Origin of the sequence: Herbiconiux sp. (assembly GCF_023264855.1) — a bacterium.
GTDB lineage: Bacteria > Actinomycetota > Actinomycetes > Actinomycetales > Microbacteriaceae > Herbiconiux.
Genome location: NZ_JAHFUW010000029.1, coordinates 1 through 53,797, shown reverse-complemented (window position 1 = coordinate 53,797; position 53,797 = coordinate 1). Strand labels below are relative to the sequence as shown.

The 53,797-nt window shown below is 65.9% G+C and carries 54 protein-coding genes; 24 read left to right on the top strand and 30 right to left on the bottom strand.

Annotation, left to right across the window (positions count from 1 at the left end; all coding sequences use genetic code 11):
* Positions 1 to 105: 105 nt before the first annotated feature.
* From Q0D75_RS12740 to Q0D75_RS12715, 6 genes are all read right to left on the bottom strand, one after another.
* The gene (locus Q0D75_RS12740) at positions 106 to 957 is read right to left on the bottom strand and encodes a UvrD-helicase domain-containing protein (protein WP_291053971.1); all 852 of its coding nucleotides are present in this window, start codon (positions 955 to 957) and stop codon (positions 106 to 108) included.
* Positions 954 to 2,669: a hypothetical protein gene (locus Q0D75_RS12735; protein ID WP_291053969.1), complete on the bottom strand. Its 1,716-nt coding sequence runs from the start codon at positions 2,667 to 2,669 to the stop codon at positions 954 to 956. The genes Q0D75_RS12740 and Q0D75_RS12735 overlap by 4 nt, the downstream gene beginning before the upstream one ends.
* The gene (locus Q0D75_RS12730) at positions 2,666 to 3,784 is read right to left on the bottom strand and encodes an XRE family transcriptional regulator (RefSeq protein WP_291053968.1); all 1,119 of its coding nucleotides are present in this window, start codon (positions 3,782 to 3,784) and stop codon (positions 2,666 to 2,668) included. Before Q0D75_RS12730 ends, Q0D75_RS12735 begins: the two co-directional genes overlap by 4 nt.
* Positions 3,777 to 4,574 (bottom strand): hypothetical protein, encoded by a 798-nt coding sequence (locus Q0D75_RS12725; protein ID WP_291053967.1) that lies wholly within the window; start codon positions 4,572 to 4,574, stop codon positions 3,777 to 3,779. Before Q0D75_RS12725 ends, Q0D75_RS12730 begins: the two co-directional genes overlap by 8 nt.
* Before the next feature lie 97 nt (positions 4,575 to 4,671).
* The gene (locus Q0D75_RS12720) at positions 4,672 to 7,449 is read right to left on the bottom strand and encodes a DNA methyltransferase (protein WP_291053966.1); all 2,778 of its coding nucleotides are present in this window, start codon (positions 7,447 to 7,449) and stop codon (positions 4,672 to 4,674) included.
* A 2-nt stretch (positions 7,450 to 7,451) separates the two neighbouring features.
* The gene (locus Q0D75_RS12715; protein WP_291053964.1) at positions 7,452 to 10,718 is read right to left on the bottom strand and encodes a helicase-related protein; all 3,267 of its coding nucleotides are present in this window, start codon (positions 10,716 to 10,718) and stop codon (positions 7,452 to 7,454) included.
* A 1,466-nt stretch (positions 10,719 to 12,184) separates the two neighbouring features.
* Between Q0D75_RS12715 and Q0D75_RS12710 the strand changes: the two genes are divergently transcribed.
* Positions 12,185 to 13,096 carry a hypothetical protein gene (locus Q0D75_RS12710; protein ID WP_291053962.1) on the top strand — a complete coding sequence of 304 codons (912 nt, stop codon included), beginning with the start codon at positions 12,185 to 12,187 and terminating at the stop codon, positions 13,094 to 13,096.
* Here Q0D75_RS12710 and Q0D75_RS12705 read toward each other — a convergent pair.
* Positions 13,050 to 13,784 carry a DNA/RNA helicase domain-containing protein gene (locus tag Q0D75_RS12705; RefSeq protein ID WP_291053960.1) on the bottom strand — a complete coding sequence of 245 codons (735 nt, stop codon included), beginning with the start codon at positions 13,782 to 13,784 and terminating at the stop codon, positions 13,050 to 13,052. The genes Q0D75_RS12710 and Q0D75_RS12705 overlap by 47 nt on opposite strands.
* Between Q0D75_RS12705 and Q0D75_RS12700 the strand changes: the two genes are divergently transcribed.
* On the top strand, positions 13,784 to 14,419 hold the full coding sequence (locus Q0D75_RS12700; protein ID WP_291053958.1) for a hypothetical protein: 636 nt from the start codon (positions 13,784 to 13,786) through the stop codon (positions 14,417 to 14,419). The genes Q0D75_RS12705 and Q0D75_RS12700 overlap by 1 nt on opposite strands.
* A gap of 235 nt (positions 14,420 to 14,654) precedes the next feature.
* Here Q0D75_RS12700 and Q0D75_RS12695 read toward each other — a convergent pair whose 3' ends face one another.
* Positions 14,655 to 15,218: a DNA/RNA helicase domain-containing protein gene (locus Q0D75_RS12695; RefSeq protein ID WP_291053956.1), complete on the bottom strand. Its 564-nt coding sequence runs from the start codon at positions 15,216 to 15,218 to the stop codon at positions 14,655 to 14,657.
* A 57-nt stretch (positions 15,219 to 15,275) separates the two neighbouring features.
* Here Q0D75_RS12695 and Q0D75_RS12690 point away from each other — a divergent pair, with 57 nt between their 5' ends.
* Entirely contained in the window at positions 15,276 to 16,166 is an 891-nt protein-coding gene (locus Q0D75_RS12690) for a DUF6602 domain-containing protein (protein WP_291053954.1), read from the top strand.
* Positions 16,167 to 16,327: 161 nt separating this feature from the next.
* On the opposite strand, the gene Q0D75_RS12685 is transcribed toward Q0D75_RS12690, so the two are convergent.
* On the bottom strand, positions 16,328 to 16,648 hold the full coding sequence (locus Q0D75_RS12685) for a nucleotide pyrophosphohydrolase (protein ID WP_291053952.1): 321 nt from the start codon (positions 16,646 to 16,648) through the stop codon (positions 16,328 to 16,330).
* 88 nt (positions 16,649 to 16,736) lie between these two features.
* Here Q0D75_RS12685 and Q0D75_RS12680 point away from each other — a divergent pair, with 88 nt between their 5' ends.
* The 5 genes from Q0D75_RS12680 (at position 16,737) to Q0D75_RS12660 (ending at position 20,967) form a co-directional block, all read left to right on the top strand.
* Positions 16,737 to 17,984, top strand: coding sequence for a hypothetical protein (locus tag Q0D75_RS12680; RefSeq protein ID WP_291053950.1), 1,248 nt, complete (start codon positions 16,737 to 16,739; stop codon positions 17,982 to 17,984).
* Positions 17,985 to 17,989: 5 nt separating this feature from the next.
* The gene (locus Q0D75_RS12675) at positions 17,990 to 19,309 is read left to right on the top strand and encodes a DUF4041 domain-containing protein (RefSeq protein WP_291053947.1); all 1,320 of its coding nucleotides are present in this window, start codon (positions 17,990 to 17,992) and stop codon (positions 19,307 to 19,309) included.
* 347 nt (positions 19,310 to 19,656) lie between these two features.
* On the top strand, positions 19,657 to 20,049 hold the full coding sequence (locus tag Q0D75_RS12670) for a hypothetical protein (RefSeq protein ID WP_291053945.1): 393 nt from the start codon (positions 19,657 to 19,659) through the stop codon (positions 20,047 to 20,049).
* Between the two features lie 334 nt (positions 20,050 to 20,383).
* Entirely contained in the window at positions 20,384 to 20,605 is a 222-nt protein-coding gene (locus tag Q0D75_RS12665; protein WP_291053943.1) for a DUF6290 family protein, read from the top strand.
* Positions 20,542 to 20,967, top strand: a complete 426-nt coding sequence (locus tag Q0D75_RS12660) for a type II toxin-antitoxin system RelE/ParE family toxin (RefSeq protein WP_291053941.1) — start codon at positions 20,542 to 20,544, stop codon at positions 20,965 to 20,967. Before Q0D75_RS12665 ends, Q0D75_RS12660 begins: the two co-directional genes overlap by 64 nt.
* Here Q0D75_RS12660 and Q0D75_RS12655 read toward each other — a convergent pair.
* Positions 20,939 to 21,472, bottom strand: coding sequence for a hypothetical protein (locus Q0D75_RS12655; protein WP_291053939.1), 534 nt, complete (start codon positions 21,470 to 21,472; stop codon positions 20,939 to 20,941). The two genes, Q0D75_RS12660 and Q0D75_RS12655, sit on opposite strands and share 29 nt — an antisense overlap.
* Positions 21,473 to 21,560: 88 nt before the next feature.
* On the opposite strand from Q0D75_RS12655, the gene Q0D75_RS12650 reads away from it, so the two are divergent.
* Genes Q0D75_RS12650 through Q0D75_RS12630 form a run of 5 tightly spaced genes read left to right on the top strand, consistent with a single transcriptional unit; the run spans position 21,561 to position 25,108 of the window.
* Entirely contained in the window at positions 21,561 to 21,887 is a 327-nt protein-coding gene (locus tag Q0D75_RS12650) for a nucleotidyltransferase domain-containing protein (RefSeq protein ID WP_291053937.1), read from the top strand.
* Complete coding sequence (locus tag Q0D75_RS12645; RefSeq protein WP_291053934.1) at positions 21,884 to 22,339, top strand: HepT-like ribonuclease domain-containing protein; 456 nt, start codon at positions 21,884 to 21,886, stop codon at positions 22,337 to 22,339. The genes Q0D75_RS12650 and Q0D75_RS12645 overlap by 4 nt, the downstream gene beginning before the upstream one ends.
* Positions 22,261 to 22,767 (top strand): HigA family addiction module antitoxin, encoded by a 507-nt coding sequence (locus Q0D75_RS12640; RefSeq protein ID WP_291053933.1) that lies wholly within the window; start codon positions 22,261 to 22,263, stop codon positions 22,765 to 22,767. The genes Q0D75_RS12645 and Q0D75_RS12640 overlap by 79 nt, the downstream gene beginning before the upstream one ends.
* A complete protein-coding gene (locus Q0D75_RS12635; RefSeq protein WP_366513440.1) occupies positions 22,764 to 23,711 on the top strand; it encodes an ABC transporter ATP-binding protein in 948 nt (315 codons plus the stop codon). The genes Q0D75_RS12640 and Q0D75_RS12635 overlap by 4 nt, the downstream gene beginning before the upstream one ends.
* Entirely contained in the window at positions 23,708 to 25,108 is a 1,401-nt protein-coding gene (locus Q0D75_RS12630; protein WP_291053932.1) for an ABC transporter permease, read from the top strand. The genes Q0D75_RS12635 and Q0D75_RS12630 overlap by 4 nt, the downstream gene beginning before the upstream one ends.
* Before the next feature lie 23 nt (positions 25,109 to 25,131).
* Here the strand turns inward: Q0D75_RS12630 and Q0D75_RS12625 are convergent, their stop codons facing one another.
* Positions 25,132 to 25,440: a hypothetical protein gene (locus Q0D75_RS12625; protein ID WP_291053975.1), complete on the bottom strand. Its 309-nt coding sequence runs from the start codon at positions 25,438 to 25,440 to the stop codon at positions 25,132 to 25,134.
* Between Q0D75_RS12625 and Q0D75_RS12620 the strand changes: the two genes are divergently transcribed.
* Positions 25,331 to 26,593 carry an HNH endonuclease signature motif containing protein gene (locus Q0D75_RS12620; RefSeq protein WP_291053973.1) on the top strand — a complete coding sequence of 421 codons (1,263 nt, stop codon included), beginning with the start codon at positions 25,331 to 25,333 and terminating at the stop codon, positions 26,591 to 26,593. The genes Q0D75_RS12625 and Q0D75_RS12620 overlap by 110 nt on opposite strands.
* A gap of 277 nt (positions 26,594 to 26,870) precedes the next feature.
* Here the strand turns inward: Q0D75_RS12620 and Q0D75_RS12615 are convergent, their stop codons facing one another.
* From Q0D75_RS12615 to Q0D75_RS12590, 6 genes are all read right to left on the bottom strand, one after another.
* Positions 26,871 to 27,266 carry a hypothetical protein gene (locus Q0D75_RS12615; protein WP_291053930.1) on the bottom strand — a complete coding sequence of 132 codons (396 nt, stop codon included), beginning with the start codon at positions 27,264 to 27,266 and terminating at the stop codon, positions 26,871 to 26,873.
* A 238-nt stretch (positions 27,267 to 27,504) separates the two neighbouring features.
* Entirely contained in the window at positions 27,505 to 28,533 is a 1,029-nt protein-coding gene (locus Q0D75_RS12610; protein WP_291053929.1) for a methionine synthase, read from the bottom strand.
* Positions 28,530 to 29,522: a putative oxygenase MesX gene (locus Q0D75_RS12605; protein WP_291053927.1), complete on the bottom strand. Its 993-nt coding sequence runs from the start codon at positions 29,520 to 29,522 to the stop codon at positions 28,530 to 28,532. Before Q0D75_RS12605 ends, Q0D75_RS12610 begins: the two co-directional genes overlap by 4 nt.
* 804 nt (positions 29,523 to 30,326) lie before the next feature.
* On the bottom strand, positions 30,327 to 30,608 hold the full coding sequence (locus Q0D75_RS12600; RefSeq protein WP_291053925.1) for a helix-turn-helix domain-containing protein: 282 nt from the start codon (positions 30,606 to 30,608) through the stop codon (positions 30,327 to 30,329).
* A complete protein-coding gene (locus tag Q0D75_RS12595) occupies positions 30,605 to 31,009 on the bottom strand; it encodes a VOC family protein (RefSeq protein WP_291053924.1) in 405 nt (134 codons plus the stop codon). Before Q0D75_RS12595 ends, Q0D75_RS12600 begins: the two co-directional genes overlap by 4 nt.
* 32 nt (positions 31,010 to 31,041) lie before the next feature.
* Positions 31,042 to 31,497 carry a MarR family transcriptional regulator gene (locus tag Q0D75_RS12590; RefSeq protein WP_291053922.1) on the bottom strand — a complete coding sequence of 152 codons (456 nt, stop codon included), beginning with the start codon at positions 31,495 to 31,497 and terminating at the stop codon, positions 31,042 to 31,044.
* 51 nt (positions 31,498 to 31,548) lie between these two features.
* Here Q0D75_RS12590 and Q0D75_RS12585 point away from each other — a divergent pair, with 51 nt between their 5' ends.
* Together Q0D75_RS12585 and Q0D75_RS12580 are read left to right on the top strand one after the other, a co-directional pair.
* Complete coding sequence (locus Q0D75_RS12585; protein WP_291053920.1) at positions 31,549 to 32,343, top strand: alpha/beta fold hydrolase; 795 nt, start codon at positions 31,549 to 31,551, stop codon at positions 32,341 to 32,343.
* A 159-nt stretch (positions 32,344 to 32,502) separates the two neighbouring features.
* Positions 32,503 to 33,372, top strand: a complete 870-nt coding sequence (locus Q0D75_RS12580) for a G5 domain-containing protein (protein WP_291053918.1) — start codon at positions 32,503 to 32,505, stop codon at positions 33,370 to 33,372.
* A gap of 14 nt (positions 33,373 to 33,386) precedes the next feature.
* On the opposite strand, the gene Q0D75_RS12575 is transcribed toward Q0D75_RS12580, so the two are convergent.
* The 10 genes from Q0D75_RS12575 to Q0D75_RS12530 form a co-directional block, all read right to left on the bottom strand.
* Positions 33,387 to 34,193 carry an anti-sigma factor gene (locus tag Q0D75_RS12575; RefSeq protein ID WP_291053916.1) on the bottom strand — a complete coding sequence of 269 codons (807 nt, stop codon included), beginning with the start codon at positions 34,191 to 34,193 and terminating at the stop codon, positions 33,387 to 33,389.
* Positions 34,180 to 34,821, bottom strand: a complete 642-nt coding sequence (locus Q0D75_RS12570) for a sigma-70 family RNA polymerase sigma factor (RefSeq protein WP_291053914.1) — start codon at positions 34,819 to 34,821, stop codon at positions 34,180 to 34,182. Before Q0D75_RS12570 ends, Q0D75_RS12575 begins: the two co-directional genes overlap by 14 nt.
* Before the next feature lie 112 nt (positions 34,822 to 34,933).
* Positions 34,934 to 35,635 carry a class F sortase gene (locus Q0D75_RS12565; protein WP_291053912.1) on the bottom strand — a complete coding sequence of 234 codons (702 nt, stop codon included), beginning with the start codon at positions 35,633 to 35,635 and terminating at the stop codon, positions 34,934 to 34,936.
* A gap of 32 nt (positions 35,636 to 35,667) precedes the next feature.
* Positions 35,668 to 36,501 (bottom strand): DUF4397 domain-containing protein, encoded by an 834-nt coding sequence (locus tag Q0D75_RS12560; protein WP_291053910.1) that lies wholly within the window; start codon positions 36,499 to 36,501, stop codon positions 35,668 to 35,670.
* 123 nt (positions 36,502 to 36,624) lie between these two features.
* A complete protein-coding gene (locus tag Q0D75_RS12555) occupies positions 36,625 to 37,479 on the bottom strand; it encodes a carbon-nitrogen family hydrolase (protein ID WP_291053908.1) in 855 nt (284 codons plus the stop codon).
* 13 nt (positions 37,480 to 37,492) lie between these two features.
* Positions 37,493 to 38,059: a flavin reductase family protein gene (locus Q0D75_RS12550; RefSeq protein WP_291053907.1), complete on the bottom strand. Its 567-nt coding sequence runs from the start codon at positions 38,057 to 38,059 to the stop codon at positions 37,493 to 37,495.
* A gap of 56 nt (positions 38,060 to 38,115) precedes the next feature.
* Complete coding sequence (locus tag Q0D75_RS12545; RefSeq protein WP_291053905.1) at positions 38,116 to 39,204, bottom strand: LLM class flavin-dependent oxidoreductase; 1,089 nt, start codon at positions 39,202 to 39,204, stop codon at positions 38,116 to 38,118.
* Between the two features lie 20 nt (positions 39,205 to 39,224).
* A complete protein-coding gene (locus Q0D75_RS12540; RefSeq protein ID WP_291053903.1) occupies positions 39,225 to 40,574 on the bottom strand; it encodes a permease in 1,350 nt (449 codons plus the stop codon).
* 108 nt (positions 40,575 to 40,682) lie between these two features.
* On the bottom strand, positions 40,683 to 41,600 hold the full coding sequence (locus tag Q0D75_RS12535) for a cyclase family protein (RefSeq protein ID WP_291053901.1): 918 nt from the start codon (positions 41,598 to 41,600) through the stop codon (positions 40,683 to 40,685).
* 1 nt (position 41,601) lies between these two features.
* Positions 41,602 to 41,901 carry a Dabb family protein gene (locus tag Q0D75_RS12530; protein ID WP_291053899.1) on the bottom strand — a complete coding sequence of 100 codons (300 nt, stop codon included), beginning with the start codon at positions 41,899 to 41,901 and terminating at the stop codon, positions 41,602 to 41,604.
* A gap of 155 nt (positions 41,902 to 42,056) precedes the next feature.
* On the opposite strand from Q0D75_RS12530, the gene Q0D75_RS12525 reads away from it, so the two are divergent.
* Positions 42,057 to 42,935 (top strand): LysR family transcriptional regulator, encoded by an 879-nt coding sequence (locus tag Q0D75_RS12525; protein ID WP_291053897.1) that lies wholly within the window; start codon positions 42,057 to 42,059, stop codon positions 42,933 to 42,935.
* Here the strand turns inward: Q0D75_RS12525 and Q0D75_RS12520 are convergent.
* A complete protein-coding gene (locus Q0D75_RS12520) occupies positions 42,932 to 43,486 on the bottom strand; it encodes a hypothetical protein (RefSeq protein ID WP_291053895.1) in 555 nt (184 codons plus the stop codon). The genes Q0D75_RS12525 and Q0D75_RS12520 overlap by 4 nt on opposite strands.
* Before the next feature lie 126 nt (positions 43,487 to 43,612).
* Here Q0D75_RS12520 and Q0D75_RS12515 point away from each other — a divergent pair, with 126 nt between their 5' ends.
* Positions 43,613 to 45,268: a DHA2 family efflux MFS transporter permease subunit gene (locus Q0D75_RS12515; protein WP_291053894.1), complete on the top strand. Its 1,656-nt coding sequence runs from the start codon at positions 43,613 to 43,615 to the stop codon at positions 45,266 to 45,268.
* 19 nt (positions 45,269 to 45,287) lie between these two features.
* Here the strand turns inward: Q0D75_RS12515 and Q0D75_RS12510 are convergent, their stop codons facing one another.
* Positions 45,288 to 46,991, bottom strand: a complete 1,704-nt coding sequence (locus Q0D75_RS12510) for a hypothetical protein (RefSeq protein ID WP_291053892.1) — start codon at positions 46,989 to 46,991, stop codon at positions 45,288 to 45,290.
* Entirely contained in the window at positions 46,988 to 47,593 is a 606-nt protein-coding gene (locus Q0D75_RS12505) for a sigma-70 family RNA polymerase sigma factor (RefSeq protein WP_291053890.1), read from the bottom strand. Before Q0D75_RS12505 ends, Q0D75_RS12510 begins: the two co-directional genes overlap by 4 nt.
* A 147-nt stretch (positions 47,594 to 47,740) precedes the next feature.
* Here Q0D75_RS12505 and Q0D75_RS12500 point away from each other — a divergent pair, with 147 nt between their 5' ends.
* The 6 genes from Q0D75_RS12500 to Q0D75_RS12475 all read left to right on the top strand — a co-directional run.
* On the top strand, positions 47,741 to 49,048 hold the full coding sequence (locus Q0D75_RS12500; protein WP_291053888.1) for an MFS transporter: 1,308 nt from the start codon (positions 47,741 to 47,743) through the stop codon (positions 49,046 to 49,048).
* Positions 49,045 to 49,842: a GntR family transcriptional regulator gene (locus Q0D75_RS12495; RefSeq protein WP_291053886.1), complete on the top strand. Its 798-nt coding sequence runs from the start codon at positions 49,045 to 49,047 to the stop codon at positions 49,840 to 49,842. The genes Q0D75_RS12500 and Q0D75_RS12495 overlap by 4 nt, the downstream gene beginning before the upstream one ends.
* The gene (locus Q0D75_RS12490) at positions 49,835 to 51,250 is read left to right on the top strand and encodes an amidohydrolase family protein (RefSeq protein WP_291053884.1); all 1,416 of its coding nucleotides are present in this window, start codon (positions 49,835 to 49,837) and stop codon (positions 51,248 to 51,250) included. The genes Q0D75_RS12495 and Q0D75_RS12490 overlap by 8 nt, the downstream gene beginning before the upstream one ends.
* Entirely contained in the window at positions 51,247 to 51,984 is a 738-nt protein-coding gene (locus tag Q0D75_RS12485) for an isochorismatase family protein (protein ID WP_291053881.1), read from the top strand. The genes Q0D75_RS12490 and Q0D75_RS12485 overlap by 4 nt, the downstream gene beginning before the upstream one ends.
* On the top strand, positions 51,981 to 53,381 hold the full coding sequence (locus Q0D75_RS12480; protein ID WP_291053879.1) for an FAD-dependent oxidoreductase: 1,401 nt from the start codon (positions 51,981 to 51,983) through the stop codon (positions 53,379 to 53,381). The genes Q0D75_RS12485 and Q0D75_RS12480 overlap by 4 nt, the downstream gene beginning before the upstream one ends.
* Positions 53,382 to 53,486: 105 nt before the next feature.
* On the top strand, positions 53,487 to 53,797 hold a 311-nt coding region (locus Q0D75_RS12475), incomplete at its 3' end, for an alcohol dehydrogenase catalytic domain-containing protein (protein ID WP_291053877.1).

The following is a 53,797-nucleotide window of genomic DNA, read 5'->3' as shown; positions in this document are numbered from 1 at the left end:
GTGATGCCCTTTCGAGTGAGAGTTAGAAGGCTTCTCGAAGGTGTCCCCGGTGGCCACGCTGTTCTTTCAGTGGGGCCGTTGTTACTCGGGGTTCGTTACACCACTCTACGGGGCACTACTGAGTTCGGTGACGATCTGTGCCACGCTTGACGCCTCGTCGCTGAGTGCAATCCCGCTCCGGACGACCAATCGGCCGCCTTCGATGGCACTCGCCAGCGCTGGCGCATCGAACTGACGCGTTCGAATGGCGTTCGCCACTGCCGGGATGACGCCGGAGGGGTCACGGAATGACGTCTCCGGGAGCACGATCGTGTGTTCCTGTCCGGCGGCAGCACACGCCTCATTGATTCGTTCGACGCGGACGCCATCCGCGACGAGGAATGTGTAGATGCATTGATTGGGATCGCCGAGCAAAATCATGCGGCTGCTCGGGGTGATCAGCTCGAGCAGTTGCTGCTGCGCATCGCCGATGTCTTGAAATTCGTCCACGATCACCAGGCCCCAGCGCGAGCGAAGATGCGCCGCGACCGCGGGCGACGCTCGTGCGATCTCGAGCGCTAACGGAAGAAGACTCCCGTAGCCGATCTCATTGCCCGCCAGGCCGAGCTTTTCCCTAGCGGGGCTGACGAGCACCACGTCTCCGCGGCCGATCATGCTCCCGAACCTCCGGACGATCGAGAAAGCAAGGGAGTGGAAGGTCATCACATCGACACGATCGGCATTCTTCCCTAGTACCTCGCTCGTCCCCGATGCGATCCGAGCGACGGACGCGCGAGAAAACGACAGGAACAGCACCCGTTCATGGGGCTTCGCATCCTGAACCCGTTCGAGGTGCGCGGCTGCGGCCGCCAGTGCGCTCGTCGTCTTGCCGACCCCCGCGCCTCCGAGCACAACCGTGAGCTCTGCCTCTGTCTCGACGACCTGAGCTTGCTCGGGGTTCTGGGCTGCCCAGTTCATAAGAGCGCAGGAAGGTCGATGCGCCCAAGCTCACCGACGCAGAGCGCCTCGATCACGGCGCGGGCAGTCGGCGGCTTCACCGTGAGCGCCTCGACCCACGCGGGCCCGAGCCCCTGCTTCTTCAGGATCTTCTTGGAGATCAGGTGTTCGGCGATCTCATCGTCCGCGAGATCGTCTGGCAGCGGAGGCATGCCGAGCGTGGCCAGCGACTCGACGACCTCCCGCAGGTTCTCCCCCGGTACTCCTCGAATGAGCGCCGCCTCAACTGCTGTGCGGTCAGGAAGCACTACAAGTTGCTCGGTCAGCTCCTCCAGCGCGGCGACGGCCGGCTCCTCTTGCCGGGGCTTGTCGTTGTCGACAATCGCACGCACATGGAAGCCAAGCTGCAGCGCAACCTCAGCTATTGCCGGCAGCCGCGAGATACCCCCGTCAGTACCCGGTGGCGCGATCAAACGGATGCCGTTCGCTGCCAATCCGTGCTTTCGCTCACCCGTCTTCCTGAACAGCCTCGCCGCCAGTGCGCCGTAGCCCTCCACGTCGAGGGGGCCTTCGACTAGCGCGACCGTACGTGCGCTCAGCGCGGCCAGGAGCTGGTCGAGCACGAGCCGACGCGTGACACGGGCGGCTTTGTCCGTTACGTCAGGGAGCTGATGCTGCGCGCGACCTCCATCGGTGCGTGTCATGCGGATGAGTTCTTCTGGCTTGAAGGCGCGGACAACTTCTGGGCGACGCGTCGTGAGGATGGACTGGCCCGCCGTCGCGTGCAGCAGGCTCGCCATGTATTCGGACGACGACGCATCCAGACCATCGCCGAAGTCATCACCGATAACGACAACGCCGGACTCCGCCGCGCGCGCCGCCGCGATGGCTTCCGCCACCGAGAACACATTCTGGATCGTCGACCCGTGCGAACGGATCGGCAAGGGTCCTGCCGCATCGAGCGACAGCGCAGGCTGCAGCGCGCGAAGAAGGGCTGCGAGCGAGCCGTCATCCGCGACGAAGTCAACTGCGCCGGGATCGTCCACACCAAAAAGTGTCTTCGGACCGGCGTCGAGTACCTGATCGAGCACGTCCGTCACGACGGATGCGCCCGCGAAGTCACCCGTCGCTGAGCGCACACCGTCATCCAGTCCAGCGAGTGCATCGTCGAGTCCACTCGAATCCGATGCGGCCAACAGGGTTCGAAGTGCCCCCTCGGCGCGAAGCTGCAGAGCGGGCGCACTATCGATGAACTGCACAGGCAACGCTTCGCGCTCCATCCGGCCAACGCGCTTGAATGAGTTCGCCGCCGGGTCGCTCCTCGCCGGGAAGTCGACCCAGTGATCGCCACTGTCGGCATCGAGGTCGTAGCGGATGCGGTAGCAGAGACGGACACCGAGAACGGCACCCGCGCCGCCGCCCGTCCCTGCGGGCGTCGCAGCCTCAGGGTCGAATGCTTCGAGGCTGTCGCTGAGCAGCGTCTCAAGCTGCGCCCCGAGCTTGAGGAGGGTCACCTCCACCTCAGTCAAGGTTTCGTCTCCGATCGGGCGGTGGATGTCGAGCGGATTGACACGCGCCCGCGTGCTGCGCGGGTCGAGCACGCGCCGCAGCGCCTCAACGAGGTCACTGCGGCCTGCCTGCGGTTCCCCCGCAATGACAACATCGGCGGGGAGCGCCAGCTCGACATCCTCAAAGCCGCGGAAGCGCTGGATCCGGATTCTCGCAACTCTCACGACATCGCCTGATTCAGAGCGGCCGTCGCCGGAACGCGCGACGCAGCGATGGCATAGAGCCCTACAGGTAGCCCCGAACCAGCGAGGAATGCAGCCTCATCCACCCCAGCCTCAAAGAGCACCTCACGCGCGCGCGGCAGCATCGAGGGCATCTCCAGCGACGAAATCCGCCCCGGCTCCGCTCGGCGCCAACCGTTTTGTGACATGCGGATGACTGCGTTGCGGTAGGAAATGTCGCTCATGATCCCCAGCGCACGAGCCCGATACAGCAGTGCCGCGAGACTGACGCCCCAATACTCCTTGAGCTCTGCAAGCTGCGCCCACGCCTTGCCCGCGGTCGAAGTCGGAAGGGATGGCGCGATCTCCTCGGCCGGCATCAGGAAGTCAGATGCAAACCGGTTGGCCTGCTCCTCCGCGATCTTGCCGCCGGGCTCGGCGTCGTGGTGCATGATCAGGTGGCCGAGCTCGTGGGCCACGTCGAAGCGCTGCCGGTAGTAGTCGTCCTTCACGGGGTTCAAGACGATGATCGGTCGCGTCGCCGAATGCAGTGAGTAGGCATCGATCGCAGCCACGCCAGGCTCGCTGAACACCACCACGACACCACTGCGCTCGACGAGACGGACGACATGCTGCACCGGCCCCGGCGCGACACCGAAGAAGGCACGCGCCTCGCGTGCGGCCTCTTCGGGTGTCATCGAACGCTCATCGGGGTCGACCGGGAGGTCTGGCAAGAGCGCCTCTGGAAACTCGACGGCGTTCTCCAGCATCCCCGCGATCTCAGCTACGAACCGGCCGTACGCTTCAGCCTCGTCCTGAGCGATCTGGGGCGTCGAGCGGAGCGAGCGAAAGTGCGGCTTGTTTGTCTTCGGCGGCGCTCCTCCCCCAAAGAACTGCGGCTCGACCTGAAGCGCTAGCGCAAGCTTGGCCACCGTCGCACGATTGGGCTGCTTGGCGCCGCTCTCCCAGGCCGTGACGGACGCCGGCGACATCTCGATGAGCGCCGCGAGGTGGGATTTCTTGAGCCCCTTGAGCTGACGCGCCATGGTGAGGCGCTCACCGTTGAAGAACGAGGCTGCGGCGGCGAGCGTCTGGGACGGCCGACGCGCCTCAACCATTCGCCGCGCCCGACCCTTCGCCCGCGCCCGTTCGCTTGATCCGCACCGGCACGTCCTCGACATCCGTCGAAGCGCCACCGCTCGGCATCGTTGGCGCGACTGGCAGGCCCGTGCCGCCCGTCGGGGTACCGCCGGAGAGCAGCAGCTTCTTCCAGTGCCAGCAGGAGTCGTCTACGTGCTCCGGATTTTTGCTCTGGCCGATGTAGAGCTCGAACTGCTTGGTGGTCGGGTTGAAGGCGTGGGCCGCGATCAGCGTCACGCCGGAGAAGTCGTCGTCGTCCGGGATACCCGGGATCGATTCGAGACCGAACTCTTCGTCGCTGAAGAGCGTGTTGTCGCCGACGAACAGCTGATCCGCGACGCGCCTCTTCGCGTCACTACGCTGTACCCACTTGATGTCGTCGACCTTGCCAAAGGGGTAGGACTGCAACAGCACCCGGTAGCCCTCCACCGCCCAGCCAGGAGACTGCTTGTAGTCCCGACGCACAACGACGCCCGCCGCGAGGTGCGGCATCGCGTTGAACGCCTGCGGCGTGATGCCGCGCTTGAGCACGTCTCCACCGAGGCTGTCGAGTCCCTCGCCCAACTTGAACCGTCCGTTGGAGGTCGCCCGATCGATGAGATCCTGGAGGTGCTTGAAATTGAGGTAGCCGACGACGCCCTGATCGTGGCCCTGGTCTTCGTCGTAGAGCTGATCCGTCGCCTCGAACGACACCGGCGCTCCCCACTTCAAGACATCGAGGAGCGCGGATGCCTGGAGAGCGGCGAGGGCTTCATCTTCTGCGGTCATGAACTCAGACTAGCCGTTAGTCAGTATATTACGCACTCACTTTCACTCTTGGCGTGTCATTGCGGCTCCTGGTTCACCGAACGGGAACTGTCGGAGGCTACGGGCTCACGAAGTCATCGAAGTCGAAAAGTGCGCCTTCAGGCGGATCCTGCTGTGTCAGCTTCGAGTAACGCCTCAACATGAGTCGCTGGCGCGCCTCCGTGGTCGACTCCGGCTGAACGCCGAACACTGCGTCGATGACGGCATCAATTGCAGCGTGAGCCTGACGAACAGGCTCGGGTATTCGGCCAATTTCGTACAAATCCGCCAGCGACTCGTTGCTATATCTCCCGCGCGCGGCAACCAGCTGGGCCGCGGCTTTTACCAACGCGCGTCGCCGCTGCTCGCTGACGGGAGGCAGCGGGAACGAGTTGTACACGAACGTGTTTGAGAATCGAAGGTCGGACTTAATCCGTCCACCAACGCCGCGCATCCAGAGAATGAACATTGATGAAGACAGAACACCGAGCGCAAACCCGTCGGCGTCCTCAACCATAAAATTGGCGTCACCGCAAATTACCTCTGGCGGTAGTCGCTTTGCTGTAAAGAACTCCCGCGTCTGACCCACATGGCGCGGAATGCCAAGATAGCTCGTGCGCGGCTGTCGCCTCTCATCGAAGAGATGCGGGGTTGCGGCCTTTGCGCGGGTTGCGGCCTTTTTGCTATTGAGGCGGAATTCACGCACGGCCGCTACTCGCTCGGTCAAGAACTCGCTCGCAGCGATCTCGGCATCGTCGATCGCTTCGAGCCAAATGCACCAGCGCTCGATGTCGTGCAGCAGCTCCCTAGCGCCAACGAACTGTCGAAGGTACTTCGCTGCTACGCCGTCAGCACGTACCCGCGCAAGTTGGCTGGCCTCGACAAAGAAGTTCCCGTCATCAGTTGGTTGACTGCCCTTAGTCACTGCCGGTAGCCATGGAACAACAGGACGAGTCGAACTTGAAACGAAGACGTTTGAAGCGGGCAGGAGGTAGGGATTGATGTTAGGAACGTCCGCCGGGGTGCCTTCACCTCTCCCTCCCTCGGGGTAAGTCCACAGCACCGCCTTCGGAACCGTCCGCTTGTCATAGCCAATGATCGATACGTGAACCGCGGCGCCATCTGGCGCCTCAGTTACCCATTGGAAGGATCGATGCGCGAATCTACACCGCCACCCCGCTTCCAAAATCGGACGCCATAAGTGCTCCGCGGCTTCGCCCTGAGATATCGAGTTTGTGGAGACGAATGCCCACCTCCCCGCCAAGTCTCCGAAGTATTCAGCCGCTAGCGCGTACCAGCAGGTGACGTAGTCTAGATACCCGTTGTAGCGGGCTCCCCAGATTCTGCGTACGTCGGCCGTTTGCTCAGCGGTCTTCGTGTACTGGCCGATAAACGGCGGGTTGCCAACAATGATGACGTCGGGCGTAGGTTCTACCAGCTTGCGCCAATCCGCCCGGAGAGCATTCCCCTTGAGAATAGTCGGCGCGATCCGAATGGGCAGGCGGTCGGGGGCATACCCAAAGTCCTGTTCCATTCGCTGGTTGGCGAGGTGATCGACAAGCAACATCGCGGTCTCGGCGATGCGGGCAGGCCACTCCTCAATCTCGATGCCATAGAAGTGATCGAGACGGACTTTGAGATGGCCGGTGACATCGAACGAGAGCTGAGCAAAGTCTTTGCCCTTGTCTTGCAGGTCAAGCTGACGCTGTCGAAGAAGTAGGTCGAGTTCGAGCGCACGAAGCTCGCGGTAGGCAACGATCAGGAAGTTGCCACATCCGCACGCAGGGTCGAGCACTCGAACTCGCCCGAGATCGTTGTGAAGTTTTGTGAGTTGCCCGCGATCGTTCCGACTGCTTTCCAAGCGTTGCCGGAACTCAGTGAGGAACAGCGGCTCGATCGTGCGAAGAATGCTCTCCTCAGTCGTGTAGTGCTCGCCGCCGTGGCGCCGAGACTTCTTGTCTTTCACCGTCTGAAACATTGAGCCGAAGATGGCCGGCGAGATGACCGACCAGTCGAAGTCGCCCGCATCGATCAGTTCAGTACGGAACGCATGAGTGAGCGGTCCCATGGTGAACTCGTCAGTGAATAGCCCGCCATTGACGTATCGAAACTCTTGGACCACTTCCGGCAGCCCAGGCCGGCGCCGCTCTTGGCTAAGTGCCTCGAACAGTGCACTCAGATCATCAGCCAAAGTATCCGCCGTGGTGTTGTCAACAAGGAAGGCCTGGAACTGGTCGGGGCGGACTGGGTGCTTCCACATGCCTGAGTCGTCGGCGAAGTAAAGAAAGAGGAGCCGAGCAAGGAGCAACGTCGAGTTGTGTTGGTTCCACCCGGAGGTTTCGAGCTCGGCGTAGAGCATGTTCATGAGTCGAGCGGCCTGGGCAGCGGTGGTTTCCGCTTCGTGATCAAACGCTCCGCGCATCCGCGAGAGGAGATCGACAAGCGTCAGTTCTTCGTCGAAGCCGATCGTGATGGCCTGAAGCTGGCGGACAAGTCGGGCGTCGCTGTCACCGATTCGGCGCTCGTGAAGGACAAGCTTTGCGTTGGCGCCTCCCATCTGCGCCCGTCGTGGCCACCGCCATGCCTGGCTCTGCTCGTCCGCAAATATGACGAGGCGCTCGAGATTCTTCGCACCGATCGTCTGGTCGATCAGACGCTGCTCCGACCGCGAAGGCATTCCATCGTGGAACCACACGCGCAGGCCTTTGAACCCAGCAACCTGCGTCAGTCGGTACGTGCCGCTCTCAGTGGCCACCTCGAAGTCTCTCTGATCTGGGTTGCTCCACCCCAGGCGGTCCACGAAGAGGTCTCGGAAGTCCCGCCGATCGACGAGATCCAGAAATTCGGAATTGCCCACGGCTAACTCACTCCCATGGTGCTCACGATGCGAATGGAGTCGTTGCCCGATCGACGTTCGATGACGAGCTTGTCCTCCCGAGCCAATGCGGCGACACGGCTGGCAAGCTCGTCATCCGACGCGCCGTTGCGTACGGCGTTGCGAAGCCGTCGGTCTGCTTCGTTGGTCAGCGGGTGCTGGTAGAGCAGATCAAGCGCTGCTGATGCCTCGGGCCCGAAATCGAAGAGGCTCTCGCCGAGTCGCTTCCAGATCTGTCGCCGAACCCCTCGGAGACGCCCCGCGGCGACGATCGGGTTGGCGAGAGGGCCACGCACGAGATCGGTAATCAACTCGTCCTGGTTCGGCAGCCGCTCCACCGAGGGTTCGTCCGGGCTGCTCTCGAAGACACGGAGCGCCTCGAATCCTGTCAGAAGTCGAGTTTCACCGGCGGGAGTAGTCCACCCAAAGCCGTCGATGCCGGCCTCAGTGCGGATGTAGCAGCCGACCCCCGGTTCAATGTCGGTGACACGCTTTGCGCGGGTCGCGTCGACCAGATCCGGCAGGCGACGAGCACGCTCTGCGGCATCCGGGGTCTGCTCCAGTGCGTTACTCCAGTACTGATACGCCAGGCTCGCCGCGTCGATGTCCTCAACGTCCTCGGCCTCGTCGAGGGTGCCGTTGTAGAGGTCGTTGATCGCCCGAACCTCGTCCTCAGAGCCGAAGAACTGCTCGTCGGAGCCGAAGGCCTGCGCGTTCTGCTGCAGTCGGTCTGCGATGCGCTGACGAAGCGAAAGGACGTTGTTCAGAGATCCGTGGAAGATCGAGTAGAGCAGGACTTCGGAAGACTCTTGCCCAACACGGTCGACACGACCAGCGCGCTGAATCAGACGGACGATAGCCCACGGCAAGTCGTAGTTGACGACGATGTGCGCGTCCTGGAGGTTCTGTCCTTCGCTGAGGACATCAGTGGAGATAAGCACACGAAGCTCATCACCCCCGCGTTCGACGTCGCCCTTACCGCGCAGCCTGTTCGAACGGGGAGAGAAGCGACGTGCGAGCTGAGTGGGATCTTCGTCGTCTCCTGTTGCGGAATCCACGGCATCGATCCCCATTGAACGGAGGGCGGTCGCGACGTAGTTGGCGGTGTCTTTGTACTCCGTGAAGACCAGGACCTTGTCGCCTGGGTGCTCGTCCGCGATCAACCTGGCAAGCGCGGCTAGTTTAGAGTCGCGTCCGATTTCCCACGGCCCGTACGCGTCCAGGAGGGCGGCAAGCGCCTCGGTATCGGCGCGCAGTGCGTCTCTTAGGCCCGGAGTGAACAGTTCCGGACGGATCCACGTCACGTAGGCAGGATCCGCATCGACCAACGCCTGATAGCGCTGCGCGGCCGCATCCCCAAGCCGCTCCATGTCATCCACCTCGTGTTCGATGATGTCGTCGTCGTCCAAGAGATCCGCCTCCTGGATAGTGCCGGTCGGCAACGGAAGGCCGCTATCGATCGCGTAGAGGAACAATTCGTTCCGCGCGACGTGACGCCGTAGCGAAAGCGTGAACGCATAGCCACCCGACGAAAGTCGTTTATACAGCGTGGTGCGCACGAAGCCTGCCACCTGACCTCGCGCGCGACGCAGGTTTTCGACGATCCCCTTGTCCTCCACCGACCATTCGGACTTGCGCTTCTCGTCGACGTACGCGGTGAGCGAGTAGCGCGGAAGTATGAGGTTTTGCAGGGTGTTGAGCGTCTCATCGCTGACCATCAGCGCGGCAGGATCGCCGTGCTCGAACGGGTGGTCGATCGGACGAGCAACACGGTCGGGGAATCGGAACTTGGTGCCGTCAGCGAACCGGAGGTACTTCGATCCGTCGTCGTCAGTCTCGGAGTAGTTGTTCTTGATGAACGTCCTGGTGCGCCGCACCAGGTGCTCGCTCATGAGTCGCTTCCAGTCGTCCGCATCCTCGGATCGCTTGAACGCCTGCAGCGTGGTGACCTTGCCATCAACGCGGTCAGCGAGCCTCGGATCCGCCGCGAGCGCGTTGACCGGCGAGATGCCAAGATCCTCATCGGGCTGGATGAAGAGTCCGAGCTGGTTTGCCACGTCCTCGAAGCGTCGGTTATACGGCGTCGCCGTCAGCAGCAGCGCCTTCGCCCCAACCCGATCGATGTACTCCAGCACGGCCTGATAGTCACGCCGCTTGTCGTTTCGGAGCGTGTGGGATTCATCGATGATGACGAACCGGTAGCGACTGATCGCCGGCAGCACGTTGTGCGCCTCGGTGTAGGAGACGACACGTCCTGGAACCTCGTAGGCGTCGAAGTAGTCCTCCCACATCTGCTTTAAGTTCTTCGGGCAGACGACCAGGGGAAGATACCCGTGCTCCTCGCGAAGCATCAGCGCGACCGCGACGGCAGTAATTGTCTTGCCGAGACCGACCACATCGCCCAGCATGGTGCCGCCGCGCGTGACGATCCTGCGCGCAAGTGTGCGCACGGCCGTTGCCTGGTACTCGAGAAGTTCGGACTGCACCTCGAGCGGGACGGAGTACTCGTCCTGGCCTTCTCGAACATCACGCGAAAGGTCGTAACAAAGTTTGAGGAACACCTCGTAGGGAGGCTTTGGTTTCACCGAAGCCCACGACTCATCAAGCAGCGCCAGCAAATCAGCAGTGACGACTCGGCTGTGCGGGTCGTTCCATCGAGCTTCGAACCACGCCGCAAGATCCTTGCCGCCACCAAACGAATCCGGCACGTCTACGTTGAGTTCGAGGTTCGAGTTCAGCCCCGGCGCAGTCAGGTTGCTGCTGCCGACGAATCCCATGATCGGCGAGTTGAGATCATGGCGATGGAAGATGAAGGTTTTGCCGTGGAGCGGACGACGCGTGAATACCCGCACCTCGACCTTGCCGGCCTCCAGATGCTCGCGAAGGGACGCGAGCGTCTTGCGATCGGCGGCCGTAGGAACTCCTCGCATCAGCTGCACCCGTAAATGGTCGAGGAGCTGCGCCTTCCGCTCCTTCGAAATCTGCGCATCCGCATCAGGGCGCGGCTGCCCGTCTACGGTCGCCTGAAGCTGGTCGAGCGTCTCTTCTTCGGGTCCGGCGAAGACCATTCCGATGAGGATCCGCGCAACGGGCGCCCCCGAGGCCTCTCTGGCCGCGACGATCTGATCGAACTCGCTCCAGCCCCGAAGATTGAAGTACCCGACCGCGACATCCATCCGATCAAAGTCGTTCAGCGTCGCCTGGAGGTGCTCGCCGAGGCGAAGCTCGATGTTGTCGAAAATCCGGGTCACGGCGCTCCTTCGTCGCTTCCCGGATTCCCAGGAAGATGGTTCACCCTCAGAGTACCGAGGCGCCCAGACACCATCCACAAGTACGCGTGACAGGCGTGGCGGCTGCCAACAATAGCGCGCCCGCAGCGTCCAGCACGTCATCGTCGCGAGGAGCGCGTTGTTGCGGGCCTGCTTGGAGCCTGCGACCTTGCGGACGATGCTCACCGCCGCTGCAGCGCGGACCCCAGCGCTCGAGCCCGCTCCAACGATCTACTGAGCACACCACTCGTGCACGGCAGCTACGCTCTAGCCGCCGGCGTAGAGTCGCAGGGGCCCGTTGGATGGATAAGTGCCAGAGTCATCTTTTCGTACAGCAGTCCCCGGCGCCTATCACGTCGGGATTGGTCACGACCCATAGCACTACGCGATCTAGGCTAAGACACAGAACTTTCAATTTACAACGCTTCGATCTCGCAATCGTTGGCCCTAATCCAGAGGGTGTCGGCGCAGTCCTCTGAGCAAGCCTTCCATGGCATGATCCGAACAACCTTTGGCACGCGAATCCCACAGTTTCGGCATCGGCGAAGTTGGCCCGCGGTATACCCCCGATCAAGCAGCAGTACGTCGCCGCCAGCATCGCCACTGCAAGCGATGTCTTGCTCGGACTCGTAGAGAGACTTCGCCAGGTCCTTCCAATCAGACTTTGGTTCGGGATCATTCACCCAGTCGGAGAGCAAGTGAATGAGGGCTTCATTGGCGCACACACCATCACTGTGCGCCCGGCGCCTGAACTCATCGGCGAGATACGTCGGAACGATCAAAGAGCTGAACATGGTTGAGGGTGTCATACCACCAATGATACGAGGTGGATGTACACCCCGCAAGCCGTGAACCTCTGGCACCATTGGTCAATGCCCAATCAGCCCAAGACGCCACACAGGTCTTTCCGGATTCCGCCCGAGCTCTACTCGGCGGCTCAGGCAAAAGCGGCGCGGCAGGGCCGAACACTGACCGACGTTGTGAAGGAACTCCTCCAGAACTACGTCGATTCTGCCGACTAACTAGCCCTGAGCCTGCGAGACGAACTACTTCGATTTCGTCCAATCGATGATTCTCATCTCTCGAGGATGCATCACCATCACCAAAGGGCATCGCGAATAGAGCCTCCAATTTCTGATCATGATGAATCTCAGCTCGAGCAACGTGGATTCGCCGAAGAGCGTAAAGAACTCTTGGCGGAGTTCTGTGCACTACCTCGCACTGGCGATGTGTTGGCCTGGCAACGACGGCTAGCGAACGCGATTATTAGTGGAGAGCATGAGTCGCGCGGCGAAAATCGTGACGATGCGAAGCGTCACCGTCATCTCCTCCGCGTCATCGGGGACGCCCTCGTACATGAGCTACTACCCGCCCACACGATCCGTACTCTCTCTCGGGCCCCGGGCAAACCGGCTCACATCGCCTCACAGGGAGACGATTTCGAGTTCGTGTTCGAACGAGCTCGCGAGATAAAGCTTGCGGGCTCGATCCCAATCCTGGCTGATCTGACAACACTCATCGGGGTTGGAGACATCATCGCTGTGGGCGAGAACAGCATCGCTATCGTCGAGTGCAAGAATCGGCCATCTCCGTCAGGCACACCTTCTGGCCGCCTCGCTAGACAAAAGGCTCGCGGTGAGCAAGCGGCGCGCTACCTCCAGTCCAGCTTTGTCGATGAGGGCGACAAAACTCGAGTTGCCGTCGCCTACGATCTGCCGGAACCCGACTATGAGCAAGTGGCGCTGCTACTAGAGGCAAGTATCACGTCGCCACATGGGATCGCTACGCATGAGCTGGGTGACCGAGATGTGTTGCTTGCCTGCGCGAAGGACGCCGATCGATCCGCATTGCTCTCCGCCATTCAAAGCGCAATGCCGCAGATCGAGGGAGATAGCGCTATTGCTTTCGCCTTTCTGAATGAACTAGTCGAGTCTTCGTCCCACCGCCGGCCATCCCCATCGAATTACCCGCTCCCTGCGGAGCTGCGCTGGCGACTTCTGGAAGGCGACCTGCAACTAATCCGGATAGTAGACACAAGTCGATTGGCATGTACATTCTCCGTGGATGAAATCGAACTACACCTCGTGCCCCGCCAGGGGCCCACGGGCCTGGAGGTAGAGGTAAACAGCAACGCACTGGAACATCCAGTCGTCGTGACTTCGGAATTGGCCGAAATTTGCGTCTGGACACCAGTGTCCGTTGAGAGAGTTAAGACTGCGATCATCCAGCACATCAGCTCGACGCTGGCATCATTGATCGATGTCGATGGGGATGAGGCGATCCTGCACTCACATCTTGCCGAAGGTGACGACGTCACGTACGTGACCAGGTACAGAAGTGAAGGCGGGGAAGTGCGATGATCACGCCGGCGTAGTTGAGGTCGTGGCCCTGCACGGTATAGATCGAACCCACCTCGTCGAGCGAACCCGGCGACGCGATCCAGTCGGTCTGGGTGCTGTTCCAGCGCATCCGCAGCTCGCCGATCTCGATGTCGTGGCCCGGCTTGCTGCCCTTCGTCTTCCACTCCCAGGCGTAGCCCGCGACCAGGCGTGAGAGGCCGACCTCGCGGTCTCGGCGCACGATCTCGGCACGCATCTCGGAGACGTCGTCGAACATGCGGAAGTCGTAGTCGCCGAAGTCGGGGACGGATGCGGGCCAGCCTGACCCTGTTGCGGCACCGAGCATCCGTCTCACGTGACCGACGTAGTCGGAACCGGCACGCACCCTCATCTGCGAAAGAAGAGGGTGATGATGGTCGACTGCCTTGGCGTCGGCGACGAGCCGCTCGAGGGCCGCGATCGGGATGTCGGCCGGCTTCACGCTCTGCGCGGGGTCGACCAGGAAGATCTGGTGGGTGCTCTTTGCCGTGATCCAGTCGAGCTGGGTCTTCGACGTGTCGTCGTGACCGAACAGCTTCGTCGTGATGTCGCGGAACTTGATGTTCAGCGCCGCCGCCGGCTGATTCGCGCGCTGGATGGGGCGATGCGTGTCGTCGACGATAAGAAGGTGGAAGTGATTCAGAGCGCAGATCCTGCCAGAATCGGGCAATGACCCCAGATCAGTTCGACGACATGTTCGAGCGCCTGCTGCAGGCCATCGAGGGATCGGGGCCGTCTGTCACCGACTGGCTGTCAGCCATCGCTACCGTCGTCACGGCGCTCGTTGCCCTGGTAGCGATTTGGTATGCCCGAGGGCAGCTGAAAGAGGCGTCCAGAGCACGCCAGCTTGCACAACAGCTCGACATAGAGCGTGCTCAGCCGTACATCGTCATCTATGCGGATGACAGTGCTTTCGGCCCCACCTATACCGACATCGTGATCAAGAACTTCGGGCAGACGGCAGCAAGGAACGTGCGTCTAAGCGTCGATCCTCCTCCCCAGCGGTCCACCGTTGAAGAAGGACGAAATAGGGTCGTGCGTTTCCCTGACGTCTTTCCGATTCTCGCTCCTGGACAAGAATGGCGGACGTTCTTCGACGGTAGCCATAGGCGATTTGGCAAAGGCTTGCCAAGTGAGCATCACGCTCATATTGAATTCGAAGGTATCGGCGGGAAGGCGCTCTCAAGTGATGCGGTTCTCGACTGGGACATTAACGAGACTCGCATTTGGCCGGTGACAAAAACCTTCGACGACCTTGTAAAGTCCGTCGATGACTTGACCGCCGAGGTTACGAGGCGACGCTAGCGACGCGCTAAGCCGAGTCGAGCGGTCTCAATCAGGAAAGATCTCATGCAATACCCAGTCCAGCATCTTCCCTGTGTGGACTGATGCAAACGAAGATGTCGCCCTCCTCGAACGGCCGTTCGAGGCAGGCCTGGAAGATCCGGAATTTCCAGAAGAGGGATAAAGCAGAGACGATGACCGGGAGTCCCCGGGTCGTCGAACTGGCCGCACACGATTGAAGGTCAGGGAAAAGCGGCTATTGGAATAGCCATTCGGCCGGCTTCACGCTCTGCGCGGGGTCGACCAGGAAGATCTGGTGGGTGCTCTTGGCCGTGATCCAGTCGAGCTGGGTCTTCGACGTGTCGTCGTGGCCGAACAGCTTCGTCGTGATGTCGCGGAACTTGATATTCAGCGCCGCCGCCGGCTGATTCGCGCGCTGGTTCAGGCGGTGCGTCTCATCGACGATGAGCAGGTCGAAGTCGGTCGCCGACTCCCCCACGTCGAACGCCGTCAGCACCATCGACGGGTCGAGACCGGGGGTCTTGCGAAAGACCTTCTGCACCGATTTGCGGAGCGATTGCTGCGGGATGACGAAGCCGATGCGGAGGTCGCGGAGGAGCATCCGGTGCTCGTCGGTGAAGAACTCGGAGAAGAGGGAGTCGCCGTCCTCGTCGAGGGCGTCGAGGCCGGTCGACGAGCGGATGTCGGCGAGCAGCTTGAGCAGGTAGATCGCGACGACGGTCTTGCCGGTGCCGGGGTCGCCCTGGATGACCGTGGTGCTGCGGACTATCGACGAGGCGTCGATCAATATGTGGAACATGCGTCTCAAAGCCGATAGCGTCTCCGGAACCTATCCAGCACGAAAAGAAATGAAGACATGAGCAAATTCTCGGCTCTCCTCGACCGAGCCACGCAAAGTGTTCAGGATGATTACGATCACGCACACGCGCAGGCCGTTTCGGGCGACTCACAGCGAGCCGGGCACGGAGGTGAGGCGACCTGGGCCGGCCTTTTAGAGCAATGGGGCCCCGGATGGCCCGTCGTCACTCGCAAGTACGTGGTCGGGCCGGGAGGAACCTCCAACGAGGTCGATGTCATCCTCTTGAGGCCGGACTATCCTCAACATCTGCACTCGGAGCCTGAAATATTGGCCAGCGGTGTGGCTGCCGCGTTCTCATCCAAATTAACCCTTCGAAAAAAGGACATCATCGAAGCGATACAACAGAAGAAGTTGCTCGTTGAGGTCGCTGGCGCCACCCCGCAAAACGTCCAAGAGGCACTACGGGGCCCATTTCCCTTCGGTCTGCTTTCACACTCCACAGATTTATTCAAGTCAAGCGACGACTTCGGCACGGCGATGAGAGAGCTCTACATTGACCTGACCGAGGAAAGCAGCCCGCCGCTGGTCTCGCACCCTCGCGAAGAATTGGACGCTCTCCTGATAGCGAACAAAGCGTTCTTCAGCGGCTCGCGAATCTCGCTTGCACCCGTTGGCACGCCCACCGCCGATTGGAGTCCTGTAAGCACCTTCAACTATCACGATGCCAACTCCAGCACGAAGGGCGTCCCTCTTGTGCAATTCGTAACTTGGCTGGCCGCTGCAGTATCTAACGGTCGTCATCATGCGTTGGAGTCGTTGGAGCCGATGTTCAGCGCGACCAGTTCCTCGGGCTTCATGCGCCCCTGGAGTCGGGACATATATCCGGACCATATCCGAGATGATGTCCGGCAGCTGCTTACGAACCTCGGCGGCCCGATTATGGTCTAGGGGCAAACTGCTCGTCTCGTAAAACCCGGGCACCATTATCGGGGGGGGCCTCGCGGACGACTACGTCGAGTATGTAGTCGACCGGCCAGTTGGTGATGCGCTTGTCGCCGCTTCGCGCCCAGACGCCGACCTCGGCCTTAGCGAACGGGAGGCGGACGATCTCAGAGCTGGTCATACTTCGTGGACGTGCCGCGGGACTTCTCGACGGGGTACTTCTCCCGGGTCTTCGCGAGCTTGGTGCGGACGATGTCGTCGGGGTTCAGCGTGAGGCGGGCGGCGAGGAGGTAGGCGTAGGTGAGCACGTCGGCGAGCTCGTCTTGGATCTGCTGCTCGCCCGCATCCGGGGACCACTGGAAGAGCTCAAGCAGTTCGGCGGCCTCGATGGAGATGCTCTTCGCGAGGTTCTCGGGGGTGTGGAACTGGGCCCAGTCGCGCTCGGCCACGAAGGCGGCCAGGGCTTCGTGAATGGTGGGGGTGGCCATGCGGCCAGGCTAGCAGCGAGGCTCTGGCGACGGAGGTACCGATCGACGCCCGTAGAATGCGAGCAGTGATACCTGAGGGGGGACCATCATGGCTCGACGACGAGGATTTCTGGCCGAGTACCAGCGCCAAGTGAGGCTCGCAGAGCAGCGCGATCGAGCAGCACAACGTCAGTACGACGCCTCGGTGCGACAGGCACAGGCTGCGCAGCGCTCCGCCGAGCGTGCTCAGGCCGCCTATCTTCGCGCCTCGGAGGCCGACCGCAAGCGGTTAGAGAAGGAAGCGGCCACAGCGCACATCGAAGCGATGCAAGCCGAAGTGAACAGCCGGAATGTGCGGCTCACGGAGACCTACGCCGAGATCGACGGCTTGCTGACCGCGACGCTCGCCATCGATGACTTCGTCGACCTCGAGAGCCTGCGGGTGGTCGTTCAGCACCCTCCATTCCCGCGTGACGACCTCCGCGTGCCGATTCCCGCACCGGCGCCCATCCCGGATCCCCCTCTGCCGGTGAAGCGCGAGCCACAGGAACCCACCGGGCTGTTCGGGCGGAAAAAGAAGATCGCCGACGCGCAGGCAGCCGTCGAGGCGCAGTACGCGACCGATTACTACGCGTGGCAGGCATACACCCAGGAGCTTCCCGGTCGGCGGGCCAGCCAGCAGGCGCAGTACGAAGAGGCCGAACGGAAGCGCCAGCACGCGCTGGACCAGGCGCTCGAGACGTACCGAATCGAATGTGAGGCGCGGGACACCGAGGCATCCAAGCAGAACGCTGAACTCGACGAACTGATCGCAGCTCTGGGTTACGGAGTGGTCGAGGCCGTGCAGGAGTACGTCGGGATCGTGCTCGCGAACTCTGTGTACCCCGAAGACTTTCCCGTCTCCCATGAGGCGACGTTCGACCCCTCGAATGCCGAGCTGAGACTGCGCGTCGTCATTCCCGGCCCGGCGGCAATACCCACCATCAAGACCTATCGATATGTGAAGGCGAGCGATGAGATCACCTCGTCCGATCTGTCTCAGAAAGACCAGAAGGACCGCTACTTGGGCGTGGTCAATAACGTCTCGCTCCGCAGTCTGCATGAGGTCTTCGAGGCCGACCGCCGAGGACTGGTCCAGGCGATCTCGCTGGAACTGGGAACGGAGACGATCAGTCCGGCCACCGGGCGCGAGGTCTACGTGCCGTTCGTGGTCGCGTCGGTCGCACGCGCACCGTTCATGGAACTCGATCTGTCTGCCGTGACTCCCTCGGCGACGCTCGAGCACCTCCGAGCAGGTGTCTCAAAGAATCCGTTCGCGCTGACCCCGATCAGCACCACGGGAGTTCGGAAGGCCTGACGGAGATGCCTGTCGCCTTCAATCCCCCGCCCGGATGGCCCAAGCCTCCTCTCGGATGGCAACCGCCTGCAGGGTGGACACCCGATCCGTCCTGGCCACCGGCTCCCGACGGCTGGCAGCTGTGGATCGACGATGCGGCGCCGAGCGCTGTTCCCACTCCACCCGCCAGAACCGAACGCGAGGATGTTCGCGCTGAGGCTGACGCCTCCTCGTACGCGGCCCGCATCGCGTACCTCGAAGCTGAGAACGCTGCATTGCGTCAACGGGCCGCGAACTCGGACTCCCCCGACGCGAGCATCGAACTGGATGATGCGCGAGTGCTGCAGGATGTCGGCATCTATCGCTATCACCATCCGTTGGAGTCAGCGGCGGCCTACCAGGAGCGGCTTGCCGACTTGGAAACGCGCATCGCGGACGTGATCAAAAGTGATCGAGCGATCGCGAAGAGCGAGTTGTTCACCTTCAACAACTCGCTCGCGCAGGGCCGGAAGATGACTTCCGACCTCGGCAAGCTGATGCTGCGGGCCTACAACGCTGAGACGGACAACGCCCTCCGCACTCTCCGAGCCGGCAACGTCATCACCGCGAAGCGACGGCTCGAAGCGTCGCGGACAGCCATCGCGAGACTCGGCGCACTCATGGAGATGCGGATCGACGATGCCTTTCACGAGCTGCGTATCGAGGAGATCGAACTCACGGCCGACTGGCTGATGAAGAAACAGCAGGAGCGAGAGGACGCTCGCGAAGAGCGTGCGCGGCTGAAGGAAGAAGAGAAGGTCCGGCGGGAGCTGGAGGAAGAGCGCGCAAAGCTCGACAAGGAGCGAGCTCACATCGCCTACGCGATCGAGGCCATGGCCGCGAAGGGCGAGCAGGATGAAGATCTCCTGCGCCGACTCGCCGCCATCGACGAAGCCATCGTGGAGAACGACTTCAGGGCGGCGAATGTTCGAGCCGGCTATGTGTACGTGATCTCGAATGAAGGCGCATTCGGACACCAGGTAGTGAAGATCGGTCTCACCCGACGACTTCGCCCGCTGGAGCGGATTGCGGAGCTCAGCGGAGCATCCGTGCCGTTCCGATTCGACGTGCACACCCTGTACTTCTCGGAGGATGCCGTGACTCTCGAGAACGAACTTCACAAGCACTTCGCATCGCGAGCGCTGAATCAAGCGAACTTCCGGAAGGAGTTCTTCTTCGCCACACCAGGTGAGGTGCGGGAGGTGCTCCTAGAGAAGGTGGGCAACCTGCTGGAGTTCACTGAGGCCGCCGAGGCGACGGAGTACCGGCAGTCGCGGGGAGCTTGGCCGGCGGGAGTGACGAGGTAAGCGAACATCTGGGATGGCACGATCGAGGCCGCATACCTGGCCTCGCCTGCGACTGGGCCGATTCATTGACCTACATCCCGGTCTAGATACAGATGTCTATACCGGGCTATACTTTGCGGATGCCGCGCCCGCAGAAGTACCGCGATGTGATTTGAGCGGTACGGGCAAACGGGTGGGTACTCATCCGTCGTGGCAAAGGCGATCATGAGATCTGGGGAATCCCCGACTCATCTTCGCCGAACGACAAACACAGCATCCCGCATCACAGCGAGGTGTCCGCCGGCATCATCGGCGACCTGATCAAGAAGCTCCCGCACACTCCCTACAACTGGCGATAGGAGACGAACATGACGACGAAAGGCAAGACAGAAGTGAAGGCACGCGCTCGACGCGATGGCCGATGGTGGTACATCGAGTTTCCGGAGCTGGGCACCTCTGGTCAGGCTCGCACGATCAAGGAGATCGACGAGATCGCTCTTGAGGTCGCTGCGCTCTGGCTCGACGTGGATGAATCGACACTGGACGTCGCGGTCGAACTCGACCTCCCCGAGCGAGCCGCTCGGCTGTGGAACGAGGCCAACGAGGCCGATGCTCGAGCACGAGAAGACGCCAAAGCTGCTGCAGCACTCCGACGAAGTGCGGTTGCGGCCCTCCAGGACGAGCACATCAGCAAAGCTGACGCTGCGCGACTGCTGGGTCTCTCGCCGCAGAGAATCAGTCAGCTCGCTCGGGCGTCGTGAGGTGAATGACCGGCATCCATGTCGAGCAAGTGATCTCCTCGAGACCGCTCAAGTCCCGCCGGGAAGCTCGATCGGATGCATCACGCGCTCAGCCACGGAGGCGGCTAGCGGGTGGCCATGTTGTGAGGCCGGAAGCGGGCTCTCCACAGATCGCCCGCGACGTCGGTGACCGCCCGTTGAATCGACGCGCTCCCTACATTCCGCCGCTGGATCGACCGCGAAAGAAAGTAGGGGCGAAATGCGAGACCGTTCTGTGGAGCTTGCGCTACCTGCAGCTCGGAAGTCAGACCATATATCCTCATTGCAACATCTGCGAGCACGTGAAGGAGATGACATGACCCTCTCGATCGAACTGAACGACGAGGAGCAGCGCCGTCTCGACGCAATTGTGGCGCGCACGGGCAGGCCGTCCGAAGATCTCGTCCACGAGGCACTCTCGATGCATTTCGAGGAGCTCGAGGAAATCGCTTGGGCCGAGAGCACCGCTCGCGCGTGGCACGCATCGGACAAGAAGACGCGGCCATTCAGCGAGGTCCGGCGCGAGCTCGGGCTTTGAGCCACTGGTCCATCGAGACCAGCGCTGAGTTCGACAAGACGTTTCGCAAGCTCGACCGCACCGTCGCGGCACGGCTCGCTGCGTATCTGGATGAACTCGCTGGGCTGGATGATCCGCGCTCACGCGGCAGGGGATTGACCGGCGGCTACGCCGGTATCTGGAGGTATCGAGTGGGTGACTACCGGCTACTCGCCGAGGTGCTCGACGACCGACTGGTCATTCTCGCTTTCGAATTCGTGCATCACTCCACGAAGGCTGGATCGCCCTGCCGACCCGGTCGGTTCGTTCGCCGAGTTGGCCACTGCGATGTCCCTCGTTATCGCTCGATCCCTGTCACGGGGTCTTGGAGCAGCTTCCCGTGAAACGTCCTGGTACCGAACCGCTGGTCGTCCAGGTGAAGGTGGCCACGGTGTCGGATCCGTCGACGACCGTCCACGTCGTGACATCCACCGTGATCGTGGTGTCGCCGCTCGGGAGTTCGGCAACGCTGTCGGAGCTCGTGTCTTCGCGCTTGACCTCGTAGCCCGCCGCATCCGCGGCATCCGTCACCGCCTTCTCCGCCGCGGTCAGCCCTGACGGGGAACCGACTTGATCGACCAGAGTGGCGCAAGTCTCGCGCGCTATCGCGGATGCGCTCGGCTGTGCCGGCGCGGTCTGACTCAGCAGGGTGGCGCTCGCAACGATCACTACAGCGCCCGCGAGGACCATGCCACCGGAGCGCACGCCCCAGCCGAGCTTCGACGGTTCTTGCGCATCCGGTTGCCGGTAGAAGGGCCGAACCGCGACGCGCCAGAGTGGTTTGAGGAACAGCCCACCGAGCACGAGCAGGACGCCGACGACGATGAGGACGATCAGAAGTGCGGCCATCGGCACATGGTATCCAGGAGACCATTAATGAGGTATACTCCACATGTCTGCGGACTCGTCGTTCACATCGATTCGAAGGAGCAGATTCATGAACCAGCTGCCTGTTGAGATGGTGCGGCCGAGCGCGGTTCTTGGGGAGCGGCGAGACGCGATACGGCAGCAGCTCGCCGAGCACGGGGTGGTCTCTGCCGGCGTCTTCGGCTCGGTTGCGCGCGGCGAGGATACGACGGAGTCAGATCTCGATCTGATCGTTGAATTCGGGCCGGGGCATGCGCGAGACGTGATCGGCCTTGAAGCTGCCCTGCTGGAACTACTCGGCACGACGGTTGACGTTGTTGACGCGCGAGCCGTCTGGAGTCGAGCCAAGGCAACCGGACTCGGGTATTCGATCCTGCGGGAGACCGTTCCTCTGTGAATCAGCGCGAGGCAGAGGCAATCCTCGCTCTTTGGCTGGAAGTCGATCAGGGATTGGCACTAGTCGACGAGTTGAAGGACTCGCATCGCCACTGGCGCGATGAGCTGGCAGCGGAGCGCGTGGTCGAGCGCATATTTCAAGCCGCCGAGAGCATCCCGCCAGAGATACGAATCCACCACTTCGGACCAGAGGGCTTCAAGCGACTTCGGGGCATGCGGAATCGACTCGCACACAACTACCGGGAGATCGACGTCAGCATCCTCTGGGGAACCCTCACAGACGAACTTCCGAGGGTCCGCGACCGACTGGAAATGGACTGTCAAGTCGCCTCGGCGATCGTCTTGGCCGAACGGTTCGAGGAGGAGAAGAGCGAGTGGTTGCTGCTACACCTAGCCGCAACAGCGGGATCGGCAATGGCGGTTGGAGACGAAGGCTCCTCGCACACGCACTGATTCACCCGGGAGAGATCCTCCTCGAGGAGTTTCTGAAGCCACTGGAGGGTCAGTACCGGCTTGCGCAGACGATCAACGTGCCCGCTCGGCTGATCAACGAAATCATTCACGGCAAGCGTGGGATCTCCCCCGATACCGCTGCGTGCCTCGCGCGGGCGTTCGGCACCTCTGATCTGTTTTGGACCGATTTGCAGACCCGATACGACCTGGGATTTGTGGCCGAGGCGAGGCCGGGGAGCTCGACCGGATCATGCCACTGCTCAGCGCCTGAGCACCTCGCCGAGCCTGCCTTGGGCCGGTCGAGTGAGCACGGCCCGGCGGTCGGAACGCGTCATACCTCAGGACCAAACCGGGGCCGAGACGCGCGTGAGGATGGTCCTGGAGGCCGATTCGGCAGGCCGCCCGGGATCCCTACCGTGGTCCCATGAGCACTTCAGCACCCCAGTCCCTCCAGACCCGCGCCGTCGTCGCGCGCGGGATCACCAAAGTCTTCGGCTCGCCCGAGTCGCCCGTGCACGCCCTGCGGGGCGTCGACCTCGATGTGGCCGCCGGGTCGGTCACCGCCATCATGGGGCCGAGCGGATCCGGGAAGTCGACGCTGCTGCAGGTGCTCGCCGGGCTCGACACCCCGACGTCGGGGCAGGTGTGGCTCGCCGAGCAGGAGATCACGGGGATGCGCGACGAACCGCTCACGCTGCTGCGGCGTCAGCGGATGGGGTTCGTGTTCCAGGCGTTCAACCTGCTGCCGGCGCTGACGGCCGAGGAGAACATCCGGCTGCCGTTCCTTCTCGCCGGGTCGCGGCCGAGCACAGACGACGAGGCGTGGATCGGCGCCGTCGTCACCCGGCTCGGCCTCCGCGATCGCCTCGATCACCGGCCGCACCAGCTCTCCGGCGGACAGCAGCAGCGCGTCGCGATCGCCCGCGCCCTCGTCACCCGACCCGACGTGATCTTCGCCGACGAGCCCTCGGGCGCCCTCGACAGCGCGTCGGGCGACGAGGTGCTGGGGCTGCTGCGGTCGGCATCGACCGAGTACGGCCAGACCGTCGTACTCATCACGCACGACCCGCGGGCCGCGAGCGTGGCCGACCGCGTCATCCTGATGAGCGACGGTGCCGTGATCGACGACTTCGACGGCGGCACCGCCGAGCAGATCAGCGCGCGGGTGAGCGGGCGGACGAGCGGGCATGCCACCGCGCATATCGCCGGGATTGGAGGCGTGCAATCGGACGGGCGGATGAGCGCGCACACCACCGGCCATATCGCCGGGGTTGAAGGCGCGCAGATGAACGGGCTCGCCGTCGGACATCCGGCCGGGCCCGCCCCCGCCGCCGCACAAAACACCGACCAGCTGCCGGCGGTGTCCGAATGAGGCTCTGGGCCCTGCGCGAACTGCGGGAGACCGCCGGGCGGTACGCCGCCGGGGTCGCGGTGGTGGCCGTGGTCGCCGCGTTCGCGGTGCTGCTGCTCGAGACCATCGAGGTGTTCGTGCGGGCGCTCTCGACGACAGGAATGCAGGATGCCGCTCCGGTGCGCGCGGCCCTGACATCCGTCGGGCTCGTGTTCCTCGGGATCGCGGTGCTGACCGCCGCGATCGTCATCTCCGGAACGTTCGCCACCGTCTACGCCGGACGCCGGCGCGACATCGCGCTGCTGCGGCTGGTGGGGGCGACCTCGCGGCAGATCCGGCGGGCATCGCGCATCGACGGGCTCGCCGTGGGAGCCGCTGGAGCCATCGCCGGAATCGCCGCAGGCATCCTCGTGTCGCTGGCGGCCATCGGCATCCTGAACGCCTCGTTCGGCGCGGGGCTCGAGTTCGCGTGGACACCGCAACTCATCCTCGTTCCCGCCGTCGTGTGCCTCGCGGTGTCGACCCTCGCCGCCTCGAGCGGGGCCAAGATCGTCGCCCGCGTCTCCCCCGCCGAAGGCGCCCGGAGCGACGCCGGCAGCACGCAGGTGCCCGCATCCGTCGCGCGCGGTCGAGGGATCGCCGGGATCGTGCTCGCCGTCGTGGGCAGCGGGTTTCTCGCACTCGGTGTGATCGCCGGGCTGGTGTCGCCGTTCGGGCTGCTGATCGCCTTCCCGGGCGGGGTGCTCTCGATCGTGGGCATCATCCTCGGTGCTCCCGCCTTCACCGCCCCGATCGTCGGCGGCGTGACCCGGATGCTCCGCGGCCGCGGGGCAGATCTGCTCGCCGGCGCGAACCTGCGAGCGAACCCCGTGCGCACGGCTCGCACCGTCGTGTCGGTGCTGATAGGGGTGACGCTCGTGACGATGTTCACGGTCGCCGGCGAGATGTACCTCGCCCAGACCCGCGCCTACTTCGGCGACGCCGTCGAGCTCGAGCAGGTCTCGCAGTTCATCACGGTGATGCTGATCGTGGTCTACGTGCTCACCGCCTTCTCGGTTCTGGTCGCAGCCATCGGGCTGGGCAGCAACCTGTCGCTGTCGGTGCTGCAGCGGCAGCGCGAGATCGCGGTGCTGCGCTCGGTGGGGCTGACCGCGCGCCAGGCCCGGCGCATGGTGCTCGTCGAGAGCGTCGTCGTAGCCGGGATCGGCGCGGTGTTGGGCCTGCTGCTGGGTGTGCTCTACGGGTTCGTCGGCGCCAACTCGACGTTCGGCGTGCAGGGGTTCAGCGGGCCGGTGCTCTCGCCGTGGTTCGTGGTGGCGGTGCTCGGCGGGGCGGTGGGGTTCTCGGTGCTCGCGTCGATCTTGCCGGGTCGCCGGGCGAGCCGGGTGCACCCTGCCGAGGCGCTGCGCGATAGCTGACGGCGGGGGCCCGGAACCGGCGTTCACGGCGCGCCCTGGTCTGAAATTAATCGAGCTTTCATCAGGTCTTTCTGATAGAATCTCAGTATGCAGACAGCCGCTGAACTCCCGGAGATCACCGCCGATCTTCGCGGCGTCGTGGGCAGGATCTGCGCGGGGTTGGCGGGGCTCAGTGGTGACGAGGTGCTGGAGGTCATGGCCGATTTCGAGGCGGCAGGGCGGGTGCTCTCGGCGGGGCAGGTTCGGGTTGCCGGAGAGGTCGGGGTGCGGTCGCGCAGCGAGCTCGGCGACGAGGGGTTGAGCAGGTCGCAGAACTTCACCAGCCCGGTCAAGCTCGTCTCCACAGTCACCGGCACGTCAGTGCGCGAGAGCAAGACGCGCCTCGAGATCGGGCGACGGCTACGGGGCTCGGTGCTGTTGGGTGGCGGCGAAGGGCCGGCCCCGTTCCCGGTCGTCGGCCAGGCCCTTGATGACGGCTCCCTCGGGGTTGAGACGGCATCGATCATCGTCGCCCGGTGCGCCGAGCTCACGGAGCGTGGATGTGCGCCTGATGTGGTGGCTAGCGCCGAGCAGACCCTCGTCGACGAGACCCTCACGAACCACCTGACTGCGGATCAGGCATCCCGGCTCGCGATCCACTTGCGCGAGGTCATCGACCCTGATGGTGCGGAGCCTCGGGATGAGCGGCTCCAGCAGCAGCGGTCGCTCACCATCGGCCAGCCCAGTGATGGCATGATCCGGGGCCGGTTCGCCCTCACACCCGAACAGGGCAGTGTGTGGTTGGCCAGCATCCAGGCCATGCAAAGCCCCCGCATCGCAGAGTCACCGGGCGGCGGGCCGCGGTTCCTCAGCGAAGAGGAGTTCATGGCGCAGACCGCTACCGCTGATATCCGTTCGCAGGCGCAGAAGAACGCCGACACGATCACCGAACTCATCGCCCGCGCCGCCGGTGCCCCGGACATGCCCCGCCTCAACGGCGCCACCACCACCCTCAACGTCCACATAACCCTCGACAACCTCGAAACCGGGCGCGGCGTCGGGTGGATCGACGGCATCAACGAACCGGTTCCCGCTTCCACCATCGCGCAGCTGCGCTGCACCTCCCCCACCGCCGTGACACTCTTCAACGATCGGGGTGCGGTGCTCTACCACGGCAAGACAGAACGCCTCTTCACTCCGGCCCAGAACCGGGCACTCGCGGCCAGAGACGGCGGATGCGTCTGGCCCGACTGCGACCGACCACCCTCGTTCTGCGAAACACACCATGCCGACGAATGGGTTTCGGCCGACCATCCACCGGGCCGCACCGATATCGACAACGGCGTGCTGCTCTGTCACTTCCATCACTCGCATCTGCATAAGTCGTCCTGGAAGTTGATCATGCATGCGGGGGTGCCTCACCTCATCCCGCCGAGGTGGATCGACATCGCTCAGACGCCGATCCCGACCACCCGCCGACGCACCACCCACCGCCCAGCCGCCTAACCAGACGCGCCCATCCCCGAGAACCGGGCACAGTCATCGAGGGCAAGCGCGAAGCGCGCGGCAGCCAACCCGCCATACCAAGCATCCGGGCACCGAACCGCACGGGGCTGCCGCGCGCTTCGCGCTTGCCGACGATGATCATGGCCGGGACGGTAGGTGCCGCGTCGCACCTGGGGTGACAGCAGGCGGAAACGAGCGCAAATGGATATTCGGGCAGGAGAGACCTGCTCGACTCGGAGTCTGCTCCCATCGCCGAACTCGATGCGGTCGGCCACCCTCAGGAGTGTTGCGGGCGGACCCAGATACTGCGGAAGGACGGGAGGAAGATGACGATCGCGCCGAGGAGAGCGCCGGCCACCAGGGTGAGTGATCCGGCCTCCGGCAGCCACGGCGACTCGGATGTCGCCCCGAGCCCGATGACCAGCCAGGCACCGGCCGCACCGACCGCGAGCAGCACGGCGAATGTGGTGAGCACGCGGGCAGAACGGGTCGAGACCCCGCCGCGGGCCACGATGGCCAGTCCCACGATCGAACACAGCATGACCAGGAACAGACCTAAGAACGCCACGCCGAACAGTGCGCCGGCCGCGTCGATGTCTCCACTGCTGGTGCCCGCGGACGACGTCGGCACCGCCCCGAAGAACGCCAGACCGAGCTGCGAGAGATTCACCACTTGGTCATCCTCGGAGTACGACGTCACCGTGACGAACGGAAGGAACAACGACAGGATCAGCAATGCCTCCGCCGCGAGCACCGGCAGGAGTACGGCGATCCTCTCGAGGGTCGCAAGACGCTCGTCGAACCGTGCACGAGAGTCCCGTTCGTCGGTGACTGAATTTTCCGTACCCTCGCCCACGATCTCCCCCAGTGTCGCTCGTGCCCGTTGGTTCGAGCGTACGCCCGCCTTGCGGCTAAGCCGAGAGCTCGGCTCGGAGGAGGGCCGCGCCGGCGCCAAGCGCGGCGAGCTTGCCGCGGGCGACGGATCGGGGCAGGGGCGCCATACCGCAGTTGGTGGAGGGGTAGAGCTTGTCGGCATCCACGAACTGGAGAGCCTGCCGCAGAGTGTCGGCGACCTCTTCGGGCGTCTCCACGTCGGCGGACGCCACGTCGATGGCCCCGACCATCACCTTCTTGCCCCGGATGAGCTCGATCAGGTCGATGGGCACGTGCGAGTGGTGCGACTCGAGCGAGACGATGTCGATGGCCGACGCCTGGATCTTGGGGAAGATCGCCTCGTACTGACGCCACTCCTCCCCCAGGGTCGCCTTCCAGTCGGTGTTCGCTTTGATGCCGTAGCCGTAACAGACGTGCACCGCCGTCTCGACAGTGAGGCCTTCGATCGCCCTCTCCAGCGCGGCCACGCCCCAGTCGTTCACCTCGTCGAAGAAGACGTTGAACGAGGGCTCGTCGAACTGGATGATGTCGACGCCCGCATCCTGCAGCTCGCGAGCCTCCTCATTCAGAATCGTGGCGAACTCCCACGCCAGCTTCTCGCGACTGCCGTAGTGGGCGTCGTAGAGGGTGTCGACCATGGTCATGGGGCCGGGCAGGGCCCACTTGATGGGCTGGTCGGTCTGGGCGCGAAGGAACTTGGCATCCTCGACGAAGACCGGCTTCTCGCGGGTGACCGCACCGACCACGCGCGGCACGGAGGCGTCGTAGCGGTCGCGGATCCTGACCGTCTCACGGTTCTCGAAGTCCACCCCGCTGAGGTGCTCGATGAAGGTGGTTACGAAGTGCTGTCGGGTCTGCTCGCCATCGCTCACGATGTCGATGCCCGCGTGCTGCTGATCCGCAAGCGACAGGAGCAGAGCATCCTGCCGGCCCTCGGTCAGCGCGTCACCCTCGAGCTTCCAGGGCGACCACAGCTTCTCGGGCTCTGCGAGCCACGAGGGCTTGGGCAGGCTACCCGCGGTCGAGGTGGGAAGCAGCTTGCTCATGAACGTTCTCCCTGCAGATCGAGCTGGTGGACCTGGGCCGCGAACACTGTCGACCACTCCTCGAGGGCAGTCCTGTGCGGCGTGATGAAGTGCTCCTCGGCGAACTTGCCCTGCTCGAGCGCCAGGCGGCTGCGCTCCTCGCGGTCGTAGTCGATCGACGTGGGCGAGAAGTCCGGATTCGTCAGGCTGGGCTGGAACGACTCCCCGGCCGTGTAGTTGGCCGTGTAGATCTCCGGTCGGTAGATCTTCTGGAAGGTCTCCATCGTGCTGATCAGGGCGGCCAGCTCGAGATCGGTGTAGTCGGCGGTCAGATCGCCGAGGTGGTAGAACGCGAGCGGCGCTGCGCTGCGCGGGGGCATGAAGAAGCGCACGCTCAGGCCCATCTGCGCGAAGTAGGCATCCGTCGCCGAGTACTCACTCTGGCGGTACTCGATGCCGAGAACCGGATGCTCCTTCTCGGTGCGGTGATAGGTCTTGCTGGTCGAGACGCTCAGGCAGATGACGGGCGGCTTGTCGAAATGCTGCGCGTAGGCATCCGAGGCCAGAAAGGCCTTGAAGAGGTTGCCGTGCAGCTCCCCGAAATCGGCCGTCTTGCCTTTGGGGAGCAGGATGCTGAAGTCGTAGTCGCGCACATACGAGGAGAAGTTGTTTCCTACGGTGCCCTTGATGCGTTCGCCGGTGCGGCGGTCGATGATGGTGGTCTGCAGCACCTCGATCAGCGGGACGGCGTCGCGGATGCCCTCGCCGTCGACGTCGACGCTGGCCGAGATGATGTCGAGTTCGACCGTGTAGCGGTCGCCGTCTTCGTTGTCGTGCGGGGTGAGGTCGTTGAAACGACCGTCGATCATCGTGAAGGTGTTGCGCAGGTTCTCTTGGCGCTTCTCGCCTCGGGCGAGGTTGGCGAAGTTCGTGGTGATGCGGGAGTTGTGGAGGGGGCGGTAGTCCTCGTCGAAACGAGTGCTGTCGATCTGGAAGGTCACGTTCGTCATCGACAGAACCCCGCCCGTGCGAGACCCGCGTGCATGCTGCTTCCGCCGGCGATGTGGGCGTTCATGATGGTGACCATAGCGGTGTGCTCCTCGACTTGGGGAAGCCGCGCTGGCGCGACTCCACGGATAGGGACGTCGCAGGCGTGTCCCTGATCGGGACGCGAGGCTTCGTTGTGCGCACTGCCCTAGCAGGCTACGCCAGCCGGGCGCGGTCGTGGGGGCGGATGACCTCGCGTTACGGCGCGTGTTCCGCAAGGGGGCCGGAGCTGGGCCGAGATCGGCTCACCCGGAGCGTCAGGAAGGTCGCTGCACCACAGGTGACCACCACAGTGGCCCCACTGATGGGCAGTGCCCACGACATCCCACCCAGGCAGCCCGCGACCGTCAGAGCCGCGACTCCCGCCGTTATCGCGACCACGGTCGAGACTGCACGCCCAGACGCCGAACGCGAACGCGAGGATGCGACGCCCCACGCCAGCACGGCGGCGAGCGCCACGACGCCGCCATAGACGGCGCCGATCATCAAGCTCCCGATGATCGCGAAACCCCAGAAGCTGAAGTCTCCTTCAGCACGGACGGCGAATGCGATCTGAGACGCGGCCATCGCCGTGAGACCTGCGTACACGGCCGCAAGGCCGCTCACGCCGAGGTAGGGGGCGTGCGGGTCGGCCAAGCGTTCCGCGTCAGGAATTCCCGGCACGTGGTCGGCCGGGGGCGACTTCCTAGACACAAGCATCCTCCTCTCCCGACTGCTGGGGAGCATAGCGGAAGGCGCGGGGGCCAGGTCGCCGCTCGGCGGGCGGCCTAGGCTCCCTCGGCGGCCCAGCGACCGAGCGCGGTGATCGCGTCGCGGAGGGCTAGACCGCGGTCGGTCAGGGCGTAGGCGCGGGTGTTGTGGCGGAGGGGCAGACGGGACAGGATGCCCGCCGCCTCGAGTTCGCGCAGGCGGGTCGCGAGCATGTTCGTCGGCACGCCTAGGTCGCGCTGGAGATCGCCGTAGCGCTGCGGGCCGTCGAGGAGACGCTCCACGATGAGCAGAGCCCAGCGCGCGCCGACGACGTCGAGAGCGGCGGCCAGATCGCTCACGCGGTCGGATCGGCGTCCGGCTTCATCCAGAACGGGGAGTAGTGGTAGCCGTCGGGGTCGTCGAACTGGCGCTGGTACATGAAGGGGTAGTCGTCGATGTCGCCGATCCGCCCGCCGGCCGCACCGGCACGCTCGACCAGCTCGTCGACCGCCTCACGGCTGCCGAGGTCGAACGAGACCGTGACTTTCGAGGGGGTGTCGGGGCCGCCGACGAGCTCCTCGGTGGCGCCGACACTCGCGTACATCTCGCGGCTGCCGAGCATGACATACTGCTCGGGCGCGATCGCGAAGCACGACACGTTGTGGTCGGACATCTCGGCGTTGAGGGTCCAGCCGAGGGCCGTGTAGAAGGTGGTCGCGCGTTCGACGCTCTCGACCGGGCAGGTGATGAAAAGGCTCATGCGGGTAATACTTGCAAAATGCAAGTGAGGCGTCAAGCCCTGCTTCGGGCGCCGTCCGCCGGGTCGGAGGCAGACTCGGCGCGGTCGGTCAGGCTCGTCAGGGCATCGAAGAGCGCCGCGCGCTGGGACTCGTCGAGCGGCGCGAAGAGCGCCGGCAGCTCAGCGGCCGCGACTACACGGCCTGCAGCCAGCGCGTCGACCCCGGCGGGGGTCAGCGCATGCTCGAGACGACGGCCGCGGCCGGGCATCCGCTCCACCAGGCCGCGGTCGATGAGCCGAGTGGCGAGTGTGCCGAACGACTGGTCGCTCTGGAAGGTCGCGACGGCCAGGTCATGAGCGGATGCGCCGGGGGCCTGGTCGATCGCCCGCAGAGCGTCCCATTGCACGAGGCTCACGCCCGCGGCCCGAAGCGCCGCATCCATCGTGCGGTGATTGCGGTACTGCGCCCGCTTCAGCGCCTGCCCGAGGAGTTCCAGATCGATTGCCACGGTGTTACTGTATCAGCAGATTTATATAAACATATTGATTTGGAGTATCCCATGACCTTTCGATTCATCTCCCGCGCATCCGTCACCGAGGCCGGCGACCCGTCGCTGCCGACAGCGCTCGTGCTGCACGGGGGCGGCGGCCCCCGCACCGTGGCACCGATCGTCGGCCACCTCGCCGCGACCCGGCACGTGCTCGCCCCGACGCACCCGGGGTGGGACGGCACCGGGCTTCCCGACGGCCTCACCTCGGTGGCCCAGCTCGCCGGCGACTACCTGGAGCTGCTGCTGAGCGACGGTCCCGACCTCCTGGCACCGGGCGGGGTGACGATGGTGGGATCGTCGATCGGCGGATGGATCGCCCTCGAGATGGCGATTCAGGCCGCGGGCGACTCACGCTTCGAGGGACTGATCGACTCGGTCGTCGTCATCGACGCCGTGGGGGTCGAGGTGCCCGGCGAGCCGATCGCCGACTTCTTCTCGCTGAGCCCGAGGCAGCTCGCCGAACACGCGTGGCACGACGCCGACCGCGGTTTCATCGATCCGGCCGGACTCTCCGACGAGCAGCGATCGGTGCAGTCGGGCAATGCGCGGGCGATGGCGGCGATCGCCGGCACGACGATGAGCGATCCCACCCTGCTCGCGCGGCTCTCCGCCGTGACCGCGCCGACCCTCGTGGTGTGGGGCGTGAGCGACCGGGTGGTCACTCCGGCCTACGGGCGGGCCCTGGCCGCGGCGATTCCGGATGCGCGATTCGCCCAGATCGAGGAGGCCGGGCATCTCCCCCACCTGGAGGCGGGAGCCGCGACGTTCGAGGTCATCGACCGGTTTCTGGAGCTGCCGCGCTGAGTCTCGGCGCGCGTCGGGCCGGCCCGGGCGGAGAACGACCCCCCGAAGAGGGACTGACGGGCATATCTCTACACCCGTAGTGTTCAGCACACCCCGTCGCACCCGTCTGTGCGCAGCTCGGCCGATACCCCCGGCCCACCCGACCCGATTGCGACGACGATGCCCTCAGCGCTCCCTCCTACTAAGGGCGAACGGGCCGGCTGGCGCCCGTCGCTGTCCACGTGGATCGTCGCGGCCATCGGCGTGCTCGTCGGCCTGATCGGCGTCGGCACGAGCGGGCTCGGCGGGTTTCTCATGGGCATCTCGCTGTTCGGGCTGGGTGCCGGGATCTGGACACTCGTCAGCAAGCGGCCGAGCTGGCTCAACCTCCCGCGCACCAGGCGGGCTGGCGGTGCCGTGCTCGGGATATCGTTCGCAGTGCTTCTTCTCGGTGCCGTGGTCTCTCCGCATCCGCAGCCGGCCGGCCAGGCCCTCGGGTTGGCGGGTGGCGCTCCGGCCTCGCAGAGTGCCACTTCGGCTCCCAGCCCGAAGAGCACTCCGACCGCGACTCCCAAGCCCTCCCCCACTCCCACCCCTTCGCCCACTCCGGTGACCACCGTGAAGATCGTCGAGACGTCGGATGCGGTCGGTTACGCCCAGTCCAGCTACGAGGATCCGGATGCCGACGCGGGAACGAACGTGGTCGTGACCGCCGGGGTTCCCGGAACGAAGGTCTCGCGCTGGGAACTGACGCTCGTGGACGGCGTGGAGACCGGCCGCACGCTCGTGTCGGAGACGGTGACGGTCGCTCCCGTCGACGAAGTGACGGCGATCGGCATCCGCCAACCGCCGCCGCCAGAGGAAGCGCCTGCGCCTGAGGACGCCGGATGCAGCCCCAACTACGCCGGGCCGTGCGTGCCGATCGCATCCGATGTCGACTGCGCGGGAGGGAGTGGCAACGGCCCGGCCTACGTCGAAGGACCGGTACAGGTCATCGGGCCGGACATTTACGACCTCGATCGCGACGGCGACGGGATCGCCTGCGACTGACGCCTGCCGGACGGTCAGAGCGCGCGGAGCTCGCCCCGCACGATCGAGTCGCCGGAGTGCGTGGGGTCGCCGTCGTCGGCCTCGGCGGAGATGTCGACCAGGGAGTACTGGTCGAGGTCGATGCCGTCCGGCACGTCGAACGAGCCCTCCGGGCCGTCGAGGAATCCGATGCTGACCAGGCCCGTTCCGTCGGAGCGGATCAACCACACCTCGCGCAGCGGCGACGCGCCGCCACTGGCGTCGGTCTGCGGGTCGACGTCGACGACCACCCGGCGACGGCCGTCGGGATCCTGCTCGACCACGGCACTGCCCCGCGCATCCGGCCAGCCGGGGAACGGGGTGAGCTCTGCTCCGGCGACCGCGATGCCGCGCGTCGACTGCTGCGCCGTCTGCCACCAGACTCCGAGGCCGGCACCGGCGACCACACCCAGAACGACACCGGCAGCGGCCAGCGGCACCCAGATGCGGGATCGACCGGTCAACCGGCGACGCCGGGTGGCGTGATGGGGGGCGAGCGGCGGGGTGGCGGCTGACGGGGATTGCTCGGCGGACGGGGCGAGCACGGATGACGGATGAGCATCCGGATGCGCCAGCGGCGCCTCGGCGAGGCCGAGTTCGGCACTGATGCGGGTCCAGACGTCCGCCGACGGAGCGACGAGCTCCGGGGCATCCTCGGATCGGCCGAGCTGCACGGTGCGGCTGAGCGCCGCCAGTTCCTCCGAGCAGCGGGCGCATTCGGCCAGGTGAGCGCGCTCGAGTGTGCTCGGGCCGGCATCGCCCAACGCGATCATCGCGAGTGCGTCGGCATCAATATGAGTCATCGTTCACCTCCAGACGTATTCGGAGCCGAGTGAGACTTCGACGGATGTGGCTCTTCACGGTGCCGAGGGGAAGATCGAGGTCATGGGCGATCTGCACGTGGGTGCGATCATCGTAGAACGCCAGCTTCATCACCTGGCGCGGGACGGGCTCGAGTCGGTTCAACTCGTCCACGATCACCAGGCTCTCGGTCAGCTTCTCCGTGGCATCGACCTCGGCCGGCGGCGTGCGGACGACGTGCGCCTCCTCGGCCCGGCGGAGGCGGCTGCGGGCCTCATGGGCATCGGCGATGCAGTGCCGGGCGATGCCCACCAGCCACGCACCCAACGGCGACCGGGCCGGGTCGAATCCCGCCCGGCCCCTCCACGCCGACACGAAGACCTTCTGGGTCACGTCTTCGGCATCGCGCGGATCGCCCAGCGATCGGAGCGCGAGCGTGTGCACGAGGGCCGACCAGCGCGAGTACGCCTCGGCGAGCGCCCGCTCGTCACCGTCGCGGAACGCGGCGAAGAGGGCACGGTCGGCGGCGGCGGTTGCGTCAGGAGTGTCGGCGTCGTCACCGGGAGAGGTGCTGTCAGGGGCGCTGCCAGAGCTGCTGTCTGGCGTTCCGCCGGAGAATCGATCTGTCACCGGGACACACCGCCTCCTCCACACCCCCGCATGATCGCGGGCCGGACCGTTCGGATGCTCGCAGCGCGGAGTGGGCGCCGTCGCCATCGGATCGAGCATACCCGCCCTCCTCTCACGCGATCGGAACGGCGGTCACGATCACATTGCTGAGATAGTGACCGGTGTCGTAGTCGAATTCGCCGCCGCAGGTCACCAGCACCAGCCGCGGGGTGCCCGTTCGGTCGAACACGCCGTTCCAGTCGATCTGCGTCTTCGACAGCAGCTCGACCTGCTGCACCGTGAAGCCGGCAACGCGTCCATCGGCGGCCGTGACGCTGATGGTGGTACCCACCGGAGCGCTCGCGAGGCGTGCGAACTGCCCGATGCCGTAGTCGAGCGAGTCGACGTGCGACGCGATGACGGTGGCGCCCGCCGCGCTCCACGGCGACGGACCCCAGCGATACCACGAGGCGATACTCGGGTCGGAGGAGAGGGCCAGCGCCCCGTCGGCGTCGACCCCTTCTTCTGCGACCGACACGTCGATCCCGAGTTCGGGCACTTCCACCCGCGTCGGCGGAACGGTCGGCGCAGCGGTGGCCGCACCGAGCCCCGCGTCTGCGCGCGGCACGTCGGGCACGGCGGCGATGGCGTCCGGGCCGCCCGCATCCGGAGTCGGCGTGGGAGTCGGCGACGCCGAGGGAGCGACCGCCGCTGGTGTCGCGCCTGACGCGTCCACAGCCGGGCCTCCCGGCGCGCAGCCGCTGAGCAGCACCACCGTGCCGACGACGATCGCGAGCACGGCGGATGCCCTGGCCGGGGCGTGCAGGAAGTTCACCCCGGCCAGGGCGGTCGGCAGCCGACTCTCGGTCAGCGTCCGGCCTTCGCCGCGTTCTGGCGACGGACCGCCACAGCGGCGACCGCGGAGCCGAGCATCAGCAGCACGGCCGCACCGATCCACACCGGCGCGCTGTCGGCCGGCTGGTTCGTGGCGACGAGACCGGCGTTGCCCGCGGGCACTCCGTCGGGGTTCGAGTGCAGACCGCCGATGGTCTGCACCGCGAGCGCGAGGTTGCCGTCGGCGAGGCTGCCCCACGCGTAGACGATCGTGTTGGTGCCCTCGGCGACCACGACATCCGCCGGGCCGATCACCGGGTCGGTGGTCCCGGTGGCGGCGACGGATGCGGAGACCGTTCCCGCGGGCAGCGTGAGCACCGACTCGGCCGGGTTGGAGAGGTTGGTGATCACCGGGGTTCCGCCGGCGAGCACGTCGACGGCCGGTGCCGCGGCGTCGTGACGCACGGTCAGTTTGCCCTGCCCGGCCGCGATCGTGGCGGTGTCGTTCGTGTAGAGCGTGGCGGTGGGGGTGCCGGCCGGGTCCAGGTGCGCGACGGCGGTGTAGTTGCCGCCGGCGGCGAGGTTCAGGTCGATGGGGCCGATGACCGGGGCACTCGCGTCGGCCGCATCCGATGCGGTGATCGCCACCGAGTACGTTCCTGCCGGCAGCGCCAGCGGCCCGGCGAGCGTGCCGGGCGTGAAGTCGTCGAGGGTGAGTGCACCGTCGACATAGACGTCGACGGTGACGCCCGGAACCGCGTGCAGAACCGACAGCGACGCGTCGCCATCGGCGGCCGCTGCGGGGAGAGCGGCGCTGACGGCGATGAGAGCGCCGGCGGCAAGCCCTGAGATGAGGATCTTACGCATGAGTACCTCCAGATCGTGCTCACGAGGAGCAGGGGGAAAACTGCTTTCACCCCCACTTCCCGCGCAGACCCCGTTTTGGATGCACCCCGGCCGAAAAACTTTCACGGGCGGCGGGAAAGCGGCTCAGAGGCGGCGGTCGGCCAGCACGGGGAAGGCCCGCCGGTACTCATCGAGGCCGTGCAGGTCTAGGTCGACCGCGAGTACCTGCTCACCGGCGCCGGCCTGCGCGAGCACCACGCCCTGGGGCGAGATGATCTGGCTGTGGCCGTCCAGCGTCACCCCTCCGTGAGTTCCGCCCGTGTTGCACTGCACCACGAACGCCTGGTTCTCGATCGCCCGCGCCCGGCCGAGCACCTGCCAGTGCTCGCGACGCGCCGCAGGCCACGCGGCCGGCACCGTGAAGACCGTCGCGCCGACCGCCGTGAGCTGGCGGAACAGCTCGGGAAAGCGGAGGTCGTAGCAGGTCGCGAGACCGACCACGGCGGATGCTTCGGCGCGGTCGACGGCGACGGCGACGAGATCCGTCCCCGCATCGATCAGGGTCGGCTCGCCCTCCCCGAAGCCGAAGGGGTGGATCTTGCGGTACGCGGCGATCCGCGATCCGTCCGCCCCGAGAACGACGGAAGTGTTCCACAGGCCCCGTCCACCCGCCGGCACCGCAGCGCCGGTGGCGGCGGCCCCGGCATCGGCGCGCTCCAGGATCGAGCCCAGGTGCACGACCGCGTTCGCCGACCGCGCCGCTTCGGCCATCGCCGTCACTGTGGGGCCGTCGAGCGTCTCCGCTCGCTCGGCCCAGCGGGGGAACGTGAAGTAGCCGGGAGCCCACAGTTCGGGCAGCACGATCAGGTCGGCGTCGCGCTGCCGGGCCACCAGGTCGGCCACCCGGCGCACGCGCTCCGCGACCGTCTCGTCGTCGTCGTAGGCGAGCTGCAGCACGCGCACTCTCAGGACGGGTAGCGCATCCGCTTCGCTTGTCATCGATCCACCTCTTCTACTCGGCCAGCGAACGGTCGCTGAGCGCGTGCCACGTGCGGTTGTGATACACCAAGGGACGGCCGTCACGGTCGTGCTCGTGCCCGCCGTTCGCCCCGGATTCGAGCGCGTGCACGATGACGATCGTCGACGTGCCCGCGGTGACGCTGTGGATGATCCGAGCCCGGATCCAAGCCTTGGCCGAATGGAACAAGGGCTCACCGCTGGGCAGCCGCGTCCACTCGGTACTGCTCGCGAATCGGTCCACGCCGCTGGTCGACCCGAGCCTCGCGAGCGGCAGTTCACCGACACCGAGCAGGTGGACGACCAGCGTCTCCGACTCACGGATGACGGATGACGCCGACGACTGGTCCGACAGGGAGAACATCAAGAGCGGGGGCTCCGCGCTGACAGAACTCACCGACGACGCCGTCAATGCCACGGGCCCGCTGCCGTCATCCGCCGTGATGATCGCCACACCCGCCGGATGGTTTCGGAAGAGGTCTCTGAAGACTTCTGGGCTCAGCCCATCGCCCGCATCTTCGATCGAGAGGGAGAGCACCTCGCCGGTTGCCTGGTGGTTCATGTCATGTCCTAGCTGGTGGAGCCGGTCCCGGGCCTGAGCCCGGGACCGCTGGGTGGTCAGACGGTCGCGAGCGCGGCCAGCTTCTCGTGAATGAGCGGCAGCACCCTCTCGCCGAAGACCTTGATGTCGGGCACGTAGTCGACGAAGGTCATCAGCACACCGGCGACACCGGTATCCCGCTGCAGCGTGGCGATCTGCTCGGCGACGGACTCGTACGAGCCGTGGATCACCGGGAAGCTCATGAAGGTCAGGTTGCCCTCCTCCGCAGGAGCGGTGAGACCCTGCACGAAGTGCGCGCTGGTGCCGCCGGTCTGCGGATCGAGCGCCGCACTGCCGGCGACGTTCTGGAGCGCCACGGTGTCCTGACCGCTCACGATGTACTCGGTCTTCGCAAGCGCCTCCTCATCGGTTTCCGCCGCGATGATCGTGAACAGAGCGTAGGTTCTGACCGTGCGGCCAACCTTCTCCGCCTCCTCGAGCATCGGCTTGGTGATCGTGGGCAGCAGGTCGCGGTCGCCGAACACGAAGTTGTAGTCGCCGTAGTGCGCGGTGTAGACCTGCCCCTTGGTCGACTGGCCGGCCGTGACGATCGGGAGCTCGCGGCCCGAGCTCGGGAAGCACGTCGCATCGTCGATGTCGAAGAACTCGCCTTTGAACGTCACCCGGCCGTCGCGCCACAGCCCGCGCAGGATCTGCACGTACTCCGCCGCGTAGTCGTAGCGGCGCTCGTAATACTTGTCGCCGGGCCACAGACCCATGGGCTCGTACTCCGGGCGGTTCCAGCCGGTGACGAGGTTCACTCCCCCGCGGCCCTTCGCGATCTCGTCGAAGGTCGCGAGCTGACGCGCCGCGATCACCGGAGGGATGCCGAGAACAGGAACGGTGGCGAACACGTCGATCCTGCTGGTGAGGGCCGCGATACCGGTCGCCAGCGCGACCGAGTCGAGGCATCCGTCCCAGTAGCCGGTCTTTCCACCGAAGCCGTGGTACTTGATCATCGAGAGCACGAAGTCGAGCCCGATGGTCTCGGCCTCCTGTGCGATGGCGAGGCAGTGCTCGAACGTGGGTTCGTACTGCGGAGCGTTCTCCGAGATGATGTAGCCGTTCTGGCCGTTGGGGAGGAAGACCCCGAGTTTCAGGCTCATTCTGTATCTCTGCTTTCTTTCTAGGAGCGGAGGGCTGACTGGTGTTGGAACAGCGGCCGGAGCGCTGCATAGAGCCCGCTCGCCACGACCACTGTTGCAATGGGTCCCCAAGTGGCACCCCAGGGGAAGGCGCTGGTGAGGAAGAGGCCGATCACCGTCGCCGCGACCCAGGCGATGAGCCCCGGGGCGTGCACGTGACGGTAGTGCTCGTCGCCGAGCAGTCCGCTCTCCTGCCGGGATCGAGTCAGGAGGATGTGCGTGAGTGCGATCGCCACCCAGCCGCTCACCAGAACGCCCTGCCACGCCAGCGCGATCAGGAGGTACTGGATGATCGGCAGCAGCATCAGCGCGTAGATGATCACCGACGACACGATCACCCAGACAAACGCCGGCAGCTTCACCCGGAAGAGCCGTTCGCCGAATTCCTGCACGTTCGCCGCGCCGATGTAGTAGTTGGCGGTGTTGATGCGGGTCTGGAACACCAGGATGATGATCAGGCCGACCGGTCCCATGAGCGCGACGAGCCCACCCGACAGCCCGGATTCGGAGACCTCCAGCCCGGGGATGGTGAACGTCAGGAAGATGCCGACCAGCGCGTTCAGGCCGTAGGTGATGAGCCAGAACGGCCAGGTGAAGGTGTACCGGGAGTGGAATTTCACATCCTTCCGCTTGCCGAGCGCGGCGAAGTCCATCACGTACATCATCAGCACCCACACACCCAGGTAGGCCGAGAAGGTCGCCAGCCAGCCCGGGCCACCTGATGCCAGCGGCAGCTCGGGACCGGGAGTCTGCGTGAGCCAGGTGTCGGAGAATCCGTATCTCACACCGGCCCAGATCACCATCACGGCAAGACCAATCAGGTAGAGCGGAAGCAGCCAGCCGTTGAGCTTGTCGAGGAAGCGCCGGACTCCCCCGAGGATGAGCGGGGTGGAGTAGGCGACCACGACCAGACTCCAGATCCACTTCTCACCCCCGAAGGCGGACTGGAAGGCGTAGACCACGATCTCGCCCTCGAAGACGGCGTAGTAGATCGCCGTGAGCGCCAGGATGATCGCGGCGATCACCGTGCCGGCCTTCCCCAGGATGGTGCGCGAGAACCGCGCGACCGTGGTGCGGTTGCGGATCGAGTGCTTCGCCAGCACCCTGTTGATGAGGCTGTAGACGATGATTGTCAGTGCCAGCCCGATCAGAGCGTCGGCCGTGCCGTAGGCGACCGCCATCGCAGCGCCGATGTAGAGCATGAACATGGCGCTGGCGATGCCGTAGAACGCCATCAACAACGACCATCGGCCCATCTGTTCGTCGTCGGCACCTTCGCGGCCTAGCGCGTCGGTGACCTCGACCGTGTCGTTCGTACCTCTCAGCTCCATGAGCTTCTCCTTCAAAACGTGGAACGCAGTGTGGTGGAACAGGACGGTGGTTCTGTGGAGCGGTTCAGTGCGGTGGTTCTGTGGAGCGGTTCGGGGCGGTGCGATTGTTCAGCGCAGCGGGAGGGCGAGCGGACGGATGGGGGCACCCGTCGCTCCCTTGAGGCGGATCGGCGCGGCGACGACGCAGAACTCGTTGACGTCGTCTTCCGAGAGCTCCTCGAGGTTGAGGAGCTCGATCATCGGCACCCCGGCCTCGGCAAGGAAGTGGCAGTGGCCGGGAAGCCAGTTGTCCTCGTAGCCGCTGGGACCTACCTCGACGCACTCCTGGTCGGCACCGATGACGCTAATCCCCTGCTCGGTGAGCCAGCGCGAGGCGTCCAGACCCAGACCGGGAGGGTTGCCGAGGGTCTTCGCACCATCGGGCCAGTACGACATGCGCCCGGTGCGCACGAAGACGACGTCGCCCTCCTCGATGCTCAGGCCGGATCGCTCCAGCTCCTGCTCGATGTCGGCGATCGTGATCGCGTAGGAGTCGTCGAGACACGCAACACCCTTGGACTTCGCGATGTCGAGCATCACGGCCCGCGCGATGATCGGCGGGATGACATCCACCCCGCCCTTCGTCCAGCCGCGGCTGCCGAGGTAATCCTTCGCCGCAAAGCCGTTGTAGATGTGACCGTCCACGCCGAAGTGGTTGAGGGCGTCGATGTGAGTTCCGGTGTGCGTGTAGAGGAAGACGACATCGCCCGAATAGCAGACGTGACGGTTGATCTGCTCCCCGGCGCCGTTCAGGTCGTCGACGATCGTGCCGTCCGGCGTGTGGCTCATGAAGATCTGGTACGAGGGGTCGCCGGCGGCCTGGAAGCTCGGCATGCCCACGAAGTAGTCGACACTGAGGTCATACGTCTTCGACGGCTCGACCCGGGTCAGGATGCTCTGCTGCGAGGTCGCTGCCAGTTTGTTGAGGGCGCCGAGTTCGTCGTCCGGTCCGAAAGGGCTCGTCGCCACGGTGATGTCTGCCCGCATGTCAGGCGTCCTTGCGAACGAAGTCGACGACGGCCCGGCTACGCACCAGCGGCAGGAGCTGCTGCACGATCTCGTTGTGGAAAGGATCGTCCGAATACGCCGCCAGGTCTTCCCACGAGTCGAAATCGGTGATGAGCGCGCCGTCCCACGGGTCACCGTTGGCGTTCGGCTCGCCGATGTGGGCTCCGAGCTCCCAGCTGCGGATCATCGGAAGGCGGTGCGACAGCTGTGCCAGAAGATCGAGGATGGTCGCCCTCTCGCGCGGTTCGGCCGCCTGCCACAGAAAAATATGCCTGATCAACTCTGGTCCCAATCGTTCGCGGGGCTTTCAGCCCGGTCTGGTCCACGCGCCGTTACGGGGGCGCGTTTCAGTGGTTGACGATCAGTGTGCAAGCGATTGATTGATACGTCCAACACATGGTTGTGCTCGCACCGATCATCCAGCACGATAGATCGGTGGAACTGCAACAGCTCAAGTACGTCGTCGCCGTGGCAGACGAGGGTTCGTTCACCCGAGCTGCGGCGCGCTGCTACGTCGCTCAGTCGGGCCTGAGTCACCGGATCAAGAGCCTGGAGGACGAGCTCGGCGTGATGCTCTTCAACCGCACCAGCCGGCGGGTCGAACTCACCGCCGCAGGCTCCGCGTTCGTCGCGTCAGCGCGCGAGAGCCTCAAGGCGGCCGACCGTGCCGCCATCGATGCCGCTGCGGCGGCCGGGCAGATTCGAGGTCGACTGGGGGTCGGCGTCATCCCGACGGTCACAGCGGTCGACATATCGACCGCACTGAAAGCCTTCCGCCAGGCCCATCCCCACGTTCGGATCGCGCTGCATGTCGCCGGCAGCGACGAACTCGAGGAGGCCATCACCCAGGGCGACATAGACGTCGGGCTTCTGGGACTTCCCGAGAGCCGCGCGCCGCGCGGAGTGGCCTGGCGTCACCTGGGGTCGGATCAGCTCGTGGCCATCGTCAGCCATGACCACCGGCTCGCCCACCACACCGAGATCACGCTGCAAGACCTCGCCAACGAGACCTTCGCCGACTTCCCCGCCGGAACCCCGGCCCGAGCCGAGAGCGACCTGGCCTTCGCTGCAGCCGGAATCCACCGAGAAGTGGCCTTCGAGTCGATGGCCACCGGCCTCACCATCGACCTCATCCGCCAGAATCTGGCGATCGCCCTGCTGCCGTCGAGGTACGCACCTCACAATCCCGCGCTGGCGCGTCTGACCATCATCGATGGCCCGTCGCGGTCGGAGTACCTCGCGTGGAGCACCTTCAACCCAAGCCCCGCCGCGCTCGCCTTCATCGACATCCTCGTCGGGGGCGGCCCGCACTAACCGCGCGGCAGGGTGTCCGCGCAGCGGAGGGCCGCGGGTGGGAGACCGCCGGGTTCGGCGTCCGTGAACTGCAGGGCGGGGGCCGAGGAGACGGTGGCCGTCTGGCTGCCGACCGAGCGGAGGGCTCCGGTGAACTCGGGCTGGGTGGGGTCGGATGTCGTGGCCCACGCGACCAGCGCACCGCCGGCCGTCGACGTGGAGGGAATGGCCCCCGTCAGGAGCCAGACCGCATTCTCGGGGTCGGGCGTGGCCGTGAGGGCGGGGACGGTGTTCGATCCGCCGGGTAGAGGGTTGCTGATCGTGGCATTGACGGCGGCCAGGACCGCGGGCGAAACATCCTGGCACTCGGGGGTATCGGCCGAGGCTCCGTCGAGAGAGGGCAGGTCGTCGGCGGCGGGCGACGGCGACTCGGAGAGCGCAGCCGACGGAGGCGGATCGGATGCCGGCGCCGCCGCGACACACCCCGTCACGCCGAGCAGCGCAGCGACAGCGAGCAGAACACCTGACGCAGAGATGCTCACGCGGGAGGGGCGGCCGAGGTGATTCGTCATGCCCCCACGCTAGCGACTCGGCGACAAGTGTAGATAGCGCAAAGATCTAGTTGAGATGAAGCAATCAAGCCAAATAGTAGCTAAGGTGATTAGCGAAATAGTCGGCGAGAGCAGTAGGAGGTCGCGATGTCGTCACGCACACGGTGGATCGGGCTGGTGTTCATCAGTATCGCGGTGGCCCTGATCATCGTCGACTCGACGATCGTGAACGTCGCCATCCCGTCGATCATCGACGACCTCGGCATCTCTTCCACCCAGGTGCAGTGGGTGCAGGAGTCGTACACGCTCGTGTTCGCCGCGCTGCTGCTCGTGTTCGGAACGCTCGCCGACCGCTTCGGGCGACGCCGCGTGCTGATGCTGGGCGTCGCGATCTTCGCCGGGGCGAGCATCCTGGCCGCCCTCGCGCCCACGGGCGACCTGCTCATCGGCGCCCGCGTCATCCAGGGCGTGGGCGGCGCCATGGTGCTGCCGACGACCTTGTCGATCATCAACGCCACCTTCCGCGGCCGCGATCGCGCCATCGCCTTCGCCGTGTGGGGGTCGACCATCGGCGGCATGACCGCGGTGGGGCCGCTGCTCGGCGGCTGGCTGACGACCTACATCTCGTGGCGCTGGGCGTTCGGCATCAACATCCCGCTCGGCGTGATCATCATCGTCGGACTGCTGATCTTCGTGCGCGAATCCCGCGCCACGGCCGAAGGCGCCCTCCCCCAGCGCATCGACTGGGTCGGCGCCCTCCTCTCCGTCGTCACCAGCGCCACCCTCGTCTTCGGCCTCATTCAGGGCCGCACCTACGGCTGGTGGCTCACCGACACCCCACTCACCATCGGCGACTGGAGCTGGCCGTTCGAGCTCTCCCCCATCCCCATCGCGTTCGCCATCACCATCCTCGCCGGCATCGGGTTCGTGCTCTGGGGGCGGCGACGGATGCACCGGGGGCAGAGCACGATGCTCGCGTTCGACCTCTTCCGCATCCCGAGCTTCCGCAACGGCAACCTGGCCGCGATGATCGTGTCGCTCGGCGAGTTCGGCATCATCCTCTCGCTGCCCCTGTGGCTGCAGAACGTGCTCGGCTTCGACGCGCTGCAGACCGGGCTTATCCTCGTGGCCCTCGCCGTCGGATCCTTCGTCGCCTCGGGCTTCGCCGGTGCCTTCGGCAATAAGATCGCGCCCGTCATCATCGTGCGCGTGGGGCTCGCAGCTGAGATCGTGGGCGTCGCGGGGCTCGGCTTCGTCATCGCGCCCGACACCGCCTGGGGGCTGCTCATCCCGTTCCTCTTCGTCTATGGCTTCGGCGTGGGACTCGCGACCGCGCAGCTCACCGGCGTCGTGCTGAAAGACGTGCCGATCGAGCAGAGCGGACAGGGGTCGGGTACCCAGAGCACCGCCCGCCAGATCGGCTCGGCGCTCGGCATCGCCATCCTCGGCACCGTGCTCTTCACCACGGCGAGCGCCCAGCTCGACAGCCGGCTGACGGATGCGGGCGTCCCCGAGTCCACGCGCGACCAGCTGGTCGGTCAGGTGGTCGACAGCTCGGGTGCCGCCATCGCGGGGCTCGAGGCCGACCCGTCGATGAGCGGTGTGGCGGAGGATGCGAAGATCGCGTTCTCCGACGGCACGAAGTACTCGGCCTTCGCGGCTGCGGGCTTCCTCGCCATCGGCTTCGCCGCCACTCTCTCGCTCGGTGGTGGCCCGAGTGGCGGCACGTCCCGACGCAGCAAGCGCGACGCCGAGGCAAAGAGCGCCGACGGAGAGAGCACCGACGACTCCGTCACCGCCTGAGCGGGTCGGGGTCCGCCGCTCAGCCGATACCGAACACCTTTCCCTGCGAGATGCCCACGAGGTAGCCGCCGGCGAAGGTCCAGCGCTCGTCGTAGTAGACGGGCACGCTCCACAGGGTCGCGCCCGTGACGGCGTCGAGCGCGGTGCCCGTTCCGCTCTGCGGCATCGGGGTGGGCGGCGACACCTCCGTGGGGTCGGTGTAGAGGCCTCCCGTTCCCATGCCCGCGCCCTCGAGCTGGTACTGGGCGAGCACGCCCTGCACGCCGGCCCAGGTGCTCGGTCGCGTCGACACGTCGACGATCGCGCCTGACGCGTGATCGAATCCGCACGCCGAACCGGCGTCGGTGGATTGCACGATCACGCCGTCCGAGGTGAGCGAGAAACCGTAGGAGTCGACCGCGGGGGCGTCGAGACCAGCAGCCGGCCGGCAGGCCGATCCGTCGGCCGTCCAGAGCGACTGGCCGGTCGGGCCGTCGATCAGCTCGAGCTGGGTGCCGGGCCCGATCAGCAGCAGCTGCGAGGCGAGCGCACTCCCGGCGCCACCCGGTCGTGCACCGATCTGACGAACGGGAGCGACCGCGTAGCCCGAGTCGAGGGTGCGGCTCCACATCTCGTTGCCCGCGTCGTCGATTCCGGCCACGGTCCGCGCGATCTGGTAGGTGATCGAGTCGGAGATCCGCAGCGTGAAGCCGTCGTAGTAGTCGTACTCGCGATCGGTCGCCGCTCCCACCATGAGCGCGCCGGAGTCGATGTCGTACACGTCGAGCTCCCCCGACGGCTGGCGCTCGACCTGCAGGATCGAGCTCGAGTTCTGGATCGGCTGGGTCATCACCCGCTCAGCCTCGATCGGCACCGACCAGCGCGGGGCGGCGAGATCCCGCGGGTCCGCGCGCATGACGGCCCACGACGTGGTCGGCTGCCCCGCGTCGTCGAGCTTCTGCGCCACGAAGCTCACATCGCCCGAGTCGCCGGGCACAGGGTAGAGGTTGGTCACATCGAAGCCCGCCGGCTCGGTGACGGAGGCGAGCGTCTCTCCGGTGGCGAGATCGAGCACCTCTTTCGGACCGGGACCGCCCATGAAGTCCCACACGAGAACGCGGCCGGAGGTGCCGAGCAGGGTCGCCGTGGTCGGGTCGCTCTGCGTGAACGCCCAGCTCCACTCGCGGGTCCACAGCTGCGCGCCGGTGCTCGTGTCGATCAGAGTGAGCGCGTAGTGACTGGCCGAGAGATCGCACTCGTAGTTCGAGTCCTCGGGCGCGCTGTTCGGGCCGGACTGGAACAGGGCGAACCCGTCCGACACGTCGAGCACCTGCACGTAGGTGCACTTGTCGCTCACACCCGGCAGCTGCACCGACCAGGCCGGGGTTGCTGCGGGTGTGGTGAGCACATCACGCGGCAGGATCGACGCATCGGTCACGACCAGCGGATGCTCGGCCGGGGCGGTCGACGACGGCGACGGATCGGGTGCCGACGTCGCATCCGGAGTCGGTGTCGACGTGGCCGAGGGGGCTGCGACGATGCCGCCGCCGAAGAGATCGGTGCCCGACACCGCGAACGCCACGGCCGTGCCACCCAAGCCGAGACCGAGCGCAGCAAGCACCGACGCGACGGCGATCCGCACGTGCCGACGGCGGTCACGCACGGGAGACTGCTCGACGGCGTCGATCAGGGCAGACCGGATGGCGGCGCTCCGCGTCTCGTCGAATCGAGGACTGTCGTTCATCGCGCACCTCCGGTGACGTTCGTCGTGGGTTCGGCGAGCAGTTCGCCCGCATGGACGGCCAGGCGCGCCTTCGCCCTCGAGAGGCGCGACTTGACGGTGCCCGCCGGCACTCCGAGCACTGCGGCGGCCTGCTCCATCGTCAGGTCTTCGAGCACACAGAGGGTCATCACGTTCTGGTCGGCCACCGACAGCCGCACGAAGGCCGCCCGCACCTGCGCGTCACGCGCATCCCGATCCAGCCGCTCCCCCACCTCGTCGGCCGGATCGGGGTGGTCGCTGCTCAGCGACGGCCTCGGGATGCGCTCGAGAACCGCCCGATAGCGGCGGGTGCTGCGCGCGAGGTTCTGCACCACGTGATTGGTGGTCACCAGCAGCCAGCCGACGATCGAGCCGTCGACCACGCGAACGGATGCCCGCTTGCGCCAGGCCTCGAAGAACACCATCGCCGTCACATCCTCCGCGTCGTGCGGGTCGCGGATGAGGCGCAGCGCCTGCCCGAACACCCGATCCCGGTGCGCGTCGAACACCCGCGCGAAGGCCGCCGAGTCGCCGCTCGACGCGGCTGACCAGTCGGCGGCCGCATCCTGAAATTCCGTCCCCATACCCTCTAGTGTCCGCTGCCCCGGCGATGGTTCCATCCTGCGCTCGGAGAAATCGGCGAGCTCTGTTGCGAACTGCAAACTGTAGACAGTCTGCAGTTCGTGTGGTTTCATGGGTGCACGCCACTTCAACGGAGAAGGAAAGAACCCATGAGCTCCAGCTCCCCCTCAGTCGTCTCCGATCCGGTCCGGATCTCGCCGCGTGTCATCGCCGCCGGAGCGGTGGGATCGATCGTCGAGTACTTCGACTTCGCGGTGTACGGCTACGTCGCCACCATCCTCGCGGCGCAGTTCTTCGCGGCCGGCGATCCGGTCACCGCGCTGCTGTCGACCCTCGCCACCTTCGCCGTGGCCTTCGTGCTGCGGCCCGTGGGCGCGCTGCTGTTCGGGCACTTCGGCGACAAGTTCGGCCGCAAGAACGCCCTCGCCCTCACGATCATCCTGATGGCGGCCGCCAGCGCCCTGATCGGCATCCTGCCGACCTATGCGGCGATCGGCGTCGGCGCCACCGTGCTGCTCGTGCTGGCCCGCTCGCTGCAGGGCCTCGCGGCCGGCGGCGAGCTGGGCGGCGCCGCCTCGTTCGTGGCCGAGAAGTCGCCGAAGGCCAAGCGCGGCCTCTTCACCTCCACCACGCAGATGGGCGCCCTCGCCGGCTCGCTCATCGCCTCGGTGGTCGTCACCATCCTCAACCTCGCCCTCGGCAGCGAGGTGATGGGCGAGTGGGGCTGGCGCCTGCCGTTCCTGATCGCGATCCCGCTCGGCCTGTTCGGGTTCTGGGTGCGCCGCGGGCTGGAGGAGACCGAAGAGTTCAAGGCCGCCAAGGCCTCGGTCGCCGTGGCGAAGCAGACCCCCGTGCGCATCATGTTCACCCGGCACCCCGGCGCACTCCTTCGCGTCGTCGCCCTCTCGATCCTGCTGTTCTCGGCCTACTACGTGGCCTACGTGTACGTGAACATCCACATGCAGACGGTGCTCGGCTTCGATCCCGACTTCGCCTACATGTCGACCACGCTCACCCTGCTCGTCTCGGTGATCGCGATGCCGTTCTTCGGTGCCCTCTCCGACCGGGTCGGACGCAAGCCCGTGTTCGTGGGCGCCACCATCGCCGCGCTCGTGCTCGCCGTGCCGGCCTTCCTGCTGTTCGAGCAGGGCGGCGTGATCGCCGTGCTCGCCCAGATCGTGCTGGGACTGGTCGACTCCGCCCTGATGGGCGTCGCGCTCTCCACCTACGCCGAGATGTTCCCCACCGAGATCCGCTACACCGGCATCGCCTTCGGGTTCAGCGTGGGAGCCGCCCTCGCCGGCGGAACCGCGCCCTACATCTGCACCTGGCTGATCGGCGTGACCGGCAACCCGCTCGCGCCCGCCTTCTTCGTGATCGTCACGGCACTCATTACCCTGATCCCAGCCTTGCGCCTGAAAGAGACCAAGGGAATCGAATTGAGCCTGGTGAAATGACCTCCGAATCGCAGCACTCCCCCACCTCCCCGTCGCACTCCGGCGTCATCCGGCGCGGCACCGTCTCCGGCCAGACCGAGGCGATCCTGCGCGACATGGTGCTCGACGGCACGCTCGCCCCCGGCGAGCGCCTGAACGAGGTCACCATCGCCGACTCGCTCGGCGTGAGCCGCGGACCGCTCCGCGAGGCCATCCAGAAGCTCGCCGGCGAGGGGCTGCTGCAGCTGCAGAGCCACCGCGGAGCGTTCGTGCGCAAGTACGAGCCGCGCGAGATCATCGAGGCGTACGAACTGCGCATCGCTCTGGAGCTCTATGCGGTGCGGCTGGTCATCGCGCGGGCCGGCGACGACGAGCTCGCGGCACTGAGGGTTCTGCTCGACGCCGACCCCCGGCCCGCTCCCGCTCAGTCGGATGTTCCGCTCACCGCCGGGCCGTACGTGGCCGAACTCGACTTCCACCAGAGCATGGTGACCCTCTCGGGCAACTCCGCCCTCACGGCGGCCTCGCTCACGGTGAACCACCGCCTCTACCTCGCCCTCACCCACACCGAGCGCACGCAAGCCCGGCGCGAGCACGCCCACGGCGAGCACCAGGCGTTTCTCGAGGCGCTCTGCGCCCGTGACACGCCGCTCGCGACCTCACTGCTCGAGAAGCACCTCGAACTCTCGCTGGCGAACACGCTGACCGTGCTGGGGCTCGAGCCCCGCTCCGACGGCATCCAGGCCGCCCACGACGACAACGCCCGAGACGCCACTCCCCCCGACGACACCACAGAGGAGCCGAACCATGGCTGACTTCGACCTGATCCTGCGCGGCGGAAAAGCGGTGCTTCCGGGCATCGGCCTCACCGACGCCGACCTCGCCGTGAAAGATGGGACGATCGCCGCGATCGCCGCCCCCGGATCCCTGCTCGGCGCCGACGAGGTCGTCGACGTCTCGGGCCGTTGGGTGCTGCCCGGCATCGTCGACGCCCACGTGCACCTCGGGCAAGACATCTCGGCCCCCAAGACGGTCGACGACGCCGAGAAGGAGACCGCTTCGGCCGCCGCGGGAGGCGTCACCACGATGATCGCCTACCTGATGAGCCCGCAGCCCTACGAAGAGGTGTTCCCCGATGCCCGCGCCGTGATGGAGGCGAACTCGCACACCGACTTCGGGTTCCACTTCTGCGTGGTGACCCCGGAGCAGGTGGCGCACATCCCGTCGTACGCGGCGGACCTCGGTGTCTCCAGCTACAAGGTCTTCACCAACTTCCGCGGGCAGGAGGGCGCCTACCTCGGACTGCCGGGCAACGACGACGCCTTCCTCTTCGACGCCCTCGAGGCCGCCGCCCAGGCCGGCGGCATGATCGCCCAGCACGCCGAGAACATCGAGCTCGTCTGGCGCCTGCGCGAGCGCACCCCGCAGGAACCGGATGCGGGACTCCCCGGCTGGAACGCCATCCGCCCGCCCTACGTCGAGGCCGAGGCCGAGGGCCGCGTGGGCTATCTCGCCAGCGTCACCGGAGCATCCGCCTACGCCGTGCACGTGACGAGCCCCGAGTCACTCGCCGCCATCGAGCGGCAGAAGAGCCACTACCCGAACCTCTTCGTGGAGACCTGCCCGCACTACCTCACGCTCAACGAGCAGTCGCCGATCGGATCGCGCGGCAAGGTCAATCCCCCGCTGCGCACGGCGGCCGACAACGAGGCGTTGTGGACAGCGATCGCCGAGGGCCGCATCGACGTGCTCGGCTCCGACCACGTGCCCCGCCATTTCAGCGCCAAGGACAAGGACATCTGGGCGGCTTCGGCCGGGTTCCCGGGCAGCGGCACCATGTTCCCGCTGTTCCTCACCGAGGCGCTGCGCCGCGGCATCCCGCTCGAGACCGTGGTGAGCATGACCGCCACCCGGCCGGCTCAGCTGTTCGGGTTCGGCGACCGCAAGGGCGCCCTGCGGGTGGGCTTCGACGCCGACTTCGTGGTGGTCGACCCGGCGCGCCCGTTCGAGATCGCGGCCGAGCGCCAGCACTCGGGCGCGGAGTACAGCGTGTGGGAGGGCTGGACCTCCGAGGTGAGCATCGACCACACCATCGTGCGCGGGCGGTTCACGGTGCGCGACGGCGCGGTCGGCACGATCACCGGCGACTACGTGCCGCGCCACCACAGCGGTCGGAGCGCACTCGACGCGCTCGAGGCCGGCAGCGAAGGAGTGACGAAGTGACCGAAGCATCCGCATCCGCACCCATCGCGCGCGCGGCATCCGGCGCACCCGCTCCCTGGGCGGACGTGATCACCGACGACGATCTGCGCCGTTACGAGGCGGCGGGCTTCGGCCGGCCGGGGGGCACCGGATCGCGTCCCGCGCTGCTGATCATCGACGCCCAGTACCGCACGGTGGGCATGACGCCGAAGCCGTTCTTCCAGTCGGTGGAGGAGGACTTCACCACCAGCTGCGGTGACGTGGGGTGGGATGCGCTGGCCAACGTCGCCGAGCTGCTGCCGTTGTTCCGCGCCAACGGCTGGCCGGTCATCTACCCGTACGTCGCGCCGAAGAAGGCGTTCGACCAGGGGCGACTCGGTGCCAAGGTGCCGGGCATCATGTCGATTCCCGAGGAAGGGTACGACTTCGTGGAGTCGATCGCTCCTGTGGACGGCGAGATCCTGCTGCCGAAGCGCCACCCGAGCGCGTTCTTCGGAACGCCGCTGCTGAGCTTCCTGATCGAGCGGGGGGTCGACACGCTCGTGGTGACCGGGGCGACGACCAGCGGATGCGTGCGCGGCACGGTCGTGGACGGATTCTCATACAACTTCCGGGTGGTGGTGCCGCACGACGCCGTCTACGACCGCTCGTCGACCGTTCACCAGGTGAACCTGTTCGACATGGCGCGGAAGTACGCGGATGTCGCGTCGACCGCCGAGGTGATGGCGCTGCTCGGCGAATCCGTGGCCGAATGACGACGGCGGGCGAAGCTGTGACGGCGAGCGAATCGGTGACGGAGGGCGAATCGTACGACTTCGTGGTCGTCGGGGCCGGCGCCTGCGGCCTGGTCGCCGCGCTCGCCGCGCGCGAGGCCGGCAAGTCGGCGCTCGTGCTCGAGAAGCTCGACGAGCCGGGCGGCAACACGACACTGAGCACCGGATCCGTGCCCGGAGCCGGCACGCGCTTCCAGCGCGAGGCCGGCATCGACGACTCCCCCGCTCGCATGGTGGAGGATCTGCTGCGCACCAGCGGACCGCACGAGGCCGAGGAACTGGTGTCCTGGATGGCCGAGTCCTCCGCCGAGGTGATCGAGTGGCTCGTCGACGAGCACGCCGTGGGGCTGTACCTGATCACCGACTACAAGCACGTGGGGCACTCCGTGCCGCGGCTGCACGCGCCGGCCGACCGCAATGGGGCGAACCTCACCGCCGATCTCGTGCGCGCCTGCGACCGGGCGGGGGTGACGATCCGCACCCGGACGCCCGTGGCCGGCCTCCTGGTCGAGGCGGATCGGGTGGCGGGAGTGACCGTCGATCCTGTGGATGGTGTGCGTCACGACATCCGGGCCGAGGCCGTGCTGCTGGCCTCGAACGGATTCGCGGCCAGTCGTGCCCTGCTCGAACGCTGGATCCCCGTGATGGCGCACACGCCCTATCACGGCGGCGCCGGCTCGACCGGAGAGTCGATCGTCTGGGCCGAACAGCTCGGGGCCGCCCTGGCCAACGAGACCGCCTATCAGGCCTACGCCGCCGTGGCGACCGAGGCCGGCGACATCCTCTCGTGGACCACCGTGGAACTCGGCGCCGTCATCGTCGGCCCCGACGGGCACCGGCTGGGCGACGAATCGGTGGGCTACTCGGCCTTCGCCGAGGTGATCGCCTCGGTCGCCTCCGAGAGCTTCACCATCATGGACCAGCGGATCTACGACTACGTTTCCCGCAACGAGCCCCGGTTCGTGAAGATCATCGATCTCGGCTGCGTGCCCGAGGCGCCGGATGTGACCGCCCTCGCGGCGCTCATCGGATGCGACGGGCAGACGCTCGCGGGCACCCTGGCCGCCGCCGCAGCATCCGCTGCCGCCGGCACGGCCGACGAATTCGGCCGCACCGATCTCGCCGGGAACGGGCTCCAGGCTCCCTACTACGTCTGCCGAACGCATCCGGCCCTGTTCCACACGCAGGGCGGCGTGGCCGTCGACCAGCACGCCCGAGTGGTCTCGACCTCGGGCACGCCGATCACCGGGCTCTACGCCGGCGGCGGGGTGGCGGCCGGCATCTCGGGGCGCGACGGGGCGGCCGGCTACGCCTCGGGCAACGGGCTCTCGACGGCGGTGGGCCTCGGCTACGCCGCAGGAAGGCACGTCGGACGCTGAACCTGGCCAACACCTGTCGACCTGGTTCGGCGGGTGGACGCTCGGCTACCGTGGGCGAGACACGATGTGCCCTCTTTCGGGGCGCACCCGATCAAGGAGGATCACGTGTCAAACAACAGAGCTGTGGCCTACAAAGCGCCGGGCGTGGTCGAGGTCATCGACATCGACTACCCCACGTTCGAGCTGAAAGACGGGCCGGGGGTGAACCCCGCCAACGTCGGCCGCAAGGTTCCGCACGGCGCCATCCTCAGAACCGTCGCCACCAACATCTGCGGCTCCGACCAGCACATGGTGCGCGGGCGCACCACCGCCCCGGCGAACCTCGTGCTCGGGCACGAGATCACGGGCGAGGTGGTCGAGGTGGGTCCGGACGTCGAGTTCATCAAGGTGGGCGACATCGTCTCCGTGCCGTTCAA

Coding starts and splice junctions, on each gene's coding strand:
- Q0D75_RS12595 (WP_291053924.1), bottom strand. CDS start 31,009: ATGAGCCTTTTCATCACCTGCCCGGTCGAGAGCGTCGAACGCGCGACC.
- Q0D75_RS12540 (WP_291053903.1), bottom strand. CDS start 40,574: ATGGAGCTGAGAGGTACGAACGACACGGTCGAGGTCACCGACGCGCTA.
- Q0D75_RS12690 (WP_291053954.1), top strand. CDS start 15,276: ATGAGCAAATTCTCGGCTCTCCTCGACCGAGCCACGCAAAGTGTTCAG.
- Q0D75_RS12695 (WP_291053956.1), bottom strand. CDS start 15,218: ATGTTCCACATATTGATCGACGCCTCGTCGATAGTCCGCAGCACCACG.
- Q0D75_RS12610 (WP_291053929.1), bottom strand. CDS start 28,533: ATGAGCAAGCTGCTTCCCACCTCGACCGCGGGTAGCCTGCCCAAGCCC.
- Q0D75_RS12670 (WP_291053945.1), top strand. CDS start 19,657: ATGACGACGAAAGGCAAGACAGAAGTGAAGGCACGCGCTCGACGCGAT.
- Q0D75_RS12725 (WP_291053967.1), bottom strand. CDS start 4,574: ATGACCGCAGAAGATGAAGCCCTCGCCGCTCTCCAGGCATCCGCGCTC.
- Q0D75_RS12510 (WP_291053892.1), bottom strand. CDS start 46,991: ATGAACGACAGTCCTCGATTCGACGAGACGCGGAGCGCCGCCATCCGG.
- Q0D75_RS12650 (WP_291053937.1), top strand. CDS start 21,561: ATGAACCAGCTGCCTGTTGAGATGGTGCGGCCGAGCGCGGTTCTTGGG.
- Q0D75_RS12655 (WP_291053939.1), bottom strand. CDS start 21,472: ATGGCCGCACTTCTGATCGTCCTCATCGTCGTCGGCGTCCTGCTCGTG.
- Q0D75_RS12495 (WP_291053886.1), top strand. CDS start 49,045: ATGACCTCCGAATCGCAGCACTCCCCCACCTCCCCGTCGCACTCCGGC.
- Q0D75_RS12680 (WP_291053950.1), top strand. CDS start 16,737: ATGGCTCGACGACGAGGATTTCTGGCCGAGTACCAGCGCCAAGTGAGG.
- Q0D75_RS12575 (WP_291053916.1), bottom strand. CDS start 34,193: ATGACTCATATTGATGCCGACGCACTCGCGATGATCGCGTTGGGCGAT.
- Q0D75_RS12520 (WP_291053895.1), bottom strand. CDS start 43,486: ATGACGAATCACCTCGGCCGCCCCTCCCGCGTGAGCATCTCTGCGTCA.
- Q0D75_RS12505 (WP_291053890.1), bottom strand. CDS start 47,593: ATGGGGACGGAATTTCAGGATGCGGCCGCCGACTGGTCAGCCGCGTCG.
- Q0D75_RS12515 (WP_291053894.1), top strand. CDS start 43,613: ATGTCGTCACGCACACGGTGGATCGGGCTGGTGTTCATCAGTATCGCG.
- Q0D75_RS12685 (WP_291053952.1), bottom strand. CDS start 16,648: ATGGCCACCCCCACCATTCACGAAGCCCTGGCCGCCTTCGTGGCCGAG.
- Q0D75_RS12560 (WP_291053910.1), bottom strand. CDS start 36,501: ATGCGTAAGATCCTCATCTCAGGGCTTGCCGCCGGCGCTCTCATCGCC.
- Q0D75_RS12550 (WP_291053907.1), bottom strand. CDS start 38,059: ATGAACCACCAGGCAACCGGCGAGGTGCTCTCCCTCTCGATCGAAGAT.
- Q0D75_RS12675 (WP_291053947.1), top strand. CDS start 17,990: ATGCCTGTCGCCTTCAATCCCCCGCCCGGATGGCCCAAGCCTCCTCTC.
- Q0D75_RS12730 (WP_291053968.1), bottom strand. CDS start 3,784: ATGGTTGAGGCGCGTCGGCCGTCCCAGACGCTCGCCGCCGCAGCCTCG.
- Q0D75_RS12545 (WP_291053905.1), bottom strand. CDS start 39,204: ATGAGCCTGAAACTCGGGGTCTTCCTCCCCAACGGCCAGAACGGCTAC.
- Q0D75_RS12740 (WP_291053971.1), bottom strand. CDS start 957: ATGAACTGGGCAGCCCAGAACCCCGAGCAAGCTCAGGTCGTCGAGACA.
- Q0D75_RS12605 (WP_291053927.1), bottom strand. CDS start 29,522: ATGACGAACGTGACCTTCCAGATCGACAGCACTCGTTTCGACGAGGAC.
- Q0D75_RS12700 (WP_291053958.1), top strand. CDS start 13,784: ATGACCCCAGATCAGTTCGACGACATGTTCGAGCGCCTGCTGCAGGCC.
- Q0D75_RS12480 (WP_291053879.1), top strand. CDS start 51,981: ATGACGACGGCGGGCGAAGCTGTGACGGCGAGCGAATCGGTGACGGAG.
- Q0D75_RS12555 (WP_291053908.1), bottom strand. CDS start 37,479: ATGACAAGCGAAGCGGATGCGCTACCCGTCCTGAGAGTGCGCGTGCTG.
- Q0D75_RS12500 (WP_291053888.1), top strand. CDS start 47,741: ATGAGCTCCAGCTCCCCCTCAGTCGTCTCCGATCCGGTCCGGATCTCG.
- Q0D75_RS12635 (WP_366513440.1), top strand. CDS start 22,764: ATGAGCACTTCAGCACCCCAGTCCCTCCAGACCCGCGCCGTCGTCGCG.
- Q0D75_RS12630 (WP_291053932.1), top strand. CDS start 23,708: ATGAGGCTCTGGGCCCTGCGCGAACTGCGGGAGACCGCCGGGCGGTAC.
- Q0D75_RS12580 (WP_291053918.1), top strand. CDS start 32,503: ATGCCCTCAGCGCTCCCTCCTACTAAGGGCGAACGGGCCGGCTGGCGC.
- Q0D75_RS12585 (WP_291053920.1), top strand. CDS start 31,549: ATGACCTTTCGATTCATCTCCCGCGCATCCGTCACCGAGGCCGGCGAC.
- Q0D75_RS12490 (WP_291053884.1), top strand. CDS start 49,835: ATGGCTGACTTCGACCTGATCCTGCGCGGCGGAAAAGCGGTGCTTCCG.
- Q0D75_RS12665 (WP_291053943.1), top strand. CDS start 20,384: ATGACCCTCTCGATCGAACTGAACGACGAGGAGCAGCGCCGTCTCGAC.
- Q0D75_RS12535 (WP_291053901.1), bottom strand. CDS start 41,600: ATGCGGGCAGACATCACCGTGGCGACGAGCCCTTTCGGACCGGACGAC.